Source organism: Croceicoccus marinus (assembly GCF_001661675.2).
GTDB lineage: Bacteria > Pseudomonadota > Alphaproteobacteria > Sphingomonadales > Sphingomonadaceae > Croceicoccus > Croceicoccus marinus.
Genome location: NZ_CP019603.1, coordinates 684514 through 741181 on the forward strand (window position 1 = coordinate 684514; position 56668 = coordinate 741181).

The 56668-nt window shown below is 62.7% G+C and carries 47 protein-coding genes and 9 pseudogenes (2 of these 56 running past the window's edge); 35 read left to right on the forward strand and 21 right to left on the reverse strand.

Annotation, left to right across the window (positions count from 1 at the left end; translation table 11 throughout):
• The 3 genes in view from A9D14_RS17230 to A9D14_RS17240 are tightly spaced (each overlapping or abutting the next) and all read left to right on the forward strand, a layout consistent with a single transcriptional unit that may run on beyond the window.
• Positions 1–405: the 3' portion of a TIM barrel protein gene (locus tag A9D14_RS17230; protein WP_066850586.1), read on the forward strand. The gene continues 363 nt to the left of window position 1, outside the view; 405 of the gene's 768 nt are visible here — the last part of the coding sequence; the start codon falls outside the window, past its left edge; the stop codon is at positions 403–405.
• Positions 398–1795, forward strand: a complete 1398-nt coding sequence (locus A9D14_RS17235) for an MFS transporter (protein ID WP_066850587.1) — start codon at positions 398–400, stop codon at positions 1793–1795. Before A9D14_RS17230 ends, A9D14_RS17235 begins: the two co-directional genes overlap by 8 nt.
• A complete protein-coding gene (locus A9D14_RS17240) occupies positions 1792–2787 on the forward strand; it encodes a ThuA domain-containing protein (RefSeq protein ID WP_066850588.1) in 996 nt (331 codons plus the stop codon). Before A9D14_RS17235 ends, A9D14_RS17240 begins: the two co-directional genes overlap by 4 nt.
• Before the next feature lie 131 nt (positions 2788–2918).
• Here A9D14_RS17240 and A9D14_RS17245 read toward each other — a convergent pair whose 3' ends face one another.
• The gene (locus A9D14_RS17245; RefSeq protein WP_066850589.1) at positions 2919–3320 is read right to left on the reverse strand and encodes a DoxX family protein; all 402 of its coding nucleotides are present in this window, start codon (positions 3318–3320) and stop codon (positions 2919–2921) included.
• 198 nt (positions 3321–3518) lie between these two features.
• Between A9D14_RS17245 and A9D14_RS17250 the strand changes: the two genes are divergently transcribed.
• From A9D14_RS17250 to A9D14_RS17280, 7 genes are all read left to right on the forward strand, one after another.
• Positions 3519–4526 carry a sugar phosphate isomerase/epimerase family protein gene (locus tag A9D14_RS17250; protein ID WP_066850590.1) on the forward strand — a complete coding sequence of 336 codons (1008 nt, stop codon included), beginning with the start codon at positions 3519–3521 and terminating at the stop codon, positions 4524–4526.
• Between the two features lie 14 nt (positions 4527–4540).
• Positions 4541–4933 (forward strand): C-glycoside deglycosidase beta subunit domain-containing protein, encoded by a 393-nt coding sequence (locus tag A9D14_RS17255; protein ID WP_066850591.1) that lies wholly within the window; start codon positions 4541–4543, stop codon positions 4931–4933.
• Between the two features lie 8 nt (positions 4934–4941).
• The gene (locus A9D14_RS17260) at positions 4942–7329 is read left to right on the forward strand and encodes a beta-glucosidase (RefSeq protein WP_066850592.1); all 2388 of its coding nucleotides are present in this window, start codon (positions 4942–4944) and stop codon (positions 7327–7329) included.
• Positions 7330–7425: 96 nt separating this feature from the next.
• Positions 7426–8526, forward strand: a complete 1101-nt coding sequence (locus A9D14_RS17265; protein ID WP_066850593.1) for a Gfo/Idh/MocA family protein — start codon at positions 7426–7428, stop codon at positions 8524–8526.
• Positions 8527–8541: 15 nt separating this feature from the next.
• Positions 8542–9597 carry a sugar phosphate isomerase/epimerase family protein gene (locus A9D14_RS17270; RefSeq protein ID WP_066850594.1) on the forward strand — a complete coding sequence of 352 codons (1056 nt, stop codon included), beginning with the start codon at positions 8542–8544 and terminating at the stop codon, positions 9595–9597.
• Positions 9590–10228, forward strand: a complete 639-nt coding sequence (locus A9D14_RS17275; RefSeq protein ID WP_066850595.1) for a gluconate 2-dehydrogenase subunit 3 family protein — start codon at positions 9590–9592, stop codon at positions 10226–10228. Before A9D14_RS17270 ends, A9D14_RS17275 begins: the two co-directional genes overlap by 8 nt.
• Positions 10228–11919: a GMC oxidoreductase gene (locus A9D14_RS17280; protein WP_066850596.1), complete on the forward strand. Its 1692-nt coding sequence runs from the start codon at positions 10228–10230 to the stop codon at positions 11917–11919. The genes A9D14_RS17275 and A9D14_RS17280 overlap by 1 nt, the downstream gene beginning before the upstream one ends.
• Positions 11920–12040: 121 nt before the next feature.
• Here A9D14_RS17280 and A9D14_RS17285 read toward each other — a convergent pair whose 3' ends face one another.
• Positions 12041–13300: an MFS transporter gene (locus A9D14_RS17285; protein ID WP_087910595.1), complete on the reverse strand. Its 1260-nt coding sequence runs from the start codon at positions 13298–13300 to the stop codon at positions 12041–12043.
• 158 nt (positions 13301–13458) lie between these two features.
• Here A9D14_RS17285 and A9D14_RS17290 point away from each other — a divergent pair, with 158 nt between their 5' ends.
• The 9 genes from A9D14_RS17290 (at position 13459) to A9D14_RS17330 (ending at position 21092) form a co-directional block, all read left to right on the forward strand.
• A complete protein-coding gene (locus A9D14_RS17290) occupies positions 13459–14919 on the forward strand; it encodes an MFS transporter (RefSeq protein ID WP_066850598.1) in 1461 nt (486 codons plus the stop codon).
• A gap of 162 nt (positions 14920–15081) precedes the next feature.
• A complete protein-coding gene (locus A9D14_RS17295; protein ID WP_066850599.1) occupies positions 15082–15987 on the forward strand; it encodes a VOC family protein in 906 nt (301 codons plus the stop codon).
• 3 nt (positions 15988–15990) lie between these two features.
• Entirely contained in the window at positions 15991–17148 is a 1158-nt protein-coding gene (locus A9D14_RS17300) for an alpha/beta hydrolase family protein (protein ID WP_066850600.1), read from the forward strand.
• Complete coding sequence (locus tag A9D14_RS17305) at positions 17145–17471, forward strand: DUF2218 domain-containing protein (RefSeq protein WP_066850601.1); 327 nt, start codon at positions 17145–17147, stop codon at positions 17469–17471. Before A9D14_RS17300 ends, A9D14_RS17305 begins: the two co-directional genes overlap by 4 nt.
• An 8-nt stretch (positions 17472–17479) precedes the next feature.
• A complete protein-coding gene (locus A9D14_RS17310; protein WP_198302089.1) occupies positions 17480–17896 on the forward strand; it encodes a hypothetical protein in 417 nt (138 codons plus the stop codon).
• 55 nt (positions 17897–17951) lie between these two features.
• Positions 17952–18521, forward strand: coding sequence for a cupin domain-containing protein (locus A9D14_RS17315; protein ID WP_066850603.1), 570 nt, complete (start codon positions 17952–17954; stop codon positions 18519–18521).
• Between the two features lie 127 nt (positions 18522–18648).
• Positions 18649–19614, forward strand: coding sequence for a fumarylacetoacetate hydrolase family protein (locus A9D14_RS17320; RefSeq protein WP_066850604.1), 966 nt, complete (start codon positions 18649–18651; stop codon positions 19612–19614).
• 81 nt (positions 19615–19695) lie between these two features.
• Complete coding sequence (locus A9D14_RS17325) at positions 19696–20703, forward strand: sugar phosphate isomerase/epimerase family protein (protein WP_066850605.1); 1008 nt, start codon at positions 19696–19698, stop codon at positions 20701–20703.
• Positions 20703–21092 carry a C-glycoside deglycosidase beta subunit domain-containing protein gene (locus tag A9D14_RS17330; protein ID WP_066850606.1) on the forward strand — a complete coding sequence of 130 codons (390 nt, stop codon included), beginning with the start codon at positions 20703–20705 and terminating at the stop codon, positions 21090–21092. Before A9D14_RS17325 ends, A9D14_RS17330 begins: the two co-directional genes overlap by 1 nt.
• 102 nt (positions 21093–21194) lie before the next feature.
• On the opposite strand, the gene A9D14_RS17335 is transcribed toward A9D14_RS17330, so the two are convergent.
• The 6 genes and pseudogenes from A9D14_RS17335 to A9D14_RS17360 all read right to left on the reverse strand — a co-directional run.
• Positions 21195–21416, reverse strand: coding sequence for a hypothetical protein (locus A9D14_RS17335; protein WP_066850607.1), 222 nt, complete (start codon positions 21414–21416; stop codon positions 21195–21197).
• A gap of 55 nt (positions 21417–21471) precedes the next feature.
• On the reverse strand, positions 21472–21621 hold the full coding sequence (locus tag A9D14_RS19685; protein WP_157668294.1) for a hypothetical protein: 150 nt from the start codon (positions 21619–21621) through the stop codon (positions 21472–21474).
• 653 nt (positions 21622–22274) lie between these two features.
• Positions 22275–23168: pseudogene (locus tag A9D14_RS17345) on the reverse strand (IS3 family transposase); the annotation flags it as partial.
• Positions 23169–23206: 38 nt separating this feature from the next.
• Positions 23207–24362, reverse strand: a pseudogene (locus A9D14_RS17350) (IS3 family transposase).
• A gap of 64 nt (positions 24363–24426) precedes the next feature.
• Positions 24427–24618 (reverse strand): annotated as a pseudogene (locus A9D14_RS20520) (IS21 family transposase); the annotation flags it as partial.
• 310 nt (positions 24619–24928) lie between these two features.
• Positions 24929–25156: pseudogene (locus tag A9D14_RS17360) on the reverse strand (transposase domain-containing protein); the annotation flags it as partial.
• Between the two features lie 306 nt (positions 25157–25462).
• Between A9D14_RS17360 and A9D14_RS17370 the strand changes: the two are divergent.
• A complete protein-coding gene (locus tag A9D14_RS17370) occupies positions 25463–25642 on the forward strand; it encodes a hypothetical protein (protein ID WP_066847877.1) in 180 nt (59 codons plus the stop codon).
• Complete coding sequence (locus A9D14_RS20525) at positions 25629–27701, forward strand: recombinase family protein (RefSeq protein WP_066842370.1); 2073 nt, start codon at positions 25629–25631, stop codon at positions 27699–27701. The genes A9D14_RS17370 and A9D14_RS20525 overlap by 14 nt, the downstream gene beginning before the upstream one ends.
• Positions 27702–27731: 30 nt before the next feature.
• On the opposite strand, the pseudogene tnpC reads toward A9D14_RS20525, so the two are convergent.
• The 3 genes and pseudogenes from tnpC to tnpA all read right to left on the reverse strand — a co-directional run.
• Positions 27732–29156 (reverse strand): annotated as a pseudogene (gene tnpC / locus A9D14_RS17380) (IS66 family transposase); the annotation flags it as partial.
• 60 nt (positions 29157–29216) lie between these two features.
• Positions 29217–29558, reverse strand: coding sequence for an IS66 family insertion sequence element accessory protein TnpB (gene tnpB / locus A9D14_RS17385; RefSeq protein ID WP_066843954.1), 342 nt, complete (start codon positions 29556–29558; stop codon positions 29217–29219).
• The gene (tnpA, locus tag A9D14_RS17390) at positions 29555–29932 is read right to left on the reverse strand and encodes an IS66-like element accessory protein TnpA (RefSeq protein ID WP_066843951.1); all 378 of its coding nucleotides are present in this window, start codon (positions 29930–29932) and stop codon (positions 29555–29557) included. Before tnpA ends, tnpB begins: the two co-directional genes overlap by 4 nt.
• Positions 29933–30311: 379 nt before the next feature.
• Here tnpA and A9D14_RS17395 point away from each other — a divergent pair, with 379 nt between their 5' ends.
• The 7 genes from A9D14_RS17395 (at position 30312) to A9D14_RS17425 (ending at position 36228) form a co-directional block, all read left to right on the forward strand.
• Positions 30312–31142 (forward strand): hypothetical protein, encoded by an 831-nt coding sequence (locus tag A9D14_RS17395; RefSeq protein WP_066850612.1) that lies wholly within the window; start codon positions 30312–30314, stop codon positions 31140–31142.
• 135 nt (positions 31143–31277) lie between these two features.
• On the forward strand, positions 31278–31670 hold the full coding sequence (locus A9D14_RS17400; RefSeq protein WP_066850613.1) for an HNH endonuclease: 393 nt from the start codon (positions 31278–31280) through the stop codon (positions 31668–31670).
• Positions 31667–32926, forward strand: a complete 1260-nt coding sequence (locus A9D14_RS17405) for a type II toxin-antitoxin system HipA family toxin (protein ID WP_066850614.1) — start codon at positions 31667–31669, stop codon at positions 32924–32926. Before A9D14_RS17400 ends, A9D14_RS17405 begins: the two co-directional genes overlap by 4 nt.
• 270 nt (positions 32927–33196) lie before the next feature.
• The gene (locus A9D14_RS17410; protein WP_066850615.1) at positions 33197–33748 is read left to right on the forward strand and encodes a hypothetical protein; all 552 of its coding nucleotides are present in this window, start codon (positions 33197–33199) and stop codon (positions 33746–33748) included.
• A complete protein-coding gene (locus A9D14_RS17415; RefSeq protein ID WP_066850616.1) occupies positions 33745–33942 on the forward strand; it encodes a hypothetical protein in 198 nt (65 codons plus the stop codon). Before A9D14_RS17410 ends, A9D14_RS17415 begins: the two co-directional genes overlap by 4 nt.
• Before the next feature lie 334 nt (positions 33943–34276).
• On the forward strand, positions 34277–34768 hold the full coding sequence (locus A9D14_RS17420; protein ID WP_157668295.1) for a hypothetical protein: 492 nt from the start codon (positions 34277–34279) through the stop codon (positions 34766–34768).
• Positions 34768–36228, forward strand: coding sequence for a DUF2779 domain-containing protein (locus A9D14_RS17425; protein ID WP_066850618.1), 1461 nt, complete (start codon positions 34768–34770; stop codon positions 36226–36228). The genes A9D14_RS17420 and A9D14_RS17425 overlap by 1 nt, the downstream gene beginning before the upstream one ends.
• 382 nt (positions 36229–36610) lie before the next feature.
• Here A9D14_RS17425 and A9D14_RS17430 read toward each other — a convergent pair whose 3' ends face one another.
• Positions 36611–37690, reverse strand: coding sequence for an IS5 family transposase (locus A9D14_RS17430; RefSeq protein WP_066846942.1), 1080 nt, complete (start codon positions 37688–37690; stop codon positions 36611–36613).
• A gap of 25 nt (positions 37691–37715) precedes the next feature.
• Between A9D14_RS17430 and A9D14_RS19690 the strand changes: the two genes are divergently transcribed.
• Entirely contained in the window at positions 37716–38861 is a 1146-nt protein-coding gene (locus A9D14_RS19690; protein ID WP_157668296.1) for a hypothetical protein, read from the forward strand.
• 54 nt (positions 38862–38915) lie between these two features.
• Here the strand turns inward: A9D14_RS19690 and A9D14_RS17445 are convergent, their stop codons facing one another.
• Complete coding sequence (locus A9D14_RS17445; RefSeq protein ID WP_066561326.1) at positions 38916–39737, reverse strand: IS5 family transposase; 822 nt, start codon at positions 39735–39737, stop codon at positions 38916–38918.
• A gap of 243 nt (positions 39738–39980) precedes the next feature.
• On the opposite strand from A9D14_RS17445, the gene A9D14_RS17450 reads away from it, so the two are divergent.
• On the forward strand, positions 39981–40439 hold the full coding sequence (locus A9D14_RS17450; protein WP_157668297.1) for a hypothetical protein: 459 nt from the start codon (positions 39981–39983) through the stop codon (positions 40437–40439).
• Between the two features lie 524 nt (positions 40440–40963).
• Here A9D14_RS17450 and A9D14_RS17455 read toward each other — a convergent pair.
• Positions 40964–41743: a hypothetical protein gene (locus A9D14_RS17455; protein ID WP_066850621.1), complete on the reverse strand. Its 780-nt coding sequence runs from the start codon at positions 41741–41743 to the stop codon at positions 40964–40966.
• Positions 41744–42052: 309 nt separating this feature from the next.
• On the opposite strand from A9D14_RS17455, the gene A9D14_RS17460 reads away from it, so the two are divergent.
• The gene (locus A9D14_RS17460; protein ID WP_066850622.1) at positions 42053–42727 is read left to right on the forward strand and encodes a hypothetical protein; all 675 of its coding nucleotides are present in this window, start codon (positions 42053–42055) and stop codon (positions 42725–42727) included.
• Positions 42728–42749: 22 nt separating this feature from the next.
• On the opposite strand, the gene A9D14_RS17465 is transcribed toward A9D14_RS17460, so the two are convergent.
• The 3 genes from A9D14_RS17465 to A9D14_RS17475 all read right to left on the reverse strand — a co-directional run bounded on the left by A9D14_RS17465 (position 42750) and on the right by A9D14_RS17475 (position 44871).
• A complete protein-coding gene (locus tag A9D14_RS17465) occupies positions 42750–43826 on the reverse strand; it encodes a hypothetical protein (RefSeq protein WP_066850623.1) in 1077 nt (358 codons plus the stop codon).
• Entirely contained in the window at positions 43823–44524 is a 702-nt protein-coding gene (locus A9D14_RS17470; RefSeq protein WP_066850624.1) for a hypothetical protein, read from the reverse strand. The genes A9D14_RS17465 and A9D14_RS17470 overlap by 4 nt, the downstream gene beginning before the upstream one ends.
• A gap of 104 nt (positions 44525–44628) precedes the next feature.
• Positions 44629–44871, reverse strand: a complete 243-nt coding sequence (locus tag A9D14_RS17475) for a hypothetical protein (RefSeq protein WP_157668298.1) — start codon at positions 44869–44871, stop codon at positions 44629–44631.
• A gap of 254 nt (positions 44872–45125) precedes the next feature.
• Here A9D14_RS17475 and A9D14_RS17480 point away from each other — a divergent pair.
• Positions 45126–50244 (forward strand): annotated as a pseudogene (locus A9D14_RS17480) (RecQ family ATP-dependent DNA helicase).
• 76 nt (positions 50245–50320) lie between these two features.
• Positions 50321–51352: a tetratricopeptide repeat protein gene (locus tag A9D14_RS17485; protein WP_066850626.1), complete on the forward strand. Its 1032-nt coding sequence runs from the start codon at positions 50321–50323 to the stop codon at positions 51350–51352.
• 473 nt (positions 51353–51825) lie between these two features.
• Here A9D14_RS17485 and istB read toward each other — a convergent pair whose 3' ends face one another.
• Together istB and A9D14_RS17495 are read right to left on the reverse strand one after the other, a co-directional pair.
• On the reverse strand, positions 51826–52554 hold the full coding sequence (istB, locus tag A9D14_RS17490) for an IS21-like element helper ATPase IstB (RefSeq protein WP_066844231.1): 729 nt from the start codon (positions 52552–52554) through the stop codon (positions 51826–51828).
• A pseudogene (locus A9D14_RS17495) lies at positions 52541–53221 on the reverse strand (Mu transposase domain-containing protein); the annotation flags it as partial. The pseudogene A9D14_RS17495 and the gene istB, both read right to left, overlap by 14 nt.
• A gap of 61 nt (positions 53222–53282) precedes the next feature.
• Between A9D14_RS17495 and A9D14_RS17500 the strand changes: the two are divergent.
• The gene (locus A9D14_RS17500; protein WP_066842340.1) at positions 53283–54506 is read left to right on the forward strand and encodes an IS256 family transposase; all 1224 of its coding nucleotides are present in this window, start codon (positions 53283–53285) and stop codon (positions 54504–54506) included.
• Positions 54507–54546: 40 nt separating this feature from the next.
• Here the strand turns inward: A9D14_RS17500 and istA are convergent.
• A pseudogene (gene istA, locus A9D14_RS17505) lies at positions 54547–55386 on the reverse strand (IS21 family transposase); the annotation flags it as partial.
• 159 nt (positions 55387–55545) lie between these two features.
• Here istA and A9D14_RS17510 point away from each other — a divergent pair.
• Positions 55546–55995: pseudogene (locus tag A9D14_RS17510) on the forward strand (IS630 family transposase); the annotation flags it as partial.
• Positions 55996–56130: 135 nt separating this feature from the next.
• Here the strand turns inward: A9D14_RS17510 and A9D14_RS17515 are convergent.
• Positions 56131–56668, reverse strand: the final stretch of a protein-coding gene (locus A9D14_RS17515) for an IS5 family transposase (RefSeq protein ID WP_066846942.1). Its footprint extends 542 nt past the window's final position; 538 of the gene's 1080 nt are visible here — the last part of the coding sequence; the start codon falls outside the window, past its right edge; its stop codon occupies positions 56131–56133.

Below are 56668 nucleotides of genomic sequence, written 5' to 3' on the forward strand. Positions count from 1 at the left end.
CGCCGTGCCGCCGCGCTGGCCGAGGAAGCAGGCGTGACCCTGGTGCTGGAACCGCTCAACACCCAGCTGTTCTCGGCGATGTATCTCGTCAGCACGCCGCTGGCGCTCGACATCATCGAGGCGGTGGACAGCCCGAACCTGAAGCTGATCTACGACGTGCACCACAGCGCCGTCATGGGCGAGGACATGAAGGAGGTCCTGTCGGGCCGCATGCACCTTGTCGCCCATGTGCAGGTCGCGGGCACGCCGGGCCGCAACGAGCCGGGCACCGACGACCTCGACTGGGGCCGGATCATGGCCGACCTTGAAGAGCTTGGCTATGACGGGCCGCTGGGCCTGGAATACATGCCCACCATGCCGATGGACCAGTCGCTGGCCAAGGCGAAGGACGCGCTGAATGTCTGATGCGGGAACGCCCCCGCGCAGGCTGAGCCTTCTGGAACGCTTCAGCTATGGCGGGGGCGATCTGGGCTATAGCCTGGCATACAACATGGCGGGGGCGTTCCTGCTGTTCTATTACACCGACGTTGTCCAGCTTCCGGCAGAGGCGGTGGGCACGATCTTCCTGGTTGCGCGGCTGCTGGATGCGGTGATCGACCCGCTGTTCGGCGTGGCGGTGGACAAGACCCGCACGCGCTGGGGCCGCACGCGCCCCTATTTCCTGTTCACCGCGGTTCCCTATGTGCTGGTCTTCATCGCGGTCTTCCACGTGCCCGATGTCTCGCAGGGGGCGCAGCTGGCCTATGCGTTCGTGACCTTCAAGCTGCTGGGCATACTGATGAGCGCGGGGTCCATCCCGTATACCGCGCTGATGCCGATGATGACGCTGCGCACCGACGAACGGCTGAAGCTTGGGGGCGCGCGGTCGATCGGGACGTCGGTCTCGGTCATTCTGGGCACGGCGGCGACGATGCCGCTGGTCGCCCTGTTCGGCGGCGGCGACCTGCAGCGCGGTTTTACCTGGACCACGGTGCTGTTCGGCGCGATCGCGCTGGCCGCGCTGCTGATGCTGTTCCGCAATTGCCGCGAGCGTTATGAGGACAGCGCGGCCCCGTCGTTCAGGGTGCTGCCCGCGATCGGCCAGATGCTGCGCAATCGCGCCTGGCTGGTGTGCTTTGGCTTCTGCCTGCTGTATTTCATCCGCTTCGGCGTGATGCTGGGGCTGACGATCTTCTTCGCCAAGGACGTGATCGGCAAGCCATGGCTGATCCCGGTCATGCTTCCGATGGTGTCGGGCGGACTGCTGCTGGCGGCGTTCATCGCGCCGCCGATCCTGGCGCGGACGGGCCTGCGCGCCGGCTGCGTCGGCGCCATCGCGATATCGCTGGTGCTGTTTTTCGCCATGGCGATGGTCGACGGCGCGGCGGACTGGCAGATCGCCGGTATCGGGGTTCCGCCGCTGCTGCTGCCCTATTTCCTGTTCTCGATCACCACTTCGATCACGATCACCGCGATCTTCACGATGGCGGCAGAGGCGGTCGACTATCACCAATGGAAGCATGACGCGCGTTACGAAGGGCTGCTGTCTTCGGGCATCAGCGTGTCGACCAAGGTCGGCATGGCCATCGGCAGCGCGGCGGCGGCATACGGGCTGGCCTTCGCGAACTACGACCCGGCCAATGTGAGCGAGGCGGCCCGCGCCGACATACGCCTGGCCTATTACGCGCTGCCCAGCATCCTTCTGGGCCTGCAGGCGCTGATCGTCCTGCTGTGGCCGATGGACGACAAGAGCCGGTTCCAGAACCTGATCGGGAAAAGCGGCCCCCTGACCGCCGCGACACAGGAGAGAGCATGAAGATGAAAGCCTTTTTCGCCCTGACGGTGGCACTCGGCGCGCTGCCCGCCGCCGCGCAGGAGGTTCCGGTTTCCGAGATCCCGACGACGGTCGACGCCAAGCCCTATGCGCCGCCCGAAACCGTCCAGCGCGTGGTCACGCCCGTCGTTCCCCAGGAGGAACTGATCAAGGTCCTCATCATCTCGGGCGAGAACACGTATGAGCATGACTGGACCGGCGTGAACAACAGCCTGCGCACGCAGCTGAAGGACACCGGCCGCTTCGACGTGCGCGTGACCGAGGATTTCGAATTCGGCTCGCTCGACATGCTGAAGAAATACGATGTCGTGCTGCTCAACTATGCCAGCCGCTGGAATTACGGCGACAAGGAACAGAAGCTGTGGTCGCCCGAGGCGTTCGAGGCGCTGTACGATTACGTCGAGCAGGGCGGCGGGTTGGTCGCCTATCACTCCAGCTTTACCTGGGGGTTCGATATTCCCGAATATCGCCGCCTGCTCGGCGCGACGATGGTGCCGGGGCAGAGCCGCCGTTCGCCGCCCGACGGCTTCCGCGTCAAGCTGACGGACGAGGAGCATCCGGTCACAAGGGGAATGCGCAAATACGTGTGGTCGTTCATGGAGGACATGTACACCAACATGTCGTTCGCTTCGGGTGCGGACGTGACCGTGCTGGCGACCGGCTTCGACGACGCCGCGAATTACCAGCCCGAGAAGGCCGGCCCGAAATATGATTTCGAAGCCTATTCGCCCGGGAATGTAGCGAAGATGGAGGGGATGAACGCCGACAATCCGCTGGTCTGGGTGCAGGATTACGGCAAGGGCCGGGTATTCTCGATCACGCTGGGCCACGGGCCCGACACGCTGATGTTCGACGGGGTCAAGACGCTGATCGCGCGCGGCACGGAATGGGCCGCGACGGGCGAGGTGACGATCCCGCCCTATGACAAGGCGGCAAGCTTCGACATTCCCGAGGAGTATCGCACCGAGGATTGATCGCGCACATGAAGGGGGCGCATTTCGCGCCCCCTTTCGCTTCGTCAGTATGAGATTGCTTCAAAAAAGGCCTCGCAAGGCGCGGGAATGCGCGCTTCCAGCTTTTGCGACAGACAGCGATCTCTCCGTCTCTATCGCCCTGCTGTCGCGATGCCCCGCGCCCGGCGGGCGAACAGCAGGACCATGATCGTGCAGAGCGTGATCACGACGGCGCTTTGCGGAAGCGTGTGCCATTCCGCGAAGATGACATGGACGATGGCGGCGACGATATTGTTCAGCGTGATCCAGATCGCCGCATACATGCCGGCGCGCGAGAATCGCGGCACGAACAGCGCGATCAGCAGGATCGCCGCGGCAACCAGCTCGAGCAGGCCGATCGCGCGTCCGACCACGACAGGAAGATGGATGGTCCACGCCGAATGCTGGGCCAGGACAGAAAGCGGCGCGAACGCCTTGTTCCATCCGACGAAAAGCGAAAATGCCGCGATCGGAATGACCAGCAGCGCCAGCGCGACAAGTGCGGGGATGTTCATTCCGCGGGCTTTACGACCGGTATTGTTCATCGATTTACCCCCTCCCGCCTTGCGGGAACCAGCGGCCTTGACCCGACCGCATTTATATATAGAATTACGGTTCTAATATGAGGTCGGGCAATAGTGCAAGCCGCATGGCGCCTGTTTCTGCAGAAGAACGACAGCGGCGCCTTGGCAGCCGCGCGAAAAGGATGACCGATGGCGATCAAGCGGGGCGTGAGCCTCTATTCCTATCAGAACGAGACTTTTCAGGGCAAAATGGACCTGGAAGACTGCATCCGCACCTCGGCCCGGCTGGGCGCGAAGGGGATCGAGATCATCGGAGAGCAGAGCTTCTGGGGCTGGCCCGAAGTGGGCGTCGAGGATGCGGCGATCGAGAACTGGCACCGGCTGATCGACAAATACGACTGCACGCCGGTCAGCCACGACTTCATGCTGGACTACAAGCGCTACAAAGGCCGCATGATGCCGCATGACGAACAGGTCGCCAGCGTGCGGAAGGACATCGACTTCGGCGCCCGGCTTGGCATGAAATACATTCGCGCGCTGGTGTCGATCGATCCGCAGGTACTGGTCGATGCAGCCCCTTATGCCGAGGACAAGGCCATCGTGATCCTGGTCGAGGTGCACGCCCCGCTGCATTTCGACCATCCGTGGATCGTCCGCCACGCCGAGGCTTTCGAGAAATCGAGATCGGACGCGCTGGGTTTCCTGCCCGATCTGGGCATGTTCCTCCACGCATTCCCGCCGGTCTGGAAGGAGAAGTTCCTGCGCATCGGCGTGCCGCAGAAGATCGCCGACTATGTCGAGCAGGCCTATGCCGACCGCGTGCTGAGCGAATATGTGATCCTGAACGTGCGCGAGATGGGGGGCGAGGGCCCCGCCATCGCCATGGCCGAGACGCTTCGCCACAATTCCGCGTTCGAGCCGAAGCGCATGCTGGATTACATGCCCCGCATCCACAACGTCCACGGCAAGTTCTATCAGATGACCGAGGACTGCGTGGAGCCGTCGATCCCCTATGACGAGATCGTGAAGGTGCTGCGGCAGGGCGGCTATGATGGCTACATCTGCTCGGAATACGAAGGCAATCGCTGGATCGAGGACGCCGAGGAACCCGACAGCGTCGAACAGGTCCGCCGCCAGCAGGTGATGCTGGCCCGCCTTCTGGGCGAAGCCGAAACACCCGCGCTCAAGGCCGCCTGAAAGGAACCGCTGCCATGATGGACAACAAGATGATCGTCGAGGACAGCCTGGCGAAATACGAGGAAGACGGCGCGGTCAAGGGCGTCAGCTTCCTGGGCCGGCTGCCCTATTACCGGGGCCTTGGCCTCTCCATGATCGAGGATATCGCGGTCGCCATAGACGGCGAGGCCATCGCGCGCGAGGACATCCGCTTTCACGTGCGCGGCGCGACCTATACGCTGAAACAGATGGAAACCGTCTATGACGACCGCTGGAACTTCGGCGAGAAGGCGACCATCATCGCGCTGAAGGACGGCGGCTTCGGCCCCGGCCCGCACAAGCTGGAGTTCACGGTTCGCATGCGCGTGTCCTATCTGCCGTTCGTACCCACCACCAAAGATACCAAGGAACTGGCGCTCGCCGCCTGATCATAGCCATGACAGAACTGAAACTGGAAGATGCCGCCGCGCTCACCGCGGGCGCGGCGATGTGGTCGAGTGTTGCGGTGCCCGCTGCGGGCATCGCGTCCTTCACGATGAGCGATGGCCCGATGGGCATCGCCAGCGGCAAGGTGGACGAGCGCGACATCGCCCGCCTCAGCCCCTGCGCCACCCTGCTGGGTGCCAGCTGGGACGAGGTTCTGGTGCGCCGCATCGGCGCGCTGGTCGGGCAGGAAGCGGTCGAGCGCGGCGTCGATGCGGTGCTTGCGCCCAACATCAACCTTGCCCGCAGCCCGTTGGCGGGTCGCGCGTTCGAGTATTTCTCGGAAGATCCGCTGCTGACCGGGATCCTGGGCGCATGCTGGATCCGCGGCCTGCAATCGACCGGCACCGCGTCGGTGGCCAAGCACCTTGTCTGCAACGACAGCGAGACGGCGCGCGACACAGTCGACGTGCAGGTCGACGAGCGGACCTTGCGCGAGATCTATCTGCTGCCCTTCGAATTCGCCGCCGATGCAGGCTGCGCGGGGATGCTGGCGGCCTATAACCGGGTGAACGGCGATTACTGCGCCGAACAGCACCACATATTGACCAAAGTGGTCAAAGGCGACTGGAATTACCGCGGCGCGATCATGTCGGACTGGTTCGGAACGCATTCGACCGCTCCGACGCTGAATGCCGGGCTGGACCTAGAAATGCCGGGCCCGTTCCGCTTCCTGGGCCCCAAGTCCGCCGACGCGGTCGAAAAGGGCGAAGTGCCCGCCAGCCGCGTCGCCGAAGCAGCCGAGCGGGTCGCGCGCCTCGCCTCCGATGCGACCGGCGAGAAGACACGCCCCTATGACGACGGGCAGGCACGCGCCCTGCTGGCCGAAGCAGCGGCGGCGGGCTTCGTGCTGCTGAAGAACGAGGGCGATATACTGCCGCTCGATCCGCAGAAGGCGGGCAGGATCGCGATCATCGGCCCCAATGCCGCCGCGCCCTGCTTCCAGGGCGGGACCTTTGCCAAGATCTCGGTCAGGCCCGATCTGTCGACCCCGGAACAGAGCGTGCGTGCCCGCTATCAGGCAGCCAGCGAGATCGTGTTCGCCCCCGGCGTCGATCCCGCGCCGCGCCTGCCGTTCATGGAGGTGTCCCCGGCAAAGGACATCGGCGACGGCGCGGCCAGCGGCATGACGCTGGAATATTTCCCGTCGCCCGATTGTTCGGGCGAGCCGCAGACGCGCGAGACCCGCGACACCAACTCGCTAGTCTGGTTCACAGGCATGCACGACCAGGTCGATTTCGCGAAAGGCGGATCGATCCGCGCATCGGGCACCTATCGCGCGAAGAAGGACGGCGAGCATCGCTTTCACCTGGGCGCGACCGGCAAGGCGCGCATGTTCGTCGACGGGCAGCAGATCGTCTCCACCACCGAAACGCCGCCCGGCGACACGATGGGCGTGCTGAAATCGGGCGATAGCGAAAGCGCCCCGATCGTGCTGGGCGCGGGGCAATCGGTCGAGGTCACCGTCGAATTCCCGTTCGAGGCGGCCCGCGTCCACGGCCTTTGGTACGGCATCCGCGAACCGGGCAGCGTCGAGGACATGCTGCGAGAGGCCGAGGAAGCGGCCGCGGGCGCCGATGCGGTGCTGCTGTTCGTGGGCGAGACATCGGACAGTTCGGTCGAGAGCAAGGACCGGCCCGATACTCTGCTGCCCGCGCAGCAGCTGACGCTGATCGACCGGATCTGCGCCGCCAATCCGCGCACGGTGGTGATCGCCAATGTCGGCCACGCCTATGACGCGGCGTGGGAAGACAAGGCCGCGGCCCATCTGGCGGTATGGTATCCCGGCGAGGGGTTTGCCGATGCCATCGCCGCCGTGCTGGCGGGCGACAGCGAGCCCGGCGGGCGCATGCCCGTTTCCATCGCGCGCGAGGAAGGCGATTACCCCGCCTTCGGCCTCAAGCCCGATGGCGACGGCAAGCTGTTCTATCGCGAGGGCACGCGGATTGGCTATCGCGGGATCGCGGCGGCGGGCAAGCGCGCACGGCACACGCTGGGCGCGGGGCAGGGCTATACGCGCTTCGAATGGGACGACGCCCGGGTCGAGGAGGACGGCGTATCGGTCGTAGTCCGCAACATCGGTACGCGCACCGGCAGCGATGTCGTGCAGCTTTATCGCGACACGCCCGAAACCGCGCTGGTCGGTTTCGCCAAGGTAACGCTGGAACCCGGCGCGTCGCAGCGGGTCAGGATCGCCCTGACCGCCCGCCGCTTCGCCAGCTGGGGCGACAAGGGCTGGGAAAGCCTCGGCGATGCGATCACCGTGCGGGTCGCGCGCAATGCCGAGGATGCGGGGATCCCGCTGACGCTGAACCCGGCCACGCTTCCACAGGGGATGTGATGCGCGGGCCCCAGCGACGGCTTGAATTGCGTCGGCGGTCAAATTAGAACAGCGATTATAAACGACGAGTGGAGAGATGATTTGAGACGGCTTCGCATGGGCATGATCGGCGGCGGGCCCGGTGCCTTCATCGGACCGGTGCACCGGATCGCGGCCGAACTCGACCGGGAAATCGAACTGGTCGCGGGTGCCTTCTCGTCCGATGCCGGGCGCAGCAGGGCGGCGGCGGAAGCGTACCGGATCGACCCGGAGCGCGGCTATCCCGATGTGGCCGCGATGCTGGAGGCCGAAAGGGCGCGGCCCGACGGGATCGACTTCGTCTCGGTCGTCACGCCCAATCACAACCATCTCGCCTCGGCAAAGGCCGCGCTGGCCGCGGGCGTGCCCGTCATCAGCGACAAGCCGATGACCGCCACGCTGGACGAGGCGCGCGAGCTGGCGGCCGTGCTGGGCCGCACGCCCGTGCCCTATGCGCTGACCTTCACCTACACCGGCTATCCGCTGGTGCGCGAGATGCGCGAACGGATCGCCGCCGGGGCGCTGGGCACCATCCGCAAGGTGGTGGTGGAATATCCGCAGGGCTGGCTTGCGGGCGAGGCCGAGGGCAAGCAGGCCGAATGGCGGGTCGATCCGGCCCGCGCTGGCGCGGGCGGCTGCATCGGCGATATCGGCGTGCATGCGTTCAACCTGGCCGAATTCGTGACCGGCCTTGCCGTGACCGAGGTGCTGCCCGACCTGGCCGCCGTGGTGCCGGGCCGCGCGCTCGACGACGACTGCACCGTCCTGCTGCGCTTTCAGGGCGGCGCGCGCGGCGTGCTGCTGGCCAGCCAGATCGAGGTGGGCGAGCTCAACGGCCTGCGGATCCGCGTCTATGGCGAAACCGGCGGCATGATCTGGCGGCAGGAAAGCCCCAATGCCTTCACCTGGCACAGACTGGACGGCACGACCGAGCTGGTCCGCGCGGGCGACGCGTCGCTGGGCGAGAACGCGACCGCGCTTACGCGCATCCCCGGCGGCCATCCCGAGGGCTATCTGGAAGCGTTCGCCAATCTCTATCGCGATTTCGCGACCGTCCTTCGCGGGGGCAGGGCGCCCATGCTGCCCGGCCTGACCGAGGGACTACGTTCGATGGTCTTCATCGACACCTGCGTCCGCGCCAGCGCCGAGGGCGCTTGCTGGACCGAACTGACACTCTGAACCGGGAGAGACTGCATGCGCACCATCAAGGGACCCGCGATTTTCCTCGCCCAGTTCGCGGGCGACGAAGCGCCGTTCAACTCGCTGGACGCGATCTGCGAATGGGTGTCCGGCCTTGGCTACAAGGGGGTCCAGATCCCCAGCTGGGATGCCCGGCTGTTCGATCTGGACACAGCGGCAGGCAGCCAGGACTATTGCGACGAGATCAAGGGCAAGGCCGCGTCCCACGGGCTGGAGATCACCGAGCTTTCGACGCATCTTCAGGGTCAGCTGGTCGCGGTGCACCCGGCCTATGACGCCGCGTTCGACGGTTTCGCGGCCGAGCATGTGCGCGGCAATCCCAGGGCGCGGCAGGAATGGGCGGTCGACCAGGTGAAGAAGGCCGCGAGCGCCAGCCGCCGCCTCGGCCTCGACCGGCATGCCACGTTCTCCGGCGCGCTGGCATGGCCCTATGTCTATCCCTGGCCGCAGCGTCCCGCCGGCCTCGTCGAGGACGCGTTCGAGGAACTTGCCCGCCGCTGGCGTCCGATCCTCGACCATTTCGACGAGCAGGGCGTGGATGCCGCCTATGAAATCCACCCCGGCGAGGACCTGCATGACGGGGTCACGTTCGAGATGTTCCTGGACCGCGTCGGCAATCACCCGCGTGCCAACATCCTGTACGACCCCAGCCATTTCGTGCTGCAGCAGCTCGACTACCTGGATTTCATCGACATTTATCGCGACCGGATCCGCTGCTTCCACGTCAAGGACGCCGAGTTCAATCCCACCGGCAGGCAGGGCGTCTATGGCGGGTACCAAAGCTGGGTCGACCGCGCGGGCCGCTTCCGTTCGCTGGGGGACGGGCAGGTCGATTTCGGCGGCATCTTTTCCAAGATGGCGGCCAATGACTTCGACGGCTGGGCCGTGCTGGAATGGGAATGCGCGCTCAAGCATCCCGAGGCGGGCGCCGCCGAGGGGGCCCCGTTCATCCGCGATCACATCATCCGTGTTACGGAGCATGCGTTCGACGATTTCGCCGCGGGCGGCGCGGACCGGGACCTGAACAAGAGGATCATGGGAATTGACTGACGCAAACCGGGCAAGCGGCTGGGATCGTCGCAGCTTTCTTGGCGGAGCGGCCCTGCTGGCGCTGGTGATCGGGGTTCCCGTCGCCGGCGTGGCCCTGTCCGACCTGGACGATGACGATGCGCCTACCGAACGGCAGCGCGTGATGATGAAGCAGGTCAGCCAGCTGGTGCTGCCCGCGACTGGCACCCCCGGCGCGGGCGATGTCGGCGTGGGTGATTTCGTCATCCTGGCGCTGGCGCACGGGCTGGACGGCACGCGCGACCCGGCCGGTTCGTCCGAAATGCCCTGGGCCTTCCCCGAATATCGCCGCCGCGACGGCAGCCTGCGCTATGTCGGCTGGCTGGAACACACATTGGACCTGGCGGCGAACGGCGATTATCTGCGCCGCCCGGATGACGAAAAGCACCGCGTGCTGGCCGCATTGGACGCCGAGGCTTTCGCCGAGGGCAACGACACCCATCCCTGGCGCAAGCTAAAGGGCCTGATCCTGACGGGCTATTACACCTCGCGCGTGGGCGGGTCCGAGGAATTGCGTTTCGAACTGGTGCCGGGGCGTTTCGATCCGGTGGTGCCGATGGGCCCGGATACGCGTGCCTGGTCCAGCGACTGGACCGCGGTGGAGTTCGGCTGATGGCAAACGACACGCAGTTCGACGCGATCGTCGTCGGTTCGGGCATTTCGGGGGGCTGGGCAGCCAAGGAGCTGACCGAGGCCGGGCTGAAGGTGCTGATGCTGGAACGCGGGCAGGATATTCCGCACCAGACCGGCTATGTGACCGAGATGAAGGAGCCGTGGGACATGCCGTTCCGCGGCAGCGGCGATGCCGAGATGTGGAAGCGCGAGCATCCGGTGCAGATGCTGAACCGGCATTTCACCGAATATACGCAGAACCATTTCGTCAATGACGCGGAAAATCCCTATGCGACCGGCGCGGGGACCGATTTCAACTGGTTCCGCAGCTATAATCTGGGCGGTCGGTCGCTGACCTGGGGTCGGCAGAGCTATCGCTGGTCGGACTATGACTTTGGCGCGAACAAGCGCGACGGGCACGGCACCGACTGGCCGATCCGCTATGCCGATATCGCGCCCTGGTACGACAAGGCCGAGGAATTCATCGGCGTTGCAGGCGCCACCGAAGGTCTGGAGCAGCTGCCCGACGGCAAGTTCTTGCCCGCCTGGCCTCTCAACGCGGTCGAACAATCCGCCCGCGAAAGCATCCGCAGCCGCTGGCCCGAACGCGTGCTGACGGTCGGGCGCACCGCCAATCTGACACAGCCGCTGGGCGAGCGGGGGCAGTGCCAGGCGCGATCGATCTGCGCGCGCGGCTGTTCCTATGGCGCCTATTTCTCGACGCAGTCGAGCACTCTGCCCGCCGCGCAGAAGACCGGCAATCTGACACTGGTGACCGATGCGGTGGTGGAGCGGGTGGATTACGATCCCGTCACGAACCGGGTGACCGGCGTCCGCTGGATCGACCGCAAGGACGGCAGCCGCAGCAAGGCCGGCGCGCGCATGGTCTTCCTCAATGCGGGCAGCTTCAATTCGGTGCACCTGCTCCTGAATTCCGCAAGCGAGGCGATGCCCCGCGGCCTTGCCAATGCAAGCGGGGTGCTGGGCACGCATATCATGGACCATGCCTCGACCCTGTCGGCGATAGCGATCATGCCGGGGTTCGAGGATGTCACCAGCTATGGCAACCGCCCCACCGGCGTCGTGATCCCCCGGTTCCGCAACATGGACCAGCCGGACGGCATTGGTCACACGCGCGGCTATTCCTATCAGGGCGGCGCGCTGCAATCGGGCTGGACGCGCGGCAAGCGCGAGGCGGGCATCGGCGCCGAATACAAGGATTCGCTGCGCCCGCCGGGGCCGTGGCGGGTGGTTCTGGTCGCGTTTGCCGATTGCGTGCCGCGGACCAGCAACCGGCTGACGCTGGACCCGGCCCGGACCGATCCGCTGGGCATTCCGCAGCTGAAGATCGATTTCGCGTTCGGCGCCGAGGAACTGGCCGCATTGTCGCAGGCCAAGCAAGACGCGGCCGAAATGCTGACCCATGCAGGCGGCCACGTGATCATGGGCTTCGACCGGCCCGGCGCCGGAGGCAGCGCCATTCACGAGATGGGCGGCGCGCGCATGGGCTGGGACCCGGCGACCAGCGTGCTCAATCGCTGGAGCCAGGCGCACGACGTGCCGAACCTGTTCGTCACCGATGGCGCGCAGATGAGCTCGTCCGCATGTCAGAACCCTTCGCTGACCTATATGGCGCTGACCGCGCGCGCCGCCGACCGGGCTGTGGGGCTGCTGCGCGAAGGCGTGATCTGACGATGGACTAGTCTGCGGCACCTGCCGCTTGGGCAAACGAAAATGCCGCCCCCGGCCTGGCGGCGGGGGCGGCATTTTCACATGTCCCGACCGGATGGGCCAGGACAGGCCGGACCAGCGTTCAGGGGACGTTGCCCTGCTTCGCTGCCGCGGCGACCAGCGCCTCTTCCGGGGCGGGGCGGGTGCGGCCCAAGATGAGGAAGAACGCCAGCGCCCCGATTCCCGACAGGACGCCCATGGTCAGGAACGCCTGCTGCATCGAACCGCTCTGCTCGCGCAGGATGCTGACCAGCAGCGGCGAGGAGAACTGCCCGAAGAAGAACGTCGCGGTCCACACGCCCATGCCCCGGCCGCGATGCGCGAACGGCAGGCGGCTCTGCGCCCAGACGATCAGCGTGGGGATCGTCATGCCCGCGCCCGTCTGCTGAAGCGCCATGCCCGCGACCATGCCCTGCCAGTTGGTGGTAAGGCCCATCAGCGCCAGACCGCCGCCCAGCAGCAGCAGGAAAATGGCGACCTGGATGCGGAAACTGCAGCCCTTGCGGCCCAGCCACCAGAACAGCCCCGCACCCAGCAGGATGAACAGGCTGGGAAGCGCGGTGATGCGGCCGATGCTTTCCGGATCGGCAATGCCCAGCTCCTCCCACACGACCGAGCCGTTGACGATGAACACGTAATAGATCGCCGAACTAAACAGCGTCAGCGCCGCGATGCCCAGCATCGTGCCCCACGGGAACGCTTCGGCCGCCGTGCGGTCTTCGTCCATGCCCAGGTTGCGGCGCACGGTGGCATCGCTTTCGGGTTCGAACATATAGCGCCACATCGCGATCGCGATGAAGATGGCCAGCAGATAGAGCAGGAAGATCCCGTTCCACCGCCAGGCGGTCAGCGTGCCGGCAAAGAAGATCATGATCGACGACAGGGCGGGGCCCACCATGCCCTGCAGCGTCAGCCAGCGGCGGCGGCCTTCCTCTGCCCAATAGTCGGCGATCAGGGTGTTGACCGTGGTCAGGATCGCCGCCTCGCTGAAACCCAGCAGCAGACGCGAGGCATAGATCCAGTCCAGATCCTCGAGAAAGAACGGAATGACCCCGATGATCCCGTAGGATGCGGTGGAGATCAGCAGCAGCTTTCGCCGACCGAAGCGGTCGACCAGCAGGCCCATGAACAATGCCGTGATGGCGATGGCCAGGCCCGGCGCGGTCACCATCGAGGGCACTTTCGTGGCCGCGTTGGGGTCGGTCGGTGCGAAATGGGCGATCATGGCCCCGACTGCGGGGAACATCGAAACGATGGCCAGGATGGGCAGGAAACCGGCCAAAATCACCGTTATTCCCTGCGGTATCCCCGCCTTGCGTCCGGCGACGCCGTGCATGTTCATTCGCGCTCTCCCATCCATTTTCGGTCTCCGCGGCACGGCCGCAATTGCGGAATGCCCTTCAGGGACGATTGACCCTTACCGATTCCACGCGATAATAGAAGGATCATTTTATTTTTGTCGAGTGCGGGTTTGAAAACTGCTGTCGGCGTGGAGGGGCGATGACGGATTTCAATACTGCGGCGGCCAGGGCCGGCGACCATTCCGCGGTTTCGGAAAGGCGCAAGTTCGTCGCATTCCTGACGGTGCTGACCGCCGTGGTGCTTGAAGTGGCCGATTCCACCATCGTCAATACCGCGCTGCCCGCTATTCGCGACGGGTTGTCCGCTTCGCCGGCGGCGATGCAGTGGATCGTCGCGGGCTATCTGCTGACGCTGGGATCGTTGCTGCTGCTGGGCGGAAGGCTGGGCGACGCGTTCGGCCATTCGCGCGTGTTCCTGATCGGGGTCAGCGCTTTCATCCTGGCATCCGTCCTGTGCGGCCTGGCGCAGAGCCCCGAGCAGCTGGTGTGGGCACGCATGCTGCAGGGCGCGACCGGCGCGGTGATGGCGCCGCAGACCATGGCGATCGTGCAATTGCTCTACACCCCGCTCGAACGCGTATCGAAGCTGGCCTATTTCGGCGTGATCGTTGGGCTGGCCGCGATCATCGGGCCGATCGTGGGCGGCGTCCTGATCGAACTCGACCTGTTCGGCCTTGGCTGGCGGCTGGTGTTCCTGATCAACCTGCCGATCGGCGTGGCGGCGGTCCTGGTGGGCTGGTTCGCGCTGCCGCCGCGGCAGGCGGAAAAGGATCTGCGCATCGATCCGGTCGGTGCGGCGATCTTCGCCGCGGGCTTCGGCGGCCTGCTCTATGCATTGATCCAGGGTGCCGAGGTGGGCGTAAGCGTCCCGCTTGCCGGGCTGTTCGCGGTGTCGGGCGTCCTCATCCTGTTCGGCTGGTTCCGGGCGCGCAGGCGCAGGCTGGCCGGATCGCCCGCGATAATCGAGCCGCGCCTGTTCGACATCGGCACTTTCAAATGGGGCGTATTGTCCTCCTTCTGCTTCTCCAGCGCGGGGATCGGCTTCTTGCTGGTGCTGGCGGTATCGCTGCAGCAGGGGCTGGGGCTAAGCCCGCTGCAGACCGCGCTGGTGCATATCCCGTTCGGGGCAGGGGTGATGCTCGGCGTCGGCTTCCTGGTGCCGCGCCTGCTGCCGCGGCTGGGCAAGGCGCTGCCTGTCGCGGGCGGCTTCGCGATGATCGCCGGGACCACGCTGGTCCTGCAGGCGATCAAGGGCGGCAACGGCGGTGACGTCTTCCTCTATGCGGCGCTGCTGCTGGCGGGGATCGGGATGGGCACGATGTCGGGCCCGCTCGGCCCGATCGTCGTGGCAGAGGTTGATCGGCAGAACGCCGGCACCGCCAGCGCCACGTTTCGCACCGCGCAGCAGATCGGCGGGGCCTTGGGCATTGCGCTGATCGGCGGCGCCTATTTCTCGGTCGTGGGCGAGGAATCGGTGGCGCGGCTGAAAGGGCTGGCTCCGGCCAATGCCGTTATGGCGCTGGCGCTTGGCCTTGCGATCCTGTGTGTGTTGAGGTTGCCGCGCGACATTTTTGGCCAGGGCCGGAATGCGCGGGATTGACCTGCACGATGGAGCAAATTAGAAGTCTTATTCTAAATATAGAACAGATCATGGAGAGGCATCGTTTCTGCTCAGGCTGAACCTGTCTTTCCGGGATCGACAGCAGGCGCAGGCGCGCGGTGATGCTCGCCGCGGACTTGCGCCCGATCAAAGGAATTGCCCATGAACGCCCGTGTTACGGAAATCCGCTATGTCGGTTACGGCACCAGTGACTTCGACGCCGAGCGCGCCTTCTATGCCGACGACTGGGGTCTGGTCGAAGTTGCGGCGACCGACGACATGGCGTGGTTCAAGACCCACGGCCATGACGAGCATCACGTCGTCCGCCTCCATCGGCGCGAAGGCAATTGCGTCGAGGTGATCGCGCTGGCCGCCGACAGCCGCGAGGATGTGGATGCGCTGCTGGGCAAGGTGCAGGACGCCGGCTGCAGGATTATCCACGATGCGCGCGAGCTTGACGCGCCCGGCGGCGGCTATGGCTTCCGCTTCTTCTCGCCCGACGGCCTGCCGTTCGAGATCAGCGCCGATGTGAAGCGCGCCGACAAGCGGGCGATGGAACGCTGGGAAGGCATGCCGGTCAAGATCAGCCATATCGTGCTGCATTCGCCGGACCATCAGGCGGCGGTGAAGTTCTTCACCGACGTGCTGGGCTTCAAGGTGTCGGACTGGCTGGGCGATTTCATGTGCTTCATGCGCTGCAACAGCGCGCATCACCGCATCGCGCTGCTGCCGGGGCCGCCGTGCCTGAACCATGTCGCCTATGACATGCTGTCGGTCGACGACATGATGCGCGGCGCCGCGCGGCTGAAGAAGCGCGGCACCGACCTGCGCTGGGGTCCGGGCCGCCACACCGCGGGCAACAACACTTTCAGCTATTTCACGACGCCATCGGGCTTCGCGGTGGAATATACCTCGGAACTCGAGGAAGTCGATTTCGAGACGCACGAGCACAAGGTCCACGAACCCGGTCCGCAGGTGATGGACCAGTGGGGCACCGGTGTCGGCGGCCCGCAGACCATGCCCAAGCCCGAGGCCGATCCCTGCCTGTTCACTCCGGCGGAGGTCTGATCCTTGGCGCTCTATTCCCCCTTCAAGAACTACATCTGGAACCTGTCGGTCGCGATCGCGATGGAAAGCGGCGGGCGCATCGGCGAGATCGTCGACATGTGCCAACCGATCCTGGATGCCGCCGACAACGGCGCGGACGCCGGCACGCCGCTGTTCATGAAGCAATGGGCGGCGATGGGCCGCAAGCTGCTGGACCTTGCGGCCGAGGACGAGGCGAAGGGCCGCGCCTTCTCCGCCTCGAACAAGCTGGAGCGTGCCTCGCTCTATCTGTTCACGGCAGAGCGGATGCAGGGTCACGGCCATCCGGGCCGGACCGAGACCTATGCCATGGCGCGCGAGGCGTTCGACCGCTCGACCGCGCTGGGCAGGATCGAGCGCGAGCGTGTCGAAGTGCCGCTGGAGGGCGGCACCATGCCCGCGCTGTGGACCCGCGCGCCCGGAGACGGTCCGCGGCCTGCCGTGGTGTTCTGCAACGGCCTCGATAGCTGCAAGGAACTGCTCTACTGGACCCGCCTGCCCGAACAGCTTGCCCGGCGCGGCATATCGACCCTGTGCGTCGACCAGCCGGGATCGGGCGAAGCGCTGCGCCTGCAGGGCATGCCGGTGGATCCGCATAGCGAGAGCTGGGCGTCGAAGGCGGTCGACTGGCTGGAACAGCAGGCGGAAGTCGACGCGAAGCGCATCGGCATGACTGGCATTTCGCTGGGCGGCCATTTCGCGCCGCGCGCGGTCGCCTATGAACCGCGCTTCGCCAGCGGCGCGGTGTGGGGCGCCAACCACAACTGGCGCGAAGTGCAGGACAAGCGCATGCAGCGCGAGGGCGAGAACCCGGTCCCGCATTACTGGGCGCATGTGCACTGGGCGTTCGGCGCGACGGACCAGGAGGACTTCCTGGAAAAGTCGCGGGAGATGAACCTCAATGGCCACATGGACCGGATCAAGGTGCCGTTCCTTGTCACTCATGGCGCTAACGACCGCCAGATCAGCCCGTCCTATGCCGACGACCTCTACGACCAGCTGGTCAATTCGCCGCGCCGCGAGAAAATCATCTTCACCGCGCGCGAAGGCGGGGTCGAGCATGTCGGCGCCGACAACATGGCCTATGGCCGCGACCTCATCGCTGACTGGTTCGCCGAGACGCTGGGCGGAATGACCGCATGAGCAGCATTGCAGAGGTACTTGTCGCCACCGAAAACGCCGCCCGATATGCCGCGCAGCTGGGCAAGCACTGGGCGCATAATCTGGATGTCAGCGAAAACGGCGACACAAGGCAGATCGTGTTCCCCAAAGACGCTCGCGGCGCGGAGTGGCAGGGCGATGCGCTGGTGACGCTCGACCCGCGGGACGATGCGCTGCTGGTGCGCATAGAGGCGAGCGAAGAGGGGCAGCGCGACGGCCTCAAGGGCGCGCTGCAGACCCATATCGACCGTTTCGCCCACCGCGAGGGTCCGCTGACCTACGACTGGCAGGATCTGCCGGGATGAAGCGGGGTTTGGGTTCCGGTACCCTGCTGCCTCGGGCTGCACTGGCCCAGCCTTCGGCGCTGGCGCTCATGCTGCTCGACCCGGTCGAATTCGACCGTGCGGCGACCACCGGGAAGCCATCGCGTGACCATTCCGCGCCCGGACAATGGTTCGTGATGGGCGGGGATCCGACCCCGTCGGCAGGCACCGAACTGCCGCGGGACGAGCGGACAGCCTTCATCGCGCCGATCCATCCCCGTATGGGGGCGCGCACCCTGAATGCCTGCGGCCCGGTCGAATTCCATCTCTACAATGACGGCGGGCATGGTTTCGGGTTTGGCCGCCGGGGCAGTGCTTTGGCAGGGTGGATCCACGATTTCACCAGCTGGCTGCAGGTGCAGCCGCAGCCGGGCGCGGGGGACGTCGTCAACTTCAAATGCCGCTAGCCACGCGGCACCGCCCCGCCGGGGCCGGATCATTGCAATAAAAGGGACAGGATAGATGGAAACTAAGGCAGTCAGGCGCGTCGTCACCGGTCACGACCGGGAGGGGCGCGCGATCATCCAGGAGGACGGCGCGGTGCCGCGCGTCCAGCAGGTCGGCGGGGCGATCGGCCCGATGTTCCACGAGGTGTGGAATACCCGCGCCACCCCCGCGCCCATCAACGCCGCCAGCGGCGAGCCTGCCGAGGACGGCATCGTGCTGGCGCCACCGAGGAACGGAACCCGCATCCGCATCCTGGACATTCCGCCCGAAGGCGAGGGCATCCGCAACATGACGCCCGAGGAAGCCGCCGCCCATTTCGCCGAGATCGGCGCAGGCCACGCCTCGAACGCGGCGAAGGAAGGCGCGAAGCACGCGCTGATGCACCGCACCGAGACCATCGATTATGGCATCGTGCTGGAAGGCGAGCTGGTGCTGATCATGGACGAGGGCGAGACCACCGTGCGCGCGGGCGACATCATCGTGCAGCGCGGCACCAACCATGGCTGGGCCAATCGCAGCGACCGCAACTGCCGCATCTGCTTCGTGCTGATCGACGGGGAGTTCGACGCCGAACTGAAAGGCTGAAGCCGATGGACCGGCGGCCCCTTCCCTGTCCCGGTGCGTTGATGACCGGGGCAGGCGCGGTGCCTGTCGTTCCGACCGCCTTCGCATGCCGCCATGGCGCCAGCCCCAAAAAATTCCGGAGTATCCCATGAAATTCGCCACGCTTCGCAACGACACGCCCGATGGGCAACTGATCATGCTGTCCTCCGACGGCACGCACGCATTGCCGGTGGGTAAGGCGGCGCCTTCGATGCTGGCGCTGGTTGAGCGCTGGGACGAGGCGCAGGACGCGCTGGCGCAGACTCGCCAACGGCTGGAAGCCGGCGAGGGCACACCGGTGCCGGAAGGCGGTCTTGCCGCGGCCATGCCGCGTTCGTGGCAATGGCTCGACGGATCGGTGTTTCCGACGCACGGCGAACTGATGCAGATCGCGTTCCATTTGCCGCCGATCGAGACCGACCGCCCGCTGATGTACCAGGGCATGTCCGACCGCTTCTATGGCCCACGGGACGACATCCCGTTCCCCAGCGCCGAACACGGCATCGATTTCGAGGGCGAATACGGGATCATCACCGACCACGTGCCGATGGGCACCTCGGCGGAAGAAGCGATGGACCGCATCCGCCTGCTGGTGCAGGTCAACGACTGGTCGCTGCGCGCCATTGCCCCGATCGAGATGAAGACCGGCTTCGGCTGGGTGCAGGCCAAGCCCGCATGCTCGATGGCGCCGGTCGCGGTCACGCCCGACGAGCTGGGCGACGCATGGCGCGACGCGCGCATCTGCCTCGATCTCGAGGTTGAGCTGAACGGCAAGCGTTTCGGCCATGCCAATGGCCGCGAGATGGCGTTCGGCTTTCACGAGCTTGTCGCCCATGCGGCGCTGACGCGCGACCTGGTGGCGGGCACGATCATCGGGTCGGGCACCGTGTCCAGCCCCGATTACGCGTCTGTCGGGTCGAGCTGCATTTCCGAAGTCCGCGCGATCGAGATGATCGCCGATGGCGAGCCGAAGACGCCTTTCATGTCCGCGGGCGACCGCATCCGCATGACGGGCCGGGCCGCCGACGGCTCTGCCCCGTTCGGCACCATCGACCAGAAAGTCGTGCTGGCGTGACCGGCCCGGACCCGCGCCGGGCATTCATGCCCCTATCCCGCAATCCCGCCGATCGACCGGCATAACCAAGGAGCCCATCGAATGGCATCCAAGATCCGCAGGGGCGTCAGCCTCTATAGTTTCCAGGAGGAGATGTTCCTCGGCCAGATGAGCGTGGAGGACTGTGTGTCCTTCGCCGCGTCCATCGGTGCCAAGGGCATCGAGGTCCTGCCCGAACAGAACATGCCCAGCTTTCCGAACGTCACCGATGCCGAGATCGCGGGCTGGCACGAGATGCTGGAACGGCATGGCTGCCATTTCACCTGCTATGACATGTTCCTCGACACCAAGCTGCGTAACGACCGGCTGCTGACCGATGACGAGCAGGTCGAGAGCATCCGCCGCGACCTGACCTTGTGCAACCGCATGGGCATCCGCAACATGCGCGTGCTGATCTTCGTGCGGCCCGACATCCTGGAACGCTGCGTCCCTTATGCCGAGGAGCTGGACGTGCACATGGGCGTCGAGGTCCATGCGCCGTGGTATCTGGACCACCCGTGGATCCTGCGCACGATCGAGGTCGCGGACCGGCTGAACACCAGGCACCTGGGTATCCTGCCCGATATGGGCATCTTCATGAAGCACTATGTGCCCGAGATGCGCGCCCGTTTCGAACGCGAGGGCGCGCGTCCGGAAATCACCCAGTTCATCGTCGACCAGCACGAGGAAAAGGTGATGTGCGAATACACCATCTACGAGGTCGCGGTGAAGATGAAGGGCAACCCGACCGAGATTCGCATGGCCGAGACATTGCGCCACGCGCCCTTTGCCAATCCCAAGCGGATCGGGGATTTCGCGCCCTATTTCCGGCACATCCAGGCCAAATTCTATGGCATGACCGAGGATTGCCGTGATCCGGCGCTGGCCTATGACGAGGTGATCCCGGAACTGGTGAAGGCAGGCTGGGAAGGCACGCTGTCCAGCGAATACGAAGGCAATCGCTGGGTACAGGACGTCGAGGACGTCGACAGCCGCGAACAGGTGCGCCGCCAGCACGAGATGTTCAAGCGCCTGCTGGGCGAAACCGCAAACGGGCAGGAGGACGCCTGATGTTCGACAAATACACCATCGATCCCGACAGCGTCACCGACATCGGCCCCGCGGACAGCCCGACCGGTTTCAGCTTCACCACCAAGCTGGGCTATTATCGCGGGCTGACCCTGTCGATGCTGGAGGAGCTGACCGTGGCCGTGGACGGCAAGGAACTCCCGCGCGAGGCGGTGAGCTTCGACGACGGCAATGGCCCGATCACGCTGGAGGAGATGGAGACCGCCTATGACCGGCGCTGGAACTTTGGTGCTCCGGCCACGCTGTCGGTCACCTATCCCGGCGGCTTTCCCAAGGGCGAGCACACTCTGTCGCTGAAGCAGAGCCTGCGCATCAGCTATATGCCGTTCCCGGCGGTGCGCTTCACCGAAAAGACCATCGTTAAGGGCTGACGACATGGCGGCCTGCCAATCGCTTGGCAGGCCGCGCTTGGCCGGTGTTTTATCGCCGGTGTATTATCGGAACCGCGATCGCAGCGACGCTGCCCCCGCGGTTCAGGTTCGGATGGCCAGTTCCGCGCGCTGCTGCGCAAGGTCGGCCATTTGCGCCTTACTCCACGCGCAGGCGGCCGCAGCCCCCAGCCCGTGCCGAAGGACGCTGATCCGCCCGGCGATCGAGGAAGCGCCGGCAGGCCCTGCCAGCAAGTCGTCATCGTTCGCAGCGGCAGCGCCGACCGGCGCGCCCTGGCGCAAGACATCGTCACGGTTCGGGTCCATCGCGCTTCTCCTGCAAGGCGGCGATGCTGGCGCATGCCGCCGGATTGATGTTGTTTCAGTCGACCATCGCAGCGACGAGGCGTCGCAGTTCGAGGATGGGTATGATGCCGGAGGCCGGGGCATTGCCCGCCGCCTGCGGCTGTCCCGCGCCAAAGCGGAGCGAGAGCGTGGGGCGCTGCTTGGCGCCTATATCGATGCAATTCATTGTCTGTCTATCCGGCGGATCATTCCGCCGCCTTTTCAAATAGTCAGCGCCCGTTCCCTTGCGGGCGGTTCACGCCGGGACCGTGCCCGGGAACCCGCTTGCGAGAGACGATCCGGCCTTTGGCCAGATCATGAGGCGCATTTCGGCTTGTACGCGGTCTTTTACGACCGATCGAATATGGAAGCGGCGGGTTTCGCCCGCTGTACGGGCGATCAGGCGGTCGCTCTTGTTCGAAAGTGCCGACGAAGCAGGCATCGGGCAGGATCTTTTCGATCAGCCCTTCCATCGAAATGAGTTCGTCCTTCGCCGGACCATATTCCTGGCGTACGGGAAATCGTCGCACCGGCGTATCCGGTACAAAGGCCATAGTGCATGATAGAGAAGCATTGGCGGGTCGCCGCCAAACGACATTGGGCCCGGCAAATCATAGTCTGTCTGAAGCAACATCAGGCACGAAATATATAACACCGGGCAAAAAAATTACAAGAGGTTTGATTTGTGGTGATCTGCGGTTTGGGTTGATGTCGTATATTAGCCACAAGCGTTTAATTCCCGGTCGTGGTTTTCGCAGAGGTGAAAAAAGCGATTTGCTTTTAATGATCGCAGGATTGAGGTGGTCCTGCCTTCTTGGACAGTTTGGCGGCAGAGTTAAGCTAATCCCGGTTTTCGTTATGCTGCCTGCTGATCATCAGATCATGGGGGGCATACCCCCCATGATCTGATTGTCCGATCCGCCGATAGGCCTCGACCGGGGTTCGTCCGGCGAGGCCTGAGTGCGGACGTTGGGTGTTGTAATAGGTGATCCACCGACCAAGACCAACCCGCAGCTCTGATCCGGTCTCGAAGGCTTGGAGGTAGACGCACTCGTACTTCAGAGATCGCCAAAGGCGCTCGATGAAGACGTTGTCCATCCACCGGCCCCGGCCATCCATGCTGATGCGGACTTCGGCATGGCGCAGCACGCTGGTGAAGGCTTGCGACGTGAACTGGCAGCTTTGGTCCGTGTTGAAGATTTCCGGCTTGCCGAACCGAGCCAGCGCCTCCTTCAGCGCCGCGACACAGAAGCCAGCATCCATCGTGTTCGACAACCGCCAAGGCCAGCACCTTGCGGGTCGCCCAGTCCATGACCGCCACCAGGTAGAGGAAGCCACGGCGCATGGGGATGTAGGTCACGTCGGCACACCGCACGTGATTGGGCCGTTCGATCGCCAGCTTGCGCAGCAGATAGGGATAGACCCGGTGCTGCGGGTGTGGATCACTAGTCCGCGGTCGTTAACAGATCGGCGTCAGCCCCATCTTCGCCATCAGCCGCCGCACACGCCGTCGACCGACCTCGTGACCCGCACGCCGCAAGTGTCGCGCCATCTGGCGGCTGCCATACCACGGGCATTCCATGAACGCCTTATCTGAAGCAGGCGACATTGTGCCGAGATCGACAAACGGTGATGAGCAGGTTCGATCATCGAACGCCTCCGCGCCACGCTCATCGACCGGAGGCTTTCCCTAAAAAAATCGCGTTCCACGACCAGTTGACCGATTTTGACGTGCTGGACTTGTAACGGTTTTGTGCCGGTCACCCATCTCACTATGCCACCTTGGCTTCGAATGCGAGCGGGCTAATGCCATCCAGATATGAATGGCGTCTGCGGGTGTTGTAGAACCCGTTGATGTATTGGAAGATGGCGGCTTCTGTTTGGCGCCGTGTTGGTCAGTTCTGCCGCCAGATCAGCTCTGCCTTCAGCGATTTGAAGAACGTCTCGACGGCGGAATTGTCGTAGCAGTTGCCTTTGCCGCTCACCGATGGTCGCAGGCCATAGGCCTGCAGTTTCTTCTGATAGTCATACGCGCAATATTGGCTACCGCGATCGGAAGGGAAAAGACATCCTGGCGGCGGATTGCGGAGGCGTACGGCCATGTTCAGTGCCCGGATCGCTAGGACCTTCTTCATCCGATCGCTGACTGCCCAGCCCACGACACGGCGGCTGTGCAGATCGAGAATGACGGCAAGATAGAGCCAACCTTCCTGCGTCCAGACATAGGTAATGTGTCCTACGGCTGCGCCTCCGTTCAGCTTCGCTTCCTCCAGCCCATTTCTGGTTGGGCGCATCGGCAACGAAATCGCCATCAAGCCAGTTCGCGGCGACACCCAGACGATGATGGCTATTGGTCGTGACCTTGTGCTTGCGGGTACGAACCGGCTTAATGGGATTGATCCGCATCAGCCTTCCTACTCGGCGCTCGCCGACATCGAGGCTGGCCTCCTTTAGTTCCATCGTCATCCGGGGGCGGCCATAGCTGACAAGTCTCAGGCTGTACTGCTCGCGAATATGCGCCAGCACCTTCATGTCCGTTCGTTCCCGGCAACTGATCGGGGGCGCGCGCCAAGAGCGATAGCCGCGCTCGCTGACCTGCAAGACACCTCAATTCCACTGGCCAACGGTGCCGCCAGCTGTGCACGAAAGCGAACCTCACGGCTTTTGGCTTGCGAAGAATTGCGTAGCCTTTTTTGGGACCTCCCTCTCCTCCCGCAGCACACGGTTCTCCAGACGAAGTCGTTCATTCTCCCGCTCTAGATCGGTATCGGGGCTGGCAGGCAAGCCATCCTGTCGATACAAACTCACCCAGCGCGTCAATGTCGACAAACCGATGCCCAGATCGGCTGCCACGCGCTTGCGCGGCAAACCGCTGGTCAATGCAATCCGCACCGCCTCGCGCTGAAATTCTTCTGAATGTTTGATCATCTCTTCGGTCTCCTTGAATGAGCAATATGCTCTCAAGTGACCGGCACAAAACCGTTACAAGTCCAAGCCGCTCCTGGAACGGCCCAAGCCGAGGCAGCGGTTGAACCGTGCGGCGATAATCGAATGCGCCTTCTGGTGCCCGGATCGCCTTGCGCACCACCTTGCGGGATAACCGCAGATCGCGCGCAATCGCCTTGATCGCCTTCCCGCTCGCGTGTTCCCGCCTAATCCGAACGACCGTCTCCACCATCGACATCCCGATCTCACCACCTGTAAAACCAGGTGGTCAACTACACCATAAGAATAAGGGGTTTCCTTTAGACGCCGATCACCCCGCTAACAGGGTCCCTTTTGCACGCCGATCCACAGACATATCCTGCAATTAGCGCCGCAGGGTTCATGGCTAAGGATGTTTCCCCCTATCCCTACAACCATGGCCTCCACACTGAGGTTCGGCCCGTCCACCATCCCGGTGAGCGGGCCGTTCTCGTTTTGAGGAAAACTTGGAAAAGGCGTATCCGTCCGGTGAAGGCCGCAGCGTGATGCCGACTTGAGTGTAGGTCGGGTTACGCGGCGATCGCGTTCCGGTGGGGCGTCCAGTTCCAGGGCAGGAGCTCGTCGAGCCGTGTGGCAGGATGATCGGCGATGCGCGCGAGGACATCAGCAAGCCATGCCTGCGGATCGACGTCGCCCAGCTTCGCGGTCTGGATCAGGGTGTAGATGATGGCGGCGCGCTGGCCGCCACGATCGGATCCGCAGAACAGCCATGCCTTGCGGCCAAGCGGCATCGCCCGTTCATTCTGCCCATGTCGGCGAAGAGCGGGAAGTTCACTATCCTTGGCATCCCTATTTCGGGCGGAAAGTCAGCGTACGGCGGGTAGAGGAGCGAGCGACGGGGCGCTTTCTCAAGGTCGAAGGCCCATCTGGCATCGTCGTTTCGATGCCTGGTTGGATGGTTGATCCGGTCGCCTGCTCCAAGATGAGAATCGGCCCGCCCCAAGTTGATGTTGCAGCGCTTTCCGATTTGAAGAGGCTGGTCACCGCGGTCGCTGCTTCACCAAACTCCCAACGCGATGATGGAGTCGCATTGGAGGAAGTCGATGAACAAGCACGACACGCCCGCACCGGCCTCGGGCAGACAGATGAGCCTGATCTTCGAGCCCCGGAGGGTGGACGGGATGAGCGAGGCGGAACGGACGAAGGCCGTAATCACGCTTGCTCAAATCCTGATGCAAGCCGCTGGCCTCGTCGTCGAGGAGCTCGGCGATGACCGGCACTGATTTAATCCCGGCGCAACTGCTGAAGCGCAAGGCCGTCGTCTACGTGCGACAATCGACACAATCCCAGGTCATGACCAACCTGGAAAGCCAGCGGCGGCAATACGACCTCGTCGACAGCGCACGTCAGCACGGTTTCACCGATATCGAAGTCATCGACGATGATCTCGGACGATCCGCGAGCGGAACCGTTGCGCGGCCCGGCTTTGATCGCCTGGTCGCATCATTGTGCGCGGGCAAGGTGGGTGCCGTGCTGTGCCTCGATGCGTCAAGGCTCGCGCGAAATGGTCGCGACTGGCACCATCTGCTGGAACTGTGCGGGCTCGTTGAAGCCCGTGTCATCGATCATGATGGCGTGTACAATCCTTGCCAGCCCAACGACCGCCTACTCCTGGGAATGAAGGGCAGCATCAGCGAGTTCGAGCTCGGCGTTCTCAGGACGCGAATGCTCGATGCCGCGAGGTCGAAGGCGCGCCGCGGCGAATTGCGGTTGTCTGTCCCGTTCGGCTACATCTGGCACCGCGAAGCGGGCCTGGGACTCGATCCCGACTTACGCCTTCAGGAGGTAATCCGGCTCATCTTTGCGCGCTTCCGAGAGCTGGGCAGTGCGCGTCAGGTGCTGTTGTCTATGAAGGCCGATGGAATCCACTTCCCGCGGCCTTCGGACGAAGGCCGCATGACCAGCTTCACATGGTTACCTATCCGCTATCGCAACGTCATCGCCGTCCTCAAAAACCCCTTCTATGCAGGTGTTTACGTCTACGGGAAAAGCGAAAAGCGGACTACCATTGTCGATGGGCGAGCGCGGCGAAGCTACGGGCATGGCAAGCCGGTCGGAACCTGGGAGGTGTTCATCAAGGAGCACCACGAGGGCTACGTCAGCTGGGAAGAATACGAGCGCAACCAGAAGCAGCTGGCCCTCAACAACTATGGCCGCGCTGGCGGCGTAAAGTCAGGCCGAGGCGGCAAGGCACTGCTGTCAGGGATCATGACGTGCGGACGGTGCGGGCGGCGACTGAGCGTTGCTTACACCGGTAACCCGCAAAGTCGGCCAGTCTACCGCTGTGACAAGCCGAACCTGATGATGGGCTTACCTCGATGCATGACCTTTGGCGGTCTACGAGTGGATGCAGCAGTTGCGCGCGAACTGCTGCGCGCGGTAGAACCCTTGGCGATCGAAGCCGCGTTCGAGGCGGAGCGGATGAACCGGGAACGACAAGAAGAGCAGCGCCAGATCCTCGACCTGGAACTCCAGCAGGCGCGCTACGAGGCCAGCCTAGCCGAGCGCCGCTACGCAGCTTGTGATCCCGATAATCGCCTGATAGCGGCGCAGCTGGAGAAAAACTGGGAAATCGCGCTCCGTCGCGTGCGGGACTTGAAGGCTCGCCAGCCTGCGGAAGGGCCCTCGACCATCGAGGCCGATCCAAATGCCTTCGCCAATCTGGCGGAAAACCTGTCGGCGGCCTGGAACGCTCCGGATGTGACGATGCGCGCTCGCCAGCAAATGCTACGTACAATGATCGCCGACATCGTCGTCGATGTCGATGATGCCGTGCGTGACGTCGTGCTCACGATCCATTGGCGGGGCGGCCAGCACTCGGAACTGCGGGTTCGCAAGCCGAAAGCCGGCGAGCACGGTTGTGCAACAGCGGAGGATGCGCTGGAGGTGATGCGCAGCATGGCGGGCCGTTGGTCCGACGAGCATATCGCCGCGACGCTGAATCGGATGGGCTTGCCCACCGGCCAAGGCAAAACCTGGACGGCGCACCGGGTCTACTCTGTTCGGCGCGTGCGAGGGATCGATGCCTATCGGTCTGCGGTGAAAGACGGCGAATGGCTCACCATGACTGAGGCGGCCAAAGCGCTTGGCACCTCAAGCCATACGATAAGACTTCTCATCAAAACCGGCGTGCTTCCGGCAGTGCAGGTCGTACCGCGCGCACCGCATCAAATCCGCTCCGCCGATTTGATGTCGGAAGCGGTAAAATCTGCGATGGCCCGAAAGGGTCGCCCGTGTCGCGTTGTTGACGCGGACATGCTTCCAATGTTTACAGATACTTGAATACGGAGTGCATAATGAAACACGCTTCGGGATGCAGCGCAGCGCGCGCTCGGCGGCGTTGTTGGTGAGGCAGATGCGGCCATCGTCGAGGAAGCGGGTGAACGCATCCCAGCGCTTCAGCATGTAGAAGCAGGCCTTGGTGAGGTCATGACCGCGCGATAGCTTAGCGACCTGCGCAGTAAGCCAGGTGTGGAGCTCGGCCATCAGCGGCGCGCTGAGTTCCTGACGGACTGCGAGCCGCTCGGCAGGACTCTTGCCGTTGATGCCGCGCTCGATGTCGAACAGGGCGTCGAGACGCTGCACGGCTTCGAGCGCGATCGGATAGATCATGCTGCTGCGCTGGCCGCGGCTCTTCTTGCGGGCTGAGCTCAGGACATCGGCGAGCTCGAAGAACTTGCGCCTCGCATGAGCAAAGCAGCCCGCTTCCAGCACGGGACCGGGGGCGCGGTCCCCGCGATAGAGATCGTTGTAGCCACTATAGGCATCGGCCTGCAGGATGCCGGACCATGCCGCGAGATGGGCTTGCGGGTGCTCGCCGCGCCGATCGCGCGAATAGTGGAACAGGGCAGCTGGAGGATCGGTGCCTGCAAAGGGACGATCATCGCGTACGTAAACCCATAATCGCGCCGTATCGGTCTTGCCCTTCGCCATGACCGGCACGGTGGTATCGTCACCGTGGATCCGGGTTGCAGCCAGAACATGCGTCTCGATGAGCTTGTAGATCGGCATCAGCGCATGGGCAGCTGCCCCGACCTGATCGGCAAGAGTCGAGAGGCTGAGCGGCACGCCTTCGCGGGCAAACCGCTCGGCCTGGCGGTTGAGGGGCTGGTGCTGTCCATACTTCTCGAACAGGAGCATCGCGAGGAAGCTGGGTCCGGCCCATCCGCGGGGCACCACATGGAAGGGCGCGGGGGCCTGCGCAATCTTCTCGCAGTCGCGGCACGAGAACTTCTCGCGCACCGTCTGGATCACCTTCCACGAGCGCGGGATGACCTCGAGCGTCTCGGTGACGTCTTCGCCGAGCTTCGAGAGCCGATCCCCACCGCAGGCCGGGCAGGAACAGGGCGCAGGCACCACGACGCGCTCGCGCGGCAGATGCTCGGGGAACGGCTTCCTTGTCGGGCGCTTGCGCTCGAGGGCGGTGACCGTGGCGGTCTTGGCCGCCGCTCCCTCGGCGATCAGGTCGTCTTCGGCGGCATCAGCCTCGAGCTCTTCGAGCTGCAGCTCCATCTGGTCGAGCAGACGGCGGCTGCGTTCGGCGCTGGGGCCATACTGCTCGCGCTTGAGCTTGGCGATCTGCAGCTTGAGGTGAGCGATCAGCGCCTCGATAGCGCTCTGGTGGGCCATGGCGTTGGCAAGCCTGGCCTCTGCCTCATCGGCCTTGCGGGCCATCGCCACCACCAGCGCCTTGAGCGCTTCGACATCGTCCGGAAGGGGCGAAATGGCGGCTTCCATAGACCGGAGTGAATCATCATCCACCCTCTGCTGCAAGGGCAAAACACCGCCTCGCGCCGATTATCCGGCGCTCTGCGGCCGCCATGTATACTGCGGGCTGCGCCAGTCGATCCCCTCCAGCAGGCAGGCCAGCTGCGAGGGGGTCAGCGACACCGTTCCCTCAGTCGCTGAGGGCCATACGAACCGGCCCTTCTCTAGCCGCTTGGCGTAGAGCGACATGCCGATCCCGTCGTGCCAGATGATCTTGATCAGCGAGCCTGCGCGGCCACGGAACACGAACAGATCGCCGCCGTGCGGATTACGCTTGAGACCCTGCTGCACCAGCAGCGCCAGGCCCTGCATGCCCTTGCGCATATCCGTGTGGCCGAGCGCGATCCACACCCGCGCGCCCGAAGGGATCATCGCAGCCCCTTCAGCGCCGCAGCGACCAGGGCCGGCGGTGCCGCCGCGAAAATGCTCAGCCGCTTGCCGCGCGGCAGGTCGATGATCATCGCGGGGTGCTCGGCAGCGCCGGCCGCCATCACATCTTCGTCGATCACCGCTTCGGCGAACACCGGCGTCGGAAGTGCCTCGGGCAGCTCTGCTTCCCGCTCCACGCCTGCATCGAGCAACTTGCGCCGCCAGGTGTAGATCAGCGCCGAAGAAATATCGTGCCGTCGGCACACCTGGGCGACGCACGCGCCCGGCGCGAAAGCCTCGGACAGGATCTGCAGCCGCTCCTCATCGCTCCACCGCCGCCGCCGCTCCGGCCCCGAAAACACCGTCACCTGACCCATCGACCACTCCTAAGCACGCTCACAAGAGCACGCTTAAGAGCGCTCGATACCTATCCACGCAAGGCGGCCCTCGCCGGAGGGGTACTGCGGAGACGTACCGGGTCGAAGCGCTGCACGCGCCATTCGGCTTCAAGGATCGGCTAAAGAGCCGCGGCTACAGGTGGGATCCGGCGAAGAAGGTCTGGTGGACCGAGCTTGGCTATCCCGCTTTCCTCGATGAGCGCGACTGGTTTGCCGAGCTTGGCCTGCCGTCCTTTGTCGCGACGCCGATCGACGCGACGCAGCGCCATCTCTGAGCACCAAGACTGACCGCCCCCCAATATCCCGAGAGGGCCCGCCGCGCGCGGGCCTTCTCGTATCTGCTTGAGGCATTTCCAATATGATCATCCTCGACCGCCAGCATCCCATCCGCAATCCCGATTGTCCCGCGATTCCGCAAAGAATGGACAAGACCATCGTCGTCGCCGACTTCGAGTTCCGCAGAGACCTTGAGAAGCACAGAGCCTATGTCAGACGCGATGGCACTTCCGCGCATTCGGAACCGCGCTGGGCCTTCGACGAGATTGTCTGCGGCTCCTACGTCGTGATCCGCTTCCCGGCAGGCGATGTGAAGAAACCGGAGGTCGGACGATTCCATACGCTGTGCCAGCCCGACATGGACGAGATCGATATCGTTGATCATTTTTTCCGGCGGGTGCTCGAGCGGGAAGTGGACGGCGATGGAGAGCCGGCAAGGCTTGCGTCGTGGGCAGGCCATTACAAGGATGACAAGGTATTGCGCCGGGTCGCGATGAGCTGGGGCGTGACCTTGCCCCGTCAGCTTTGCAATACCGATGCCCGCTGCCCCCTGCGGCTCGATATGTGCGAGGAATTCTTTTCCCGGGCGATTGGCGGTCTTCACTTGTCCGAGTTTGCGCAGGGCCAGGATCTGCCCGGCAAAGCCATACCGGCGATCGAACTGCAGAAGCACATCGTGGCGGGAAACTGGAAGGTGGTCGAGGAGCAATGTGCGGGTGACGTGCTGCTGACTGCGATCCTCGCTGCGCGCTGGCTCGCGGCGTGCGGGGAGATCGGACAGACCGGCAAGGCGTGCACGCGCGCGCTCGTCGACCGCTTCTGCGAGCGCGCGCCCACCGATTACACGCGGATGTGGGCGCGCTGGCGCAAGGAGAACCTTGGCCGCGAGATCCTGACATGCCGCGGTGGGTGAACCTCGAGGCTGCCATGCTGGTAAGCATGGTCGCCGCCGCGGCGCGATCGATACAGGCGTTAAGGGGAAGGTGGCCCCGCTCACGCCGCTGTTCTGGCCCCGGCTTCTTCTCTCGCTATAACTTTAGGACATACCATGCCAACGACCAAGCGCCGGGCGGCGCAGCGCCGCGCGCTGCGCTGGGCGCAGGCCGATATTTGCGCGGGATGCGGCGCATTCCTGCCAAGCGGCAAGCGCCTGCCGCGCCATCATCCCGATACCCCGACCTTCGACCACGTGATCGCACGCAGCGATGGGGGAGGGCGCACGCTCTCGAACGGCCTGCTCAAGCACCAGCGCTGCAATCAGCAGCGTGGAAACAAGCCGCCGACAGGATGCGACCTGCTGTGGCGCGATCTCGTGCAGGCCCGGCTCTCGATGCGGCCCCGGAGCTTCAAGCCGACCTTCCGCAGCGGGGTGCCCAATCCGCATAGCGGCGAAAGCGCCGAGGGGCGGAGCCTCATGACTATTACAGAGAAAACAACATGAATATTCAGATCCTGGACCGCCTCGCGGTCCTGTGGGGCGAACGCCTCGCCGGTGAACTCGCGCTCGATCGTAATGGCGCCATGCAATTTGCCTATGCCGAAAGCTGGCTTCGCGATCCGCAAGCGCTGCCAATCTCCTACTCGCTGCCCTTGCAAGCAGAACCGTTCGAAGGCCGTGCCTGCAATCCGTTCTTCGAGAACCTGCTGCCCGAGGAATGGCAGCGCGAGGCCGCAGCCCGCGCGCTGGGTATCTCGTCGGGCAATCCGTTCCGATTGCTGAAGGCACTGGGCGGTGACACGGCGGGGGCACTGACGCTCTGGCCCGCCGATCAGCCCGTGCCCTTCGGTCCGAGTGCAAACGCCCCAGTCCCTCTGGATAATGCCGAATTTGTCGATCTGTTCGACCGCATGGCGCGAACCCCCATGCTGGCAGGGGAGGGGACCCGCTACAGCCTGGCCGGCGCGCAGAGCAAGCTGCCGGTCGTGCTGGCTCATAACCGTATCGCACTGGCATCACCGGGGCAGGCGACCACCCATATCATCAAGCCCGAACCTGAGAGGTTCCCGGGACTGGCGGCGAACGAGGCGTTCTGTCTGACCTTGGCGAAAAGCATCGGCCTAAACGCAGCAGAAGCCGAATGGCGTTCGATCGGCGGCAGGGCTTTCCTGCTCGTGTCGCGCTATGACCGGATCACCGAAAGCGGAACGACACGGCGCTTGCACCAGGAAGACTTCGCGCAGGCGTTGGGTGTTCTTTCCTCGAAGAAATATGCAAGCGATGGCGGGCCGGTGTTCCGGGATTGCTTCGATCTCGTCAGGCGCGCCGCGACAGATCCCGAGACGGAAATTCTCAAGCTGATCGATGCTGCGCTCTTCAATCTCGTCACTGGCAATGCCGATGCGCATGCCAAGAACTTCAGCCTGTTGCGTAAAGCGAACGGAGAGGTGGCACTCGCGCCGCTCTACGATCTGGTATCGACCATTGTTTGGCCTGAGCTGTCGAACAGGTTCGCGATGAAGTACGGGCGGGCGAGGGCGCTCGAAGACATGTCGACCGGCAGCTTCGAGCGCTTCGCTGCCGATGCGGGTGTGGACTTCCAGATAGTCCGGGAACGCGGTGCTTCGCTTTGCGAGCGTATCATGCGCAGCGTCGAAGCGGGTTTGGAGACGCCAGGTCTGACCGATCGATCGGCTGTTTCGGCTCTGGCTGTCCTCATCCACGATCGCGCCGGGCGAGTATCGCTGAAACTCGTGTGACAACAGATTTGCGGAAAGAGGCCGGTTGTTTCTTTCCGTGGACCGGGCGATCGCGTAAAATGGCGGCCATGTCGCGGTACACGATCCATAAGAGCGGTAGCGTAACTTCGGGCCTGGGGCACCGGGCGCAGTCTGAAACCGCGCGTATCCGGAAATATGGCCGGATCCGGGGTCTCGACGAGACCGGCCTGCTTGATCGCATCAAATCCATCTTCAGCCGGAATACCATGCGGTGAAGCCATGGGCATTTTGACAGGGGTCTGAGCTCTATTGCCGCTTCCACAGAACTATATCGAAGCGCTTGGCAGGCTTGGCGCTGCGTTCGCCGCATATGAATCGGCGACAGGACATGCCGCCATTCTTGTCGGAGGGGCGGCGGCCGCCATTCACACCGATGGCGAATTCATGTCGGCAGATTTCGATGTGGTGGCAGGCGCTGATCAGGCGTTCGCGGAAGCGATGTCGGCTTCTGGCTTCGTTGCAGATGACAAAGCCGTCCATGGGATGGGCTGGTATCATCCTGCATATCCGGCCTTTGCGGTCGAACAAGTGTCCGGCGGCTTCTTCGATGGGCGAGGGGAGCGGGACCGGTGTCTGCGGCTAATTCTCCAAGACGGCGCATCGATCGTACTTCCGGCTGTCGAGGACATGATTGCGGACCGTCTCGGTCAGCATGAAATCGCGAAAGGCGATACAGCAATGCTCGAGCAGGCCCGGGCCCTGTTCACGCTCGCGCAGGATCTGGACGCTACCTATCTCCGGCGCCGCATCAGCGAAGAAGGTGGAAATCCCGCACATTTAGGGATATCTGAAGATCCATGAAGTCGATCCAACTCGGTTCCTACCTGGCGTCGGTCAGGGCGCGCAAGGCGGCACTTCGTTTCGATGAGAGCTCGGCGGCCGTGGACGCACGCCGCAACAAGGGCGGCCAACGTTCGCCCGCCAAGCGCGAACTTCTGGCCAATACGGCGGAGCGCGCCGAGGCGACCGGGACTCCCAAAGTGATCAGCTACTGATCTCCGGTTGATGCATCAGGGCGTAGATATGATCTGTGCATGCGCGCAGTACAAAGGCAGCGGGTTGCCGGATTGCTCTCCTGCCTTCAGTGCTTCCAAAAGGCGAACTTTGATTTCGTCCTTTTCGGGCATGGTTTCCCCCTTTCCAGCTCTGATGACATAAAAACCATCTTCGTTTGACGACCGTCAGTAGGCCAACCTCAGGCAAGCGGCAGGCTGAGACTCCGACCAAAAGCAACAGCACAAGCCCGCTATGACCGAAACTGTCGCAGGCCTGTAGGAAAACGAAGCATCACTGCAGACGGTCGGATTCGCGACCAGTAGGAGATGCTTCGTGATGCTGCCCTTGATGCTCGCTTCGTTTCTCATGTTCGTCTTGCTCAGGCTTGCGGTCAAAGCCGTGCAGGCAAATGGAATTGGCAAGTCGCTGCAGGGCTCCTGCGGATCTGCTCGCCAGATACCAGCAGGAGGTCATGAGGTCGAAGACGCATTTGGGCGCGCGCTCGCTTGCTGTCCGGAGGATGCCACGCCCTTGCTCGAAGCGCGCTCGCCTTGTGCGTTGCTGCTGGCTCGCGCCGCTTCGGGCGATCTCGATGCGATGACGGATCAGATCGTCGAGCATTTGCGTAGCCACATTCCAGCACTGGTGGCAGCGCACTGCGCCGTTATCGAAAGAGCTCCACCCGAACTTCGGCGACTGGCGATGGCCGACCTGGTCGAGGATCTGCGCGGCATGGCAGCAATCGCGCAGGGCCGGCTCGACTTCCTCGCTGCAAGGCGCAGCGAAATGCGCAGGAGCTCCATGCCTTGTGTGGCCGCGGCCTGATGGCGGGGCTCTCCAAATCCCGCATTGCGGCCTTCGAGCAATGCCCGCGCCGGCTCTGGCTTCAGGTCTACCGCCGCGAGCTTGCTGATTGGGGCGAGGGGACCGAAGCGCTGTTCGCCATCGGCAACGAAGTGGGCGAGGCGGCTTGCGCGCTGCACCCGAATGGCGTCATGATCGAGGCCGAGCCGGATCTGGCTGCAGCGCTGGAAACCACCGCACGCCTGATCGCAGAGGACCATCCCGGCCCGCTGTTCGAGGCGACCTTCATGCACCGCGGCGTGCTCGTCAGGGTCGATGTGATGGAGCGGCTGCCGGATGGTGGCTGGCATGTCGCGGAAGTGAAGAGCTCGACCGCGCCCAAGGACTACCACGTGAGCGACCTGGCGACGCAGGTCTGGGTACTGCAGGGCTGCGGTATCGATGTCCGCTCGGCCGCGATCCGCCACGTGGACAACCGGTTCGTGCTGCAGGTTCCCGGCGAACTGGACGGGCTCTTGCGCGATGCGGACATGCTGGGGAAGCTGGGCGGGATCATTGCGGACCGCGATGATGTGGTTCGCGCTGCGCAGGCGGTGCTGGCGAGGGAGGAGCCGCAGACTGCGCCGGGCGATCATTGCAGCAGCCCGCATGATTGTGAATTCGCCGCTCACTGCCGCAGGGGAGAGCCGCTGCCACCGGAATGGCCGGTGACGGTGCTGCCGCGCGGGGCAGGGGCCGCATGGCAAGCGCGCGGCTATGACGATCTGTTCGATGTCCCGGCAGACCGTTTGTCAGGTGTGAACGCCATCGTCCACGCGGCAACGGTCAGCGGCACACCCCACCATGACCGCGGCGGTGCCGCGGCCGAGATGATGCAATGGGGCTGGCCGCGGGCGTGGCTGGATTTCGAGACCATTGCCTTTGCCGTCCCCCGCTGGGTCGGCACGCGTCCCTATCAGCAGATCCCGTTCCAGTTCTCGCTCCGCCTCGAACAGGAAGACGGCACGATGACCCATGCCGAATTCTTGTCCACCGATGGGACCGATCCGCGGCGTGCGTGCGCCGAAGCGCTCATCGAGCAGATCCCGGCAGGCGCCGCCATCATCGCCTACCACGCTCCGTTTGAACGCAGCGTTCTGCGCTATCTTGCCGGTTGTTTTCCGGACTTGTCCGCTGAATTGCAGGACATGGCCGAGCGCTGCGCCGACCTTCTGCCGATTACCCGCAGGCACTGGTACCACCGCGACCAGCGTGGAAGCTGGTCGATCAAGAAGGTGCTCCCGACGATGGCTGACCTTAACTATGCCTCTCTTGAAGTGAAGGACGGCGGCGATGCGCAGGGTGTCTATCTCGAAGCGATCGACCCTGCCACCGATCCGGACCGCCGCCTGCTGCTGCGCGAAGCCTTGCTGGCCTATTGCGAGCGCGACACTTGGGCGATGGTGCTGGTGGCGCGCAGACTTCTCGTTGAGAGCGTGTGAGCGAGACGGAGCTATCTGCCGCAAGCAGTTGCTGAAGCCTGCGCAACTGTCACGCTTCAACGGTTTTGCCGCGACCATTTATCTCAGCTCGTTAACCAATAGAATAGAAAATCGGGCGATAGCTTCGCCCACTGCTTTATGGATGACGTGATGCCAATTTATCTTGCCAAGAACATTTTCTCATTGAGGTATGTAGACCCAAAAATGGGTTTGCCTGAATTTTGCAATCTTCAAGCTGGACACCCGCAACAACTCTGATTTTGGCCGCGTGATTGGGCGGCTTGAGGTGCGTAGCGTGAGGAGTGCCATTTCATGACGGCGCTGGGCCTTCTGAGGTTGTATTTTCGTCGCTGGTCAGCCCATTTCCTGCATTCAGGCGCACCTATCCTGTGGCTGCCCGCCGCTCGTGGAAGATCAGGCGGTCGAAATTGTAGACCAGGTTGGCCAGCGTAAGTTTGGCCTGCGCCCTGGCGAGCCCAATGGTCCGGATGAATAGACCATAGCGATTCTTCTGGTGCGCAAAGACGTGCTCCACCTTGGCCCGCACGGCCGATTTCGCGGCATTGGCGCGCGCGATGCGCTCGGGCATCGGTTTGCCCTTGGGCTTTCTGCGATGGATGCGGCTCGTGAGCATGTTGCGCGCCAGCCATGTCTCGTTCTTCTGGCTGCGATAGGCGCTGTCGGCCCAGACGTCGCTGGCGGTGTTGCTGGTGTCGATCACGCAGCGCAACTGACGCCCGTCGCTATGCGCCGCCGATGTCACCGCTGCCCTGCGAATAAAGCCGAAGCGGCGGTCGATGCTGATATGGGATTTGTAACCGAACACCGGCGTGGCGATCTGCGGCAGCGGTGTCCCATCCGGGCGATATCGGATCTTGCCGCCGATCTTCACCGTCCAGCGCGCGTCGACATCCTTCTGGTGCGCCTTGTTTGGCTTGCCGCGCCAGATCTGCTTCGCCGACTTGCCCGCCTTGATGGCGGCCTTCTCGTCCTCGGTGTTGCGCTGCTTGGGCGCGGGCACCAGCGTGGCATCCACGATCTGGCCGCCCATGGCGAGATAACCTGCCTCGTGCAGTTGCCGCTCGAACGCCTGCATCAATGCCTCGAGCGTCCCGCTCCCGGTTAGCCGGTTGCGATAGTGACGGATGGTGTTCTCGTCGGGCATCGCGCCACCCAGATCGAAGCCGAAAAAGCGCATCCAGCTCAAGCGATCGCGGATCATGAACTCCATGCGCGCATCCGACAGATTATGCTGTGCCTGAACCACCAGCACCTTGAACATCGCGACCGGATCGAACGGCGGCCGACCGCCTTTTGCGCCGTTGCTATACCCTAGGCCGCGGGTCAGTAGCGGCCGGAAACGCTCGAAATCCACCGTGCCCGCCAAAACCTCGAGCGGATCGCCGTCCTTGCTCAGCCGGTCTAGGTGCTCCGCCAGCGAAAACAGGCTGCGTGGCTGCATCGATGCTCTCCTTACAATGCACCGAATGAATCACAGCAGCGGTCTCAAAGCGAGAGGTTATTACGGGTGTCCAGCTTTGCCGCTGCCCGAATGGCGCGGGGATCAAAAACAATTCAATGGCCCTGGTTTATACGGAGTATTTCTCGACAAACGGCTCTTTTACATCGGCCTCTATGCCGGTAAAGAAAAAGAACCGTTCGCTGGAAGCGTTTTGGAACGTTGGCGGAAGCATATTACATATCACATACTACGGTCGCCCGAGATCCGTTTCGCACCGAGTATATTGCGGAAAATTCTAGAAACGCTCAACGGTGCCGGATCAGACGCGTTGGCCGATTGTCTTCCAGCGAAACGCGACGTCGCGGCACTCCCAGTGGAGCACGCCCTCATAAACGCTCCTGGCAGTTGCACGCTTAACAAGGTTCGCTTTGCCGATCAGAATCCAGATTTGCTTCACCAAGACAAGGAAGCATTGCTCGAACGATTTTCGTTTGTCTACGTGCAATGGCCCCGCGAGGATTTGGTGCGGATTTGTACTAGTGCAGCTAAGCCAAGCATGTGGGTAAAGTCGCATTGGCTCGCCAGCATGGAGCGAGAGCTGATCCGCGAGCTTAGACCGATCTGCAACTCCCAGACATCGCCTGGCACAGAGCGGAGCGATGTTGGGCCAGAGGAATTCGAGGTGATGGTGCAAACGAAAATGGAATCCAAGTTTGAGGCGTGTCGAGATTCTGTTCCCGCTCCCGCTTCGGCGGCCGACATGGAGGCGCTCGCCGAAGATGAGGAGAGTTTGACCGATCCCAACTCGAGTTTGTTCATCGAGGGGGCAGCCGATGTTGATCGTCCGAAGGTTGAAACATTGCTGGAAGACCTCGAACTGGCTTGCCCAAGCGCTTGGGAGATCTATTCCACCAACACCCCCGATATTCGCATTCAAACAAAGAAGCCTATCGGAAGAACAAGAGTGCTCCTTACCCTTCGCAGTAATTTTTGGGGAGACACCGAAGCTGATATAGAAATGTGCAACCTTCTAGGCTTTGAAGCAAAGGTCGGGAATGCACCGCGACTATCCAACAGCTTCCGCTTTGATCCAGAGCGACATGGGCCAGCCGACTTGTTTGTCCTGGCCGGGGTAACGCTGCAACGTATCTTTTCGCGACAGAGCGAGTGATAGAAAACGATTAATCGTACCTCAGAGTCTGATTCAAAACTAACCGATGTGATTTCATAGCCTTGTGATGCGGCGCGTGAGGAGCTGGATCGATGCGATGAACAGCCACGCGGTTGCCGAGGCGATGGTCTGCTCGAAGTCCTTTGCGAGACGCCGGTTTCGGTTGAGCCATGCCAAAGTGCGCTCGACAGCCCAGCGGCGTGGGAGAACCACAAAGCCCTTTGCTTTGTCGGACCGTTTGACGATTTCGATGGTCCACTTACCAACCCTGCGCAACGCCTGACGGAGCTTGTCGCCAGCATATCCGCCATCGGCGAAGACATGCCGTAGCCACGGGAAGCGATGGATGATTTCGGCGAGCACCAGCGGTGCGCCATCACGATCCTGGATGTCGGCGGTGTGGATTACCGCATGAACGAGATTTCCATCGGTGTCGGTGAGGATGTGGCGCTTGCGTCCCTTGATCTTCTTGCCTGCGTCATAGCCCCGTGGGCCGCCACTTTCCGTGGTTTTGACGCTCTGGCTGTCGATCACTCCGGCGCTTGGCGACGCCTCGCGGCCTACAGCTTCGCGCCCGATCAGCAACAGGACATGATTGAGCGACAGCCACAGCCTGTTATCACGCCACAGGTAGAACCAGCGCCGCACCGTCGAGACTGGCGGAAAGCAGGGCGGTAGCATCCGCCATGGCAGTCCGCCCCGCAGCAGATACAGGATCGCTTCGACAATCCGCCGCAGCGGCCACTTGCGAGGGCGGCCAACATGAGAAGGTGGCGGGAAGAACGGCTCCAGCACCGCCCATTCGGCATCGGTCAAATCACTTGGCAATGCCAGTTCCGCGCGGGCATACAGTGCGCGAGTGGTGTCGGTCCACATCGTTGATTTCCTTTGGTTCGTTGCAAAACCGCTGAATCAACGACTTGGGTAAGCGTCAAGCTAACCAGCTGATACCACTCAACTTAATTTCGGATCAGGCTCTCAGGCCAGGCATGGAAATGGGCGTGTGGTCAAACTCTTCCATGACGAGCTGAACCGTTCGTCATGGGCAGTATCGATTCGTCCGTTTTTGTCATGTACCGTGCGTAGGTTGACCTTATCGTAGGGAGAGGAGGCCGACAGTTGCGTATGGATGAACACGTATTGATATACGAAACCTGGGGGATGAGACCGCATAGTACGACGCCTTGGTTCGCGCTTTATCTTCCCGATCATGTCATCTCCATCGATACCGATGACTCGTTGAAGGACAAGGCGCTGGCCGAGCGGATCGGGTGCACAAAGCGCCCGAACCGGCGGGTGGGCGATGTCAAAATGGACGCCGCTAAGAGCCTTATTCTAAAAGAGACGACGGTAGGGCGTTGGATCAAATCCGCTGCGGCGGGGAAGGGAAGCCGATTGCGGTCATTTACCACAATCAATTCTGGACTTATTTTCGGGTTAGAAGTGTCCTTCGAGGATCAGGAATGTGCCACCACTTTCCGCAAGCTTTTCATGCCAGTGCTGGCGGAGATGGGCGTTTCGCAAGCTCTAGCGGATGTGAGATGGCGGTGGTTGCGACCTTCGGGTGGACGCGCTTGAAGGCAGTGTCATTGGCTATTTCAATGCCATTAATCTGGGGGTTTAGATTTCCTGCCACCGGTCGGGCACCACTGCTGCGTGAGGTGGGCCCGCCTTCCTGGACAGGTTAGTGGTGAAGGATTTGCAAGTTTGCGCTGGATCATCTGACCGGGATTTTACCGCTGGTTTTTCGAGCGAAACCGGAAGGACGCACCGCAGCAAAGGGCGCTAGCGGACGTCCGCTGGCTCTGGGAGGTCATTGCGGAACAGCGTTTCCCTGCGACGTGAAAGCCCATCGGCGGTGTCTGGGCTGTTTTTTCGGCCAGTCCATCGTCGCTTTGAGGATTTCACCGACACCCGCAGGCTAGCGCGATCGTCCGAGCTGCTAATAGCGACTTGCAAGGTTCAGACCGCCGAAAAGCAGACTCTGCCCATCCAAGGTCATGTTTCAATTGCAAAACTGTTGCTGGCCGAGCGGATCGCCGCCTTCGGAACAATGAAGGCGGCGAGCTGTCAGATCCATTTTTGGTCCCGGGCGTGGATGATCAAAGCGCGAGAATGGGTGGTGATGACTTCTCGGCTTGCGAAAGCTCAGATCTGATTTGCTCTGCAACCAGTGCAATGGATGCATTGCTGTTCAGGCTGTGCGAACCTCCCGTCAGGTGGGGGATGACTGCAATAGGCACAGTCCCGCCAGTCGAAATATGGAACCGCTTCGAGTGGCCGTTCACCTCGACGTGACGCGCTGCAGGCATCTGTGAAGTGCCGGTGATGGCAAGGAAATCCGAGATATGGGTCAGGCCGCAGCCGATCACGAGGCTTGGACGGCATCGATGGATCCAGGCCTGCAATACCCGAAAGCGATTTTCCCGCATCCAGGTGCGATATTCCTCTTTGCTTGCAAAACCGGTATTCTGAGCCGTCGCGGTATCCCAGGTGCCAACCTTGTTGAACGGTTCGGGAAACAGATTGGCCTTGAAATAGCCATTTGAGCCTTGCTCAAAGGGGCGGGCAGCCAAGGCGAACTCACGGTAGTCCTCCGGCCTCCCGCCATTCAGTGCGCTCAGGAGCTTGAAGGCCTTCTGGTTGAAAGGCCAGGTTAGCTGAAGCTCGACCGAATAGGCTTCTTGCTGCGTTTCATACGTGGCATCGCCCTTTTGATCGGCAGCCTCGTCGGCGAGCGACCAACCGGGCTCGATGCCCAGCAGCCATACTGAGGGCTTGTCGGGCGTGCCCGGGTCTCCACCTTCGCAGGTGCGGAGAAAAGAGGATTCATCTTCGACGAGACTGCGGAACGAACGTGCGGATTGAGAAAGTTCTGTCACTTTGCTGCCTTCAATTTGTTCTGTGTCACCAACATGGAGGGTCCATGGCGGGAGCCGCCGATCCAAGGGCCGGCAGCGGTACAGGCTCGACCTCGGTCTAAGCGCCGACCATTAACGATAAGCAAATCGATAGCCCCATGCTCTCGATACCTAAATCGGTGAATGAAGGTGCTGCGCCACGTGCAGATCTGGACGCACGTTTGCAGACCCGAACTAACAACGAGCTCAGATCATGTGGGCTACGACCACTTCTGCCGCAGCGCGGCGCCAATATTCCGGCTAAAGATCAATTGGAAATGGGCAGGGCGTATGGCAGCGATTTTCGGCTTTTTGGTGGTTGTTGTGCTGGCGGTGATCTCGATCGTTGTCATTGTCGCCATCGCGCTCGTTCTCGTCCGCATCGCGGTTGCCCTGCTGCTGGCGATGGCCGCTGGCGCCCTTTTCGCCGCTATTTCGTCGATCTGGATCGAAGACGCTTGGCCGGTGGTGTTTGTCGGATCCAGTATCCTGCTGTCGTTTCCTACGCTCGCCTGGATGTTCCGCGACAGCAACCCACAAGCCGACCATGCCGGCAGCAAGGCCACGCCACAGGTGGTTCGACCGCTGGAGCCTTCAGGCGATGTCAAACTGACAGCGGCTTGGGAGCGGGCAAGCGAACTGGCGCCCGAGTTCCGATCGCGTCTTATGGCGGCCCGTGAGACTTGCGCGCAGCTTCTGAACCGGTGCGAGGCCACCTCGCTCGACATGGATCTGATCGAAGGCGCGCAGATGATCCGCAGCCATGTGCCGGAGGTCGTCACGCAGAATGAGGAAGCAATCGCCGATGCGCCGAGCGCCGATCAGAAGGCCGCGCGTCTCGCCCTAGTCGAGGATCTGGAGACGATCGCGCTTATGGCTCGCACCAGGCTGACGCGCAGGCAGGAAGCGAACAGGGACGGGCTATCCACATTGCGAGCGCACCTTTCTGCGCGCAGCAAGGAGTAAGTAGGGCAAAGCGAGAAACTTACTAAGCATAAGGGCTCTGTGCCTGAACGCCGCTCGCAGCGTTCTCGCCTGGCATTGCGGCCATCGCTTCTCCTTCTAGGATCAGCAATGGCTCGTCGGTTTCCGATCGGACCCGTTCCAGAAACTCGCGCCCATGGATGCCGAGAGCCTGTATGCGGGAGATAGTCGCCGACCGCGTAGAGGCAACTGCCTCGCGGTCCCGGAGCTCTCCGGCTTTCTTCGTGGCAAAGGGCAGCACCTTCTCTGCTTCGTAAGCGAAGTTGGAGGAATTCGGCGTAACGCCTCGCAGCGCAAGGTCCTTGAACGAGATCTCGGCGGCGCCAACTCCCTGAAGGAGCGCGTTCAATTCGCCTGAAAACTGGTCAGAGATCGTGCGCGCCAGATCGAGATCCCCGATGGCGATCCGGCAGGAGATCCGGGTTGCTCCGGCGAGCGTTAATGCGTCGATCAATGGTTCGAGCGCCGCGATGTCGACATTCAGGCCACGGATCGTCGATTGCTGGACCTTTGCCGCAAATTCGTTCTGCAGGGTGTGCAGCCTGTCAGAGGCGTGGCGCCATTCCTTCTCGGGATCCCCAGCCTGCCATCCGCCCTCGGCCAATTCACAGGCCGTTCGCAGATCATTGAAGTCGCGCTGGAGCCTTTCAGCGCGTAAGCCCTCGATGCTCTGCGCGATCCTGTCCATCTTCGCGCCCAAGCCGTCGATCTGCTGCGCCATCTTGTCCATGCGTTCGGCGAGCAGCTTGTGACTGATGATGGAAAAGCCGAGACCAGCTCCGCTGATAGCCAGATTGGCCAGCTGAAGGTTTTCAATCACACCGAGGACCTGGCGGATCTTCGCCAGCTGGAAATTCGTCGCAGCATGACCCGCCACGCTTGTGGCCAGCGATATGGGGTTCGCGTTTGTCAGACCCATTGCGCCGATCTGCTGTCCGATCACGCTCATGCCAGGCGCCTCGACGAGGTGAGCGACAATCCCCGGCGTTCCCTTGCGGAAGAGCAGCATGCCGACGCGGTAGATGCTTGGGTCAGCAGCCAGATGCGCAGGAGCACCAGCCAGGATCAAGGGGTCGATCACTGCAGGGTCTCCATGGCCTTACTGGCGGCTTCGTCGAGCGCTTGATGGATCTGGAGCAGGACTGACGGTCCCGCATTTTGTGTAGGCGGCAGCGACGTCGAGAGGATGGCTTGCTCGACGTGGCTCTCCACACGCTTCCGTATTGACTTGCTCCGGTAATCGCGCAGCTGACTGGTCTTGACAACGCCCGTCGCGACAGCGCCGCCGGCAAGCGCGAGCCCGCCCAGCAGGATGGGCACGCTGACCGTCGAAGTGGCAACCAGCCCGAAAGCAGTCGCGCCGGTGACGACTGCCATGCTGGGAAGGGCGGCGCCAAGCGCCAATCCGCCGGCAAGAGGTGCGATACCCGATAAAACTTCGGTCGCGTCCTCGAACGTATTGATGTGGGCACCGACCTGCGCGACGGTAGCGTTCACACTCAGCTGGTGCTCGCCGATCTGGCGAAGATCATCCTGCGCATCCGCGATCAGTCTCTCGATTGCCGAGCCGATACTATCCACCAGCAGTGGATCGACTTCCTTCTCGATAAAGGCCGAGGGGGACACTGCGGCATCATACCAGCCAATATCCTCCACTCGCTCGTTGATGGATGGCTTCAGGTCTTGCCAGCATCTTGCGAGCGTCAGGGTCGCGGCCAGCTTGTGCCGATCGCGCCATTCCAAGATATTCCTGCGGGCGAGGGGGGCTTCTGCAGCCATGTATTTTGCTAAGGGTTCCACGCGCCGATCTATGCAGGCCAATCGCAATTCGCCAAGTCTTAGCGGCGTGGTTATTTCGGCTAGTCCTGATAACCGCAATTTGTTCAGAACTTCCGTTTGAAGCGCACGCGCCGCGAGCCTGCCACTAGGAAGGTTTCATATGGTGTATTTTTCATGGAGCTTCGAACAGGGCCTGTGCCGTCCACCACGTTAGCCCAATATTGCGGACGCAGTGCGCTGTCTGGAAGCTTGCTGCCGATGATGGTCTCGATCTTGAGAAACGTGAGTTCGAACTCGGCAAGAGATTGCTCGCGGCAATAGTCCGCAAGCGGTGTGAACTTGGACAATCCTGCCTCCATTGTTCCTCATTTGGCCGAGACTATGAAGGCGGATCGCCGTCTGCAAGATCGCGCAAGGTGTCGAGGCCGCTATTTGACAACCTGATCACATTGCATGGTAGACGAAAATCTCTTGAGCTTAAGGAAAGCACAGGCAAATCTGTATTATTGCCAGCGAAGCAAGGGGTATAGCGGCTCGCGATAGTAAATGCGCGGTGCCAGTCGCTGGCGGTAAGGGGTTCGGATTGAACATTGCAGCGACCTTGACTGGGCCGGCAATCGAGCTTCTCCGCCGCTGCGTGTCGTTCGACATCGAGGTCGATCCCAAGACCGCCAAGATCTTTGCTTTCGCCGCCGTCCGCTATGGCGATGGCGCGGCGATCCGGGCAGGAAAGGGCGGATTGGCGCGAACGCTGGACGAGATGGAATCCGGCCTGTCGCAAAGCGATCACTGTATCGGCCACAATATATTGCACCATGATCTGCCGCATCTGGCAGCTGTCAGGCCAAACCTCGGGCGGATCGTTCACGCGCCGATCGATACGCTCTGGCTTAACCCGCTGGCGTTTCCTCGCAACCCCTATCATCATCTTGTGAAACATCACCTCGATGGGCGATTGCAGGCGGGACATCTGAATGACCCGGCGAAGGATGCCGAGCTCGTTTTTCGTGTGCTCGAGGACCAGCTGCAGGCTTTCCGCAAGATGGCGGCCGAGACGCCCGATGCGATGGCGGCCTATCATTTCCTGGTGACCTTGCCCGAACGCTCGGCCGGGTTCGATGCCGTGTTTCGCGCGAGCCGCCAGTCGACTATCCCGACGCAACGCGAAGCCGAGCTTGCTATTCGCCGCATGCTCGAAGGCAATGCCTGCAACAGGCAGGTCGTTGAGCTGCTGAATGAGATTGCCAGTCCGCGCAAAGCCTGGCCCACGGCCTACGCGCTATCCTGGGTTACTGTTGCAGGCGGCAATTCGGTCATGCCCCCATGGGTTCGCAAGCAATTCCCCGAGGCGGCCGATATCGTCAGGGATCTACGCGACAGCGATTGCCGAGGCCCCGATTGCGCATGGTGCCGCACCATGAACAACCCGCGGGCCTCGCTGCAGCGCTGGTTCGGCTATGATAGTTTCCGCCCGAAACCCGCTGATAAGGATGGCCGCCCCCTTCAGGAGCGCATCGTCGAGGAAGCGATGCACGGCCAAAGCCTGCTGGGCATCCTGCCGACCGGCACGGGCAAGTCGGTCTGCTATCAGATCCCGGCCCTCGCAAATTTCGAGAAGATCGGCTCGCTGACCGTCGTGATCTCACCGCTGGTCGCGCTGATGGGCGACCAGGTTCACGGCATGACCGAGAAAGGCATTTCGTCGGCCGTCACCATCAATGGCATGCTATCGATGCCCGAGCGGCAGGACGCTCTCGACAAGGTACGCATGGGCGATGCCAGCATCCTCATCATCTCGCCTGAACAGCTGCGCAGCGTATCGGTGCGCGATGTCCTCAAGACGCGGGAAGTCGGACTCTGGGCCCTGGACGAGGCACATTGCGTCTCGAAATGGGGGCACGATTTCCGGCCGGACTATCGCTATGTCGGTCGCTTCATCAAGGAGTTCTCGGGCGACCGCGATCCATCGCCGATCCTGTGCCTGACCGCCACCGCCAAACCCGAAGTGGTCCGCGATATTTGCGGGCATTTCCATGAGCGGGTGGGGAGCGAATTGCTGCTGCTCGATGGCGGCGCCGTTCGGACCAATCTGACGTTCGAGGTGCGGCAGACCGGCCGAAGCACCAAGCTCAGCGATATATTGAACGTTATCGAGGCCAAGTTGCCCGCCGAGGGAGCGTCCGGGGCGGTGATCTATTGCTCGTCGCGCCGCCAGACCGAGCTCGTCGCCGAGTTCCTGCAGAAGCAGGGCATGGCGGCGGATTTCTTTCATGCCGGCCTTACTCCTGAAAAGAAGAAGGAAGTACAGGAGCGCTTTCGCGTGGGCGCGCTGCGCATCATCGCGGCGACCAATGCCTTCGGCATGGGGATCGACAAGCCCGATATCCGTCTCGTCGTGCATGGCGATATTCCGGGATCGCTCGAGAACTATCTGCAGGAGGCGGGGCGCGCCGGTCGTGACCGCGAGCACGCCGATTGCGTCCTGCTGTTCGCTGACGACGATGTTGAGCGGCAATTCACGCTTTCGGCCCGCTCCCGTCTTGCGCGGCACGAGATCGGCGCAATCCTCAAGGCGCTGCGCCGCCTCGATGACAAGACCACCAGGCATGGCGACGTCGTCGCGACGTCCGGCGAGATCGTACGTGCCGAGCAGGATTACGATTTCGAGCGCGACAAGCTCACCGACGATACCCGGGTCAAGACGGCAGTCGCGTGGCTTGAAGAAGGCAAGCTGCTTGCGCGTGAAGAGAACCGCGTCCGTATCTTTCCGGCTTCGCTCACCGTTCCGACCCTGAAACACGCTGAGGATATTCTCGCCAAGGCTGCGATCACTGGCGCGCGGCGCAAGCAACTCGTCTCCATCGTTCGCCATCTCATGAGCGCCTCGCCCGATGAAGGGATCTCGACCGATGAGCTGGCAGGGGTGAGCGGTCTTAGCCCACGCGCGCTGCCCAAGGCGCTCCATGACCTGGAAGTGCTGGGGATCGCGCGAGACGATACGGCGATCACCGTCTTCATTCATGCGGGTGTCGAAGGGCAATCGAGCGAACGCTTGCGGCAGGCGGCGAGTCTTGAGGCTGCGCTCATCGATGTCATGCGCGAGGCCGAACCCGATGCCGAAGGGGAGGGGGCCTTTCCGCTCCAGCTGTCGCAGATCTGCCAGAAGCTGCGCGACGAGGGGCATGAAAAGGCGCGGCCCGATATCATCGACAAGATGCTGCGCGGCCTGGCTCAGGATGGTCGCGACGAGGACGGGGGAAGGGGCAATCTCTATGTTCGCAAGCAATCACGCGATACGCTTTACGTAAAGCTGCAGCGATCCTGGGATACGCTGGCGCGCACGGCTTCGATCCGCCGGGATGGCGCTGAGAACCTGCTCAAGCATTTCGTCGGCAAGCTTCCCAAGGGCAAGCGCGGCAAGGATCTGCAGGTTGAAACGACCATCGGCGCGCTGACGGCAGTAATCACCTCCGATGTATTTCTGCGCACCGAGGTGAAGGCTCCCACCAAGCTGCTGAACCGTGCCATGCTCTGGATGCACGAGCAGGAGATCATGACACTGGGCAAGGGGCTGACGGTGTTCCGCCAGGCGATGACCATTCACCTGAGGCCCGGCAATGACAAGTTCACGCGTCAGAACTTCATGCCACTTGAGGATCACTACAGTGAGCAGACGATCCAGACCCACGTGATGGCGGCCTATGCGCGCAAGGGGCTGATCTCGATCAAGCATGCGCAGCATCTGTCGGAAGACTATTTCACGCTCGACCAGGACACGTTTCTCGATCTCTGGCTGCCGGGCGAACGTATCGCAATCCGCCGCCAGACCACTCCTGCATCCTGGCAAGCCATTGTCGAGGATCTCGGCAATCCCGTGCAGCAAAAGATTGTCAGCGACGATCGCGAGCAGACCAATGTTCTCGTGCTGGCCGGGCCCGGCTCGGGCAAGACACGCACGCTGGTCCATCGCATTGCCTATCTGATCCGCGTGAGGCGCGAGAACCCGAACGGCATCCTCGTGCTGAGCTACAATCGCCATGCCGTAACCGAGATCCGTGCGCGCTTGCGCCAGCTGATCGGTGATGATGCCAAGGGCGTTACGGTCTCGACCTGCCATGCTCTGGCGATGCGATTGGTAGGCGCAAGCTTCGTGGGTGCGCCGGCCGATAATCACGCTTTCGATGAAGTGATTAACGAAGCTGTCCGGCAATTGCAGGGGGAAGGGCTAAGCAAGAGCGAGGCCGAGGCCCAGCGCGATGCGCTGATCCAGGGCTATCGCTGGATCCTGGTCGATGAATATCAGGACATCGGACCAGAAGCTTATTCGCTGATCGGCGCCGTCGCGGGACGGTCGCAGGATGACCCTGACATGAAGCTGAGCCTGTTTGCCGTCGGTGACGATGACCAGAACATCTATGCCTTCGACGGTGCCTCGGTGGAATATATCCGGCGCTTCGAGCAGGACTACCGGGCAAAGCCCGAATTCCTGACCGAGAATTACCGTTCGACCCGCCACATCATCGATGCCGCCAATTCCGTGATTGCGCCTGCGACCGAACGCATGAAACTGGGGCACGACATCACCATCAACCGTGTCCGCGTGAAGGAAGCGGCGGGCGGGGCGATGGCGCGGCTAGATCCGGTGGGGCAGGGGCGGGTGCAGGTTTTGTCCAGCCCGGGGACTTGGGCCGACAGGGCCTGTGCGGCGGTAGATGAGCTCATTCGTCTCTCCAACCTCGATCCCGATTGGGATTGGTCGAAGACAGCCATCATCGCGCGGAGCTGGAAACTGCTCGAACCGGTGCGCAGCTATGCCGAATCCAAAGACATCCCGGTCGAACTGGCCAACGAGCACCTGCCCAGCATCTGGCGCCTGCGCGAGACGCAGCTTTTCATCGAGCATTGCAAAGCAGACACCGCATCGGTTCTGGGCGTTGAGGCCATGCGCCGGCATCTCGAGCGTCAGCCCGCGAACCGCTGGACCGGACTGCTTAGCGAAGGGCTAGATGCTCTCGTGCGAGAGATCGGTGAAAGCGAGATGGCCGTTCCCGATCTTGTCGAATGGATCGCCGAATGGTGCCGCGATACGCGCGGTGACCAGCGAGGGTTGCTGCTGCTCACCGCCCATCGCGCCAAGGGCCTGGAATTCGATGACGTCGTTATTCTCGATGGCGACTGGACCAGCACCTCGCGCGGGGAGGATAGCGATGCGCCGCGTCGATTATTCTATGTCGCCATGACGCGTGCGCGGCGAAGCCTTGCGGTGATGGCCAACGGGCAGCATCCCTATGTCAGCTCTTCATTGGAGGCGGTGTTGAGCCGCGACGTGGAGCCTGCCTTGCGGCAAGAGGCGGGAGATAGCTTGCGCTATCAGCTGCCCGACATGGAGCTTGTCGATCTGTCTTATGCGGGTCGACTGATGGACCGGAATCCAGCGCTGCAAGCGATCGCGAAGGCCAAGGTTGGCGATCCCATCCAGCTCGTTCCTGAGGGGCAGGGCTGGTTCATCAAAGACATCACTGGCCAAACGATCGGCCGGATGCGGAAATTACCGGCCGCCTGATGGCTACCATGTGGAGAGCATCAAGATTGGTGCGATCGTGCGATGGCGGAAGTCCGACAATGCCGAGGAGTTTCGGGAATACATCAGGCGGGATGAGTGGGAGACGGTGTTGCCTGATATCGTCTTTGCGCAAGCTGGAGGCCCAACTCCCAATTGAGAGATCGGAGCGACAGCGCCGTCCCTAATTAGCCTATAAGAAGAATTTGGTAGCACTCCGCCCTTACCAGAGAACCATGTCCTCCTCCGATCGACCAAACCTGGCTGCGAAATACTTCGTCGACGACCTGACCGGCGCGCGGCAGCCAGGAAGCCGTCTGCACGGCATCCTCGAGAAATTTGACGCAGGGCTAGCTGTCAGCAGGCTGGCAAGGGATTATCTAGAAACGAGCGGGCTGAACTGCCTTCTGGCATTGATCGAGGGCCAGGAAAATTTCGAAAGCTTCAAAATCTTGGCTGCCGTAGAGCGCAAGGATCGTGTGGCGGCGGCGCAACTTGCCGCCACCGAGGAAGCAGCAGTGGCCGGAAGGCAAAAGGCCCAACTTGCTGCGGCCAGCGCTGCATTTTTCGATGATCCGGCGTATCAGCGCAGACAAGCAACCAAAGATCTACGTCGAAGGTTCGACGTGGGACATATCGAGCGTGAGCATTACCCGAAGGTCATGCGGGCGTTGCACGCCTTGGCCAAAGGCCAGAGACTGCCCCTAGAGGAAGTCGCTTGGCTTCAGACGGAAGCTGAAGACTGTTGGACCCCTGCAGTAGCAGCCGCATGGCACCTGACTGAGGCGGAATATCTGAGCGGAGAATATCGCAGCACCGCGGATCCGTGGGGCGCAATCAACGCCAGCAGTCATTGGCGAAAAGGTGGCCGTCCGGAAGCCGCCGTTGCGCTGACAGAAGACGCTCTGGCCGCGAACACCCGTTCATCGCCAAAGGTGCGTTCGGCTCTATTAACCACCCGTGGCGCAGCCTTGCGAGCCATCAACCGCCATACAGAGGCCCGTGTTTCTGGCGAACAGGCGCACATGCTGGCACCAGAAGATTACCGGCCGTGCACGCTTCTCGGAGCCATTCACATAGAGCAGGGCGAACTGACCGAGGGTCACGCATGGTTTGTCAAAGCCGAGCAGCGCGGGGCTGCCAAGGCAATGATCGATAACAATATCAAAGCGTTGCTCTCCCGCATGCCCGAGGAAAGGAGACGTCGCCTGCAATCTTGCCTGCTTGAGCGCGATCCCGAGCGCTTCGCTTGGCTTCGGTCGCGATGAACGCCAGCGCGTGGGTCTGGTCAAGCGAGATGAATTCTCATCGTTATAGTCTGATGCAAATGCCAACAACGGTGTCGACCGAACGCTGACGATAGCCGCAGCGCATTTTGGCTCTGTTGCAAACTTTTCAGTCCGGGACACGAACCGATGGGAATGCCGACGTTCAGGCGAAGGACTGGGTGGACCCGCAACGCCGACATAGCAGGCATAGCGTCAGTCGAAACGGCTTCCTTATACTTGCCGTATATTCACGAAGTCAGGTCGCGACCTCAATCCCGTAGAATCGCTGCCAGCGAAGCTCTTGATTTGTCAATCGGCGTTCAATCGGGACCCCCTATCGGCGCGCAAAAGGGACCCCGTTAGCGTTGCATAGATCGATCGACGTTGGGCGCGGGTTTCGCGCTGCTGGCGGCGTAGGAAGGGCGTAGCCCGACCGGAGGCGTCAGCAGCGCGAAGGCGTTTTTCTGATCGGGTCAGCTGCGGTTTTTGAAGCGCCAGCTGTCGTTGCCGGTCTCGACGATGTCGCAATGGTGGGTGATGCGGTCGAGCAGCGCGGTGGTCATCTTCGGCTCGCCGAACACGGTGGGCCACTCGCCGAAGGCGAGGTTGGTGGTGATGATGACAGAGGTCTGTTCGTAGAGCTTGCTGATCAGGTGGAACAAGAGCTGCCCGCCGGATCGGGCGAACGGCAGATAGCCCAGTTCATCCAGCACCACGAGATCGAGTCTGCCGAGCTGGGCAGCGATGGTGCCGGCCTTTCCGATGCGGGCTTCCTCCTCGAGCCGGGTGACGAGGTCGACGGTGTTGAAGTAGCGCCCACGGGCACCGGCACGCACGACGCTGGCGGTGATCGCGATAGCCAGGTGGGTCTTGCCCGTCCCTGTGCCGCCGATGAGCACGATATTGCGCCGCCCTGGCAGGAACGAGCCGGCGTGCAGCGAACGAACGAGTCCTTCGTTGATCGGGCTGCCCTCGAAGACGAAGGCATCGAGGTCCTTGATTACAGGCAGCTTGGCCGCGGTCATGCGGTAGCGGATCGAGGCGGCATGACGATGCGCGGCTTCGGCACGCAGCAGGTCGGTCAGGATCTCGTGGGTCGTGCGCTTGCGCTGCAGCCCGGTGGTAACCGCCTCGTCGAAGGCCCCTGCCATGCCCTTGAGGCCGAGAGCGCGCATCGCCTCGATCATCTCATGCCGCTGCATGGAGGTCTCGCACCGTATCGTAGCGCGCGCAGTCCGCGATCGGCGGGTGACTGAGCTTGAGATCAACGACCACGTCCAGGGGGCACTCGGGTGGCGGGTCCCGGTATCGGGCCAGGATGTTGAGGATTACCTCGTCGCTGACGGCACCGCTATCAAGCGCCTCCCGGATCGCGGCCTCGACCGCTTCCAGGCCATCGGGCATTACGGCTGCCAGCACGCGCACGAAGCGACGATCGGCTTCGTCACCGCCGCCCAGCTTGCGCCGCAATCGCGCCAATGCCGGTGGCAGGTCCCAGCCCTGGAAGGGCGCCCCGTTCCGCAAGGCACCAGGCTTGTTGGCCAGAACGGGCAGGTAGTGCCAGGGATCATAGATCGTCCGGTCGCGGCCGAAGTGCCGGGCATGCTCGGCGATTACATCGTCGCCCAGGCGAACAATGATGCGGTCGGCATAGGCCCGGACCTGGACAGCCCGCCGCGCCGCCTTGGCCATGACCGAGTAGCGGTTGCGGTCGAAGCTGATCAGGCAGGTGCCGGTCACGGCATGGGCGGTCTCGTGGAAGCCGTCGAAGGGTGCCAACATCGGCTGCAAGGCAGGCCGTTCGAGGTCCAGCGCCTCGGCCACGGACAGCTCCTTCTGCTCGGGATGCGCGTGCGTTGCGGCCCAGCGAAGAGGGACTGTCAGGAATTCCGTGTGTGGGCGGGCATAATGGGTAAGAAGGAGTCCCACTATGTCCCGACGCAAAGAACCTGCGATCCCCAATGAGCTGCTGGACCAGCTTTTGGCTGGCGGTGCTGCCAGTGCCGCTTTCGAACAAGGCGGCTTGCTGGATTCTCTGAAGAAGGCGCTGACCGAGCGCGCCTTGAATGCGGAGATGGATCACCATCTGACCAGCGACGAAGAAGCCGGGAACACGCGCAATGGCTATGGCCGCAAGAGCGTGACCACCGATGCCGGCAAGCTGGAGATCGATGTCCCGCGCGATCGTCAGTCGAGCTTCGAGCCGCAACTGATCGCGAAGTACCAGCGCCGTTTCCCCGGCTTCGATGACAAGATCATATCGATGTACGCGCGCGGCATGAGCACCCGGGAGATCACCGGGCATCTGCACGATCTGTATGGCATTGACGTGTCGCCGGACCTGATCAGCACCGTGACCGACGCCGTGCTCGACGAAGTCGCCAGCTGGCAGCAACGGCCGCTCGATCCGGTTTACCCGCTCGTTTTCTTTGATGCGATCCGGGTCAAGATCCGCGATGAAGGCATGGTCCGCAACAAGGCGATCCACATCGCGTTGGGCGTCCGCGCTGATGGCGCCAAGGAGGTGCTGGGCCTGTGGCTCGAGCAGAACGAAGGCGCCAAGTTCTGGCTGCGGGTGATGAACGAGCTCAAGAACCGCGGGACCGAGGATATCCTGCTTGCCGTGGTCGATGGGCTCAAGGGCTTCCCCGAGGCCATCACCGCCGTGTTTCCCGAAGCCGTGGTCCAGACATGCATCGTCCATTTGCTGCGCAATTCCATGGACTTCGTGTCCTGGAAGGACCGCAAGGGGCTGGCGACGGCGCTCAAGGAAATCTACCGCGCCCCCAGCGCCGAGGCCGCCGAACAGGCGCTCACCTCGTTCGAGGCTGGTCCCTGGGGCAAGCGTTATCCCGCCATCGGCCAGAGCTGGCGACGTGCCTGGGCCGAGGTCATCCCGTTTTTTGCGTTCCCTGATGAGGTTCGCCGGATCGTTTACACCACGAATTCCATCGAGGCCCTCAACTCGAAGCTCCGCAGAGCCGTCAGGGCGAGAGGCCACTTCCCGAGCGACGAGGCCGCCACCAAACTGCTTTATCTGATCTTGAACCGATCGGAGAAAGAGTGGAAAATGCCGCCGCGTGAGTGGACCATGGCAAAGGCCCAGTTCGCCGTGATATTCGGTGAGCGCTTCATCAAAGCCATGGCGGCGTAATGTTCAACCGCCCGTCCATACACGGAATTCCTGACAGTCCCCAGCGAAGACACTCAGCCTCCAGCCATCCGTTGAGCTCTTCGATGCTGGCAAAGCGCAGGCGGGGCTGGAAGAAGCGTCCCCGGATGGTCTGGACCTGGTTCTCGACCTGCCCCTTCTCCCATCCCGCCGCCGGCGAGCAAGCGGTCGGCTCGACCATGTAATGATCGGCCATAACCAGGAACCGGCGGTTGAACACGCGCTCCTTGCCAGCGAACACGGCGGTGACCGCGGTCTTCATGTTATCGTAGATGCCGCGCAGGGGAACGCCGCCAAAGAACGCAAACCCGCGAGCATGGGCATCAAACACCATCTCCTGCGTCTCGCGCGGATAGGCCCGGACGTAGACTGCCCGTGACGCGCACAGCCGCATATGCGCCACCTTCACTCGCATCGGCTTACCCGCGATCTCCACATCCTCGTGGCTCCAGTCGAACTGGTAGGCCTCGCCGGGCTTGAACATGAGCGGGATGAACGCGGGCACCCCATCACCCGCATCCTTGCGCCTCGCTTCCGTCCAGCGCCGGGCGTAGCGCCGGACCGCATCATAGGAGCCCTCGAACCCCTCACGGCACAGCAGATCATGGATCCGCGTCATCCGCAGCCGATCGCGCCGGTGCCGGGCCTCATTCTCCGTCAGCAGCGTATCGAGCCGCTCCTGGAACGGCCCAAGCCGGGGCAGCGGTTGAACCTTGCGGCGATAATCGAATGCGCCTTCTGGTGCCCGGATCGCCTTGCGCACCACCTTGCGGGATAACCGCAGATCGCGCGCAATCGCCTTGATCGCCTTCCCGCTCGCGTGTTCCCGCCTAATCCGAACGACCGTCTCCACCACCAACATCCCGATCTCACCACCTGGAAAACCAGGCGGTCAACTACACCATCAGAATGAAGGGTCCCTTTTAGACGCCGATCACCCCGCTAACGGGGTCCCTTTTGCACGCCGATCCACAGTCTGATGAACGAAACCGGCCTCGCGCACAAAATTCCTGACAGACCCAAGCTTCACGATGTTGTCGGGCTCTATGTCTCGCCGCCTGCCCACGCCATCGTGCTTTCGGTCGACGAAAAGAGCCAGATCCAGGCGCTCGACCGCACCCAACCCGGGCTACCGCTGAAGCGCGGCCGTGGGGCAACCATGACGCACGACTACAAGCGCAACGGGACCACGACACTGTTCGCCGCGCTCAATGTCCTCGATGGCTCGGTGATCGGCCGCAACATGCAGCGGCACCGGCATCAGGAGTTCATCCGGTTCTTGAACGCCATCGAAGCCGAGATGCCCGCCGACAAGGCCATCCACGTCATCCTCGACAATTACGCAACCCACAAGCAGCCCAAAGTCCGTGAATGGTTGGCCAGGCATCCGCGATGGACCTTTCACTTCGTCCCGACGTCCTGCTCATGGCTCAATGCCGTCGAAGGCTTCTTTGCAAAGCTGGACACCCGCAACAACTCTGATTTTGGCCGCGTGATTGGGCGGCTTGAGGTGCGTAGCGTGAGGAGTGCCATTTCATGACGGCGCTGGGCCTTCTGAGGTTGTATTTTCGTCGCTGGTCAGCCCATTTCCTGCATTCAGGCGCACCTATCCTGTGGCTGCCCGCCGCTCGTGGAAGATCAGGCGGTCGAAATTGTAGACCAGGTTGGCCAGCGTAAGTTTGGCCTGCGCCCTGGCGAGCCCAATGGTCCGGATGAATAGACCATAGCGATTCTTCTGGTGCGCAAAGACGTGCTCCACCTTGGCCCGCACGGCCGATTTCGCGGCATTGGCGCGCGCGATGCGCTCGGGCATCGGTTTGCCCTTGGGCTTTCTGCGATGGATGCGGCTCGTGAGCATGTTGCGCGCCAGCCATGTCTCGTTCTTCTGGCTGCGATAGGCGCTGTCGGCCCAGACGTCGCTGGCGGTGTTGCTGGTGTCGATCACGCAGCGCAACTGACGCCCGTCGCTATGCGCCGCCGATGTCACCGCTGCCCTGCGAATAAAGCCGAAGCGGCGGTCGATGCTGATATGGGATTTGTAACCGAACACCGGCGTGGCGATCTGCGGCAGCGGTGTCCCATCCGGGCGATATCGGATCTTGCCGCCGATCTTCACCGTCCAGCGCGCGTCGACATCCTTCTGG

What these genes read in the sequence shown, in the direction of transcription:
- A9D14_RS17235 (WP_066850587.1), top strand. Translation starts at nt 398, where the DNA reads ATGTCTGATGCGGGAACGCCCCCGCGCAGGCTGAGCCTTCTGGAACGC.
- A9D14_RS17240 (WP_066850588.1), top strand. Translation starts at nt 1,792, where the DNA reads ATGAAGATGAAAGCCTTTTTCGCCCTGACGGTGGCACTCGGCGCGCTG.
- A9D14_RS17245 (WP_066850589.1), bottom strand. Translation starts at nt 3,320, where the DNA reads ATGAACATCCCCGCACTTGTCGCGCTGGCGCTGCTGGTCATTCCGATC.
- A9D14_RS17250 (WP_066850590.1), top strand. Translation starts at nt 3,519, where the DNA reads ATGGCGATCAAGCGGGGCGTGAGCCTCTATTCCTATCAGAACGAGACT.
- A9D14_RS17255 (WP_066850591.1), top strand. Translation starts at nt 4,541, where the DNA reads ATGATGGACAACAAGATGATCGTCGAGGACAGCCTGGCGAAATACGAG.
- A9D14_RS17260 (WP_066850592.1), top strand. Translation starts at nt 4,942, where the DNA reads ATGACAGAACTGAAACTGGAAGATGCCGCCGCGCTCACCGCGGGCGCG.
- A9D14_RS17265 (WP_066850593.1), top strand. Translation starts at nt 7,426, where the DNA reads ATGGGCATGATCGGCGGCGGGCCCGGTGCCTTCATCGGACCGGTGCAC.
- A9D14_RS17270 (WP_066850594.1), top strand. Translation starts at nt 8,542, where the DNA reads ATGCGCACCATCAAGGGACCCGCGATTTTCCTCGCCCAGTTCGCGGGC.
- A9D14_RS17280 (WP_066850596.1), top strand. Translation starts at nt 10,228, where the DNA reads ATGGCAAACGACACGCAGTTCGACGCGATCGTCGTCGGTTCGGGCATT.
- A9D14_RS17285 (WP_087910595.1), bottom strand. Translation starts at nt 13,300, where the DNA reads ATGAACATGCACGGCGTCGCCGGACGCAAGGCGGGGATACCGCAGGGA.
- A9D14_RS17290 (WP_066850598.1), top strand. Translation starts at nt 13,459, where the DNA reads ATGACGGATTTCAATACTGCGGCGGCCAGGGCCGGCGACCATTCCGCG.
- A9D14_RS17295 (WP_066850599.1), top strand. Translation starts at nt 15,082, where the DNA reads ATGAACGCCCGTGTTACGGAAATCCGCTATGTCGGTTACGGCACCAGT.
- A9D14_RS17305 (WP_066850601.1), top strand. Translation starts at nt 17,145, where the DNA reads ATGAGCAGCATTGCAGAGGTACTTGTCGCCACCGAAAACGCCGCCCGA.
- A9D14_RS17315 (WP_066850603.1), top strand. Translation starts at nt 17,952, where the DNA reads ATGGAAACTAAGGCAGTCAGGCGCGTCGTCACCGGTCACGACCGGGAG.
- A9D14_RS17320 (WP_066850604.1), top strand. Translation starts at nt 18,649, where the DNA reads ATGAAATTCGCCACGCTTCGCAACGACACGCCCGATGGGCAACTGATC.
- A9D14_RS17325 (WP_066850605.1), top strand. Translation starts at nt 19,696, where the DNA reads ATGGCATCCAAGATCCGCAGGGGCGTCAGCCTCTATAGTTTCCAGGAG.
- A9D14_RS17330 (WP_066850606.1), top strand. Translation starts at nt 20,703, where the DNA reads ATGTTCGACAAATACACCATCGATCCCGACAGCGTCACCGACATCGGC.
- A9D14_RS17335 (WP_066850607.1), bottom strand. Translation starts at nt 21,416, where the DNA reads ATGGACCCGAACCGTGACGATGTCTTGCGCCAGGGCGCGCCGGTCGGC.
- A9D14_RS19685 (WP_157668294.1), bottom strand. Translation starts at nt 21,621, where the DNA reads ATGAATTGCATCGATATAGGCGCCAAGCAGCGCCCCACGCTCTCGCTC.
- A9D14_RS17370 (WP_066847877.1), top strand. Translation starts at nt 25,463, where the DNA reads ATGAACAAGCACGACACGCCCGCACCGGCCTCGGGCAGACAGATGAGC.
- A9D14_RS20525 (WP_066842370.1), top strand. Translation starts at nt 25,629, where the DNA reads ATGACCGGCACTGATTTAATCCCGGCGCAACTGCTGAAGCGCAAGGCC.
- tnpB (WP_066843954.1), bottom strand. Translation starts at nt 29,558, where the DNA reads ATGATCCCTTCGGGCGCGCGGGTGTGGATCGCGCTCGGCCACACGGAT.
- tnpA (WP_066843951.1), bottom strand. Translation starts at nt 29,932, where the DNA reads ATGGGTCAGGTGACGGTGTTTTCGGGGCCGGAGCGGCGGCGGCGGTGG.
- A9D14_RS17395 (WP_066850612.1), top strand. Translation starts at nt 30,312, where the DNA reads ATGATCATCCTCGACCGCCAGCATCCCATCCGCAATCCCGATTGTCCC.
- A9D14_RS17400 (WP_066850613.1), top strand. Translation starts at nt 31,278, where the DNA reads ATGCCAACGACCAAGCGCCGGGCGGCGCAGCGCCGCGCGCTGCGCTGG.
- A9D14_RS17405 (WP_066850614.1), top strand. Translation starts at nt 31,667, where the DNA reads ATGAATATTCAGATCCTGGACCGCCTCGCGGTCCTGTGGGGCGAACGC.
- A9D14_RS17415 (WP_066850616.1), top strand. Translation starts at nt 33,745, where the DNA reads ATGAAGTCGATCCAACTCGGTTCCTACCTGGCGTCGGTCAGGGCGCGC.
- A9D14_RS17425 (WP_066850618.1), top strand. Translation starts at nt 34,768, where the DNA reads ATGGCGGGGCTCTCCAAATCCCGCATTGCGGCCTTCGAGCAATGCCCG.
- A9D14_RS17430 (WP_066846942.1), bottom strand. Translation starts at nt 37,690, where the DNA reads ATGCAGCCACGCAGCCTGTTTTCGCTGGCGGAGCACCTAGACCGGCTG.
- A9D14_RS19690 (WP_157668296.1), top strand. Translation starts at nt 37,716, where the DNA reads ATGAATCACAGCAGCGGTCTCAAAGCGAGAGGTTATTACGGGTGTCCA.
- A9D14_RS17445 (WP_066561326.1), bottom strand. Translation starts at nt 39,737, where the DNA reads ATGTGGACCGACACCACTCGCGCACTGTATGCCCGCGCGGAACTGGCA.
- A9D14_RS17460 (WP_066850622.1), top strand. Translation starts at nt 42,053, where the DNA reads ATGGCAGCGATTTTCGGCTTTTTGGTGGTTGTTGTGCTGGCGGTGATC.
- A9D14_RS17470 (WP_066850624.1), bottom strand. Translation starts at nt 44,524, where the DNA reads ATGGCTGCAGAAGCCCCCCTCGCCCGCAGGAATATCTTGGAATGGCGC.
- A9D14_RS17485 (WP_066850626.1), top strand. Translation starts at nt 50,321, where the DNA reads ATGTCCTCCTCCGATCGACCAAACCTGGCTGCGAAATACTTCGTCGAC.
- istB (WP_066844231.1), bottom strand. Translation starts at nt 52,554, where the DNA reads ATGCAGCGGCATGAGATGATCGAGGCGATGCGCGCTCTCGGCCTCAAG.
- A9D14_RS17500 (WP_066842340.1), top strand. Translation starts at nt 53,283, where the DNA reads ATGTCCCGACGCAAAGAACCTGCGATCCCCAATGAGCTGCTGGACCAG.